This window comes from Amycolatopsis sp. NPDC052450, from assembly GCF_044547565.1.
In the GTDB taxonomy this organism is placed as follows: domain Bacteria; phylum Actinomycetota; class Actinomycetes; order Mycobacteriales; family Pseudonocardiaceae; genus Amycolatopsis.
In genome coordinates, this window is sequence record NZ_JBIUAQ010000051.1 from 1 (window position 1) to 48,682 (window position 48,682).

The 48,682-nt window shown below is 69.4% G+C and carries 42 protein-coding genes; 11 read left to right on the forward strand and 31 right to left on the reverse strand.

The genetic code is table 11. From position 1 onward, the window contains the following. Window positions 1-307 precede the first annotated feature (307 nt). From ACIHAO_RS41455 to ACIHAO_RS41495, 9 genes are all read right to left on the reverse strand, one after another. Complete coding sequence (locus tag ACIHAO_RS41455) at window positions 308-931, reverse strand: hypothetical protein (protein WP_396567561.1); 624 nt, start codon at window positions 929-931, stop codon at window positions 308-310. A 142-nt stretch (window positions 932-1,073) separates the two neighbouring features. Continuing rightward, window positions 1,074-1,613 (reverse strand): hypothetical protein, encoded by a 540-nt coding sequence (locus ACIHAO_RS41460; protein ID WP_396567563.1) that lies wholly within the window; start codon window positions 1,611-1,613, stop codon window positions 1,074-1,076. 100 nt (window positions 1,614-1,713) lie between these two features. Next, window positions 1,714-2,370, reverse strand: coding sequence for a response regulator (locus tag ACIHAO_RS41465; protein WP_396567565.1), 657 nt, complete (start codon window positions 2,368-2,370; stop codon window positions 1,714-1,716). Continuing rightward, window positions 2,349-3,419: a histidine kinase gene (locus ACIHAO_RS41470; RefSeq protein WP_396567567.1), complete on the reverse strand. Its 1,071-nt coding sequence runs from the start codon at window positions 3,417-3,419 to the stop codon at window positions 2,349-2,351. The genes ACIHAO_RS41465 and ACIHAO_RS41470 overlap by 22 nt, the downstream gene beginning before the upstream one ends. Further along, window positions 3,412-4,515: a sensor histidine kinase gene (locus ACIHAO_RS41475; protein WP_396567569.1), complete on the reverse strand. Its 1,104-nt coding sequence runs from the start codon at window positions 4,513-4,515 to the stop codon at window positions 3,412-3,414. Before ACIHAO_RS41475 ends, ACIHAO_RS41470 begins: the two co-directional genes overlap by 8 nt. A gap of 8 nt (window positions 4,516-4,523) precedes the next feature. Continuing rightward, complete coding sequence (locus ACIHAO_RS41480) at window positions 4,524-5,552, reverse strand: hypothetical protein (RefSeq protein ID WP_396567571.1); 1,029 nt, start codon at window positions 5,550-5,552, stop codon at window positions 4,524-4,526. Further along, window positions 5,549-6,448, reverse strand: coding sequence for a TolB family protein (locus tag ACIHAO_RS41485; protein WP_396567573.1), 900 nt, complete (start codon window positions 6,446-6,448; stop codon window positions 5,549-5,551). The genes ACIHAO_RS41480 and ACIHAO_RS41485 overlap by 4 nt, the downstream gene beginning before the upstream one ends. Then, window positions 6,445-7,656 (reverse strand): MFS transporter, encoded by a 1,212-nt coding sequence (locus tag ACIHAO_RS41490; protein ID WP_396567575.1) that lies wholly within the window; start codon window positions 7,654-7,656, stop codon window positions 6,445-6,447. Before ACIHAO_RS41490 ends, ACIHAO_RS41485 begins: the two co-directional genes overlap by 4 nt. Before the next feature lie 2 nt (window positions 7,657-7,658). Next, the gene (locus ACIHAO_RS41495) at window positions 7,659-9,782 is read right to left on the reverse strand and encodes a metallophosphoesterase (RefSeq protein WP_396567577.1); all 2,124 of its coding nucleotides are present in this window, start codon (window positions 9,780-9,782) and stop codon (window positions 7,659-7,661) included. Between the two features lie 191 nt (window positions 9,783-9,973). On the opposite strand from ACIHAO_RS41495, the gene ACIHAO_RS41500 reads away from it, so the two are divergent. After that, window positions 9,974-10,882 carry a multiprotein-bridging factor 1 family protein gene (locus ACIHAO_RS41500; protein ID WP_396567579.1) on the forward strand — a complete coding sequence of 303 codons (909 nt, stop codon included), beginning with the start codon at window positions 9,974-9,976 and terminating at the stop codon, window positions 10,880-10,882. Here ACIHAO_RS41500 and ACIHAO_RS41505 read toward each other — a convergent pair whose 3' ends face one another. Further along, window positions 10,883-11,530 carry a TIGR03943 family putative permease subunit gene (locus ACIHAO_RS41505; RefSeq protein ID WP_396567581.1) on the reverse strand — a complete coding sequence of 216 codons (648 nt, stop codon included), beginning with the start codon at window positions 11,528-11,530 and terminating at the stop codon, window positions 10,883-10,885. It abuts the gene before it with no gap. Next, window positions 11,527-12,486 (reverse strand): permease, encoded by a 960-nt coding sequence (locus tag ACIHAO_RS41510; RefSeq protein WP_396567583.1) that lies wholly within the window; start codon window positions 12,484-12,486, stop codon window positions 11,527-11,529. The genes ACIHAO_RS41505 and ACIHAO_RS41510 overlap by 4 nt, the downstream gene beginning before the upstream one ends. Window positions 12,487-12,642: 156 nt before the next feature. Between ACIHAO_RS41510 and ACIHAO_RS41515 the strand changes: the two genes are divergently transcribed. Further along, window positions 12,643-14,184 carry a choice-of-anchor A family protein gene (locus tag ACIHAO_RS41515; RefSeq protein ID WP_396567585.1) on the forward strand — a complete coding sequence of 514 codons (1,542 nt, stop codon included), beginning with the start codon at window positions 12,643-12,645 and terminating at the stop codon, window positions 14,182-14,184. Between the two features lie 142 nt (window positions 14,185-14,326). Here the strand turns inward: ACIHAO_RS41515 and ACIHAO_RS41520 are convergent, their stop codons facing one another. Together ACIHAO_RS41520 and ACIHAO_RS41525 are read right to left on the reverse strand one after the other, a co-directional pair. After that, window positions 14,327-15,214 carry a DUF2268 domain-containing protein gene (locus tag ACIHAO_RS41520; RefSeq protein ID WP_396567587.1) on the reverse strand — a complete coding sequence of 296 codons (888 nt, stop codon included), beginning with the start codon at window positions 15,212-15,214 and terminating at the stop codon, window positions 14,327-14,329. Between the two features lie 135 nt (window positions 15,215-15,349). Then, the gene (locus ACIHAO_RS41525) at window positions 15,350-17,554 is read right to left on the reverse strand and encodes an RCC1 domain-containing protein (protein ID WP_396567589.1); all 2,205 of its coding nucleotides are present in this window, start codon (window positions 17,552-17,554) and stop codon (window positions 15,350-15,352) included. Window positions 17,555-17,802: 248 nt separating this feature from the next. Between ACIHAO_RS41525 and ACIHAO_RS41530 the strand changes: the two genes are divergently transcribed. Next, window positions 17,803-18,696, forward strand: a complete 894-nt coding sequence (locus ACIHAO_RS41530; RefSeq protein ID WP_396567591.1) for a hypothetical protein — start codon at window positions 17,803-17,805, stop codon at window positions 18,694-18,696. Between the two features lie 103 nt (window positions 18,697-18,799). Here ACIHAO_RS41530 and ACIHAO_RS41535 read toward each other — a convergent pair whose 3' ends face one another. Further along, the gene (locus ACIHAO_RS41535; RefSeq protein ID WP_396567593.1) at window positions 18,800-19,477 is read right to left on the reverse strand and encodes a GntR family transcriptional regulator; all 678 of its coding nucleotides are present in this window, start codon (window positions 19,475-19,477) and stop codon (window positions 18,800-18,802) included. Then, window positions 19,474-20,907 carry an aldehyde dehydrogenase family protein gene (locus ACIHAO_RS41540; protein WP_396567595.1) on the reverse strand — a complete coding sequence of 478 codons (1,434 nt, stop codon included), beginning with the start codon at window positions 20,905-20,907 and terminating at the stop codon, window positions 19,474-19,476. Before ACIHAO_RS41540 ends, ACIHAO_RS41535 begins: the two co-directional genes overlap by 4 nt. Window positions 20,908-21,045: 138 nt before the next feature. Between ACIHAO_RS41540 and ACIHAO_RS41545 the strand changes: the two genes are divergently transcribed. Next, window positions 21,046-22,491: a GMC family oxidoreductase gene (locus tag ACIHAO_RS41545; RefSeq protein WP_396567597.1), complete on the forward strand. Its 1,446-nt coding sequence runs from the start codon at window positions 21,046-21,048 to the stop codon at window positions 22,489-22,491. Here the strand turns inward: ACIHAO_RS41545 and ACIHAO_RS41550 are convergent. The 3 genes from ACIHAO_RS41550 to ACIHAO_RS41560 are packed head-to-tail and all read right to left on the reverse strand — an operon-like array spanning window position 22,475 to window position 25,466. After that, window positions 22,475-23,398, reverse strand: a complete 924-nt coding sequence (locus tag ACIHAO_RS41550; RefSeq protein ID WP_396567599.1) for an alpha/beta hydrolase — start codon at window positions 23,396-23,398, stop codon at window positions 22,475-22,477. The two genes, ACIHAO_RS41545 and ACIHAO_RS41550, sit on opposite strands and share 17 nt — an antisense overlap. Continuing rightward, window positions 23,395-24,354: an aldo/keto reductase gene (locus ACIHAO_RS41555; RefSeq protein ID WP_396567601.1), complete on the reverse strand. Its 960-nt coding sequence runs from the start codon at window positions 24,352-24,354 to the stop codon at window positions 23,395-23,397. The genes ACIHAO_RS41550 and ACIHAO_RS41555 overlap by 4 nt, the downstream gene beginning before the upstream one ends. A gap of 8 nt (window positions 24,355-24,362) precedes the next feature. Then, window positions 24,363-25,466 carry a zinc-binding dehydrogenase gene (locus tag ACIHAO_RS41560; RefSeq protein WP_396567603.1) on the reverse strand — a complete coding sequence of 368 codons (1,104 nt, stop codon included), beginning with the start codon at window positions 25,464-25,466 and terminating at the stop codon, window positions 24,363-24,365. Window positions 25,467-25,516: 50 nt separating this feature from the next. Between ACIHAO_RS41560 and ACIHAO_RS41565 the strand changes: the two genes are divergently transcribed. After that, window positions 25,517-26,896, forward strand: coding sequence for an amidohydrolase (locus ACIHAO_RS41565; protein WP_396567605.1), 1,380 nt, complete (start codon window positions 25,517-25,519; stop codon window positions 26,894-26,896). Here ACIHAO_RS41565 and ACIHAO_RS41570 read toward each other — a convergent pair. After that, window positions 26,813-27,529 carry an SDR family NAD(P)-dependent oxidoreductase gene (locus ACIHAO_RS41570; RefSeq protein ID WP_396567639.1) on the reverse strand — a complete coding sequence of 239 codons (717 nt, stop codon included), beginning with the start codon at window positions 27,527-27,529 and terminating at the stop codon, window positions 26,813-26,815. The two genes, ACIHAO_RS41565 and ACIHAO_RS41570, sit on opposite strands and share 84 nt — an antisense overlap. 69 nt (window positions 27,530-27,598) lie before the next feature. Here ACIHAO_RS41570 and ACIHAO_RS41575 point away from each other — a divergent pair, with 69 nt between their 5' ends. Then, window positions 27,599-28,540, forward strand: coding sequence for an aldo/keto reductase (locus tag ACIHAO_RS41575; RefSeq protein WP_396567607.1), 942 nt, complete (start codon window positions 27,599-27,601; stop codon window positions 28,538-28,540). A gap of 286 nt (window positions 28,541-28,826) precedes the next feature. On the opposite strand, the gene ACIHAO_RS41580 is transcribed toward ACIHAO_RS41575, so the two are convergent. From ACIHAO_RS41580 to ACIHAO_RS41600, 5 genes are all read right to left on the reverse strand, one after another. Then, window positions 28,827-29,480: an alpha/beta fold hydrolase gene (locus tag ACIHAO_RS41580; protein WP_396567641.1), complete on the reverse strand. Its 654-nt coding sequence runs from the start codon at window positions 29,478-29,480 to the stop codon at window positions 28,827-28,829. Between the two features lie 75 nt (window positions 29,481-29,555). Then, complete coding sequence (locus ACIHAO_RS41585; protein ID WP_396567609.1) at window positions 29,556-30,476, reverse strand: ABC transporter permease; 921 nt, start codon at window positions 30,474-30,476, stop codon at window positions 29,556-29,558. Then, window positions 30,473-31,417: an ABC transporter permease gene (locus tag ACIHAO_RS41590; protein WP_396567611.1), complete on the reverse strand. Its 945-nt coding sequence runs from the start codon at window positions 31,415-31,417 to the stop codon at window positions 30,473-30,475. The genes ACIHAO_RS41585 and ACIHAO_RS41590 overlap by 4 nt, the downstream gene beginning before the upstream one ends. After that, a complete protein-coding gene (locus ACIHAO_RS41595; RefSeq protein ID WP_396567613.1) occupies window positions 31,414-32,994 on the reverse strand; it encodes an ABC transporter substrate-binding protein in 1,581 nt (526 codons plus the stop codon). Before ACIHAO_RS41595 ends, ACIHAO_RS41590 begins: the two co-directional genes overlap by 4 nt. Continuing rightward, window positions 32,991-34,751 carry a dipeptide ABC transporter ATP-binding protein gene (locus tag ACIHAO_RS41600; RefSeq protein WP_396567615.1) on the reverse strand — a complete coding sequence of 587 codons (1,761 nt, stop codon included), beginning with the start codon at window positions 34,749-34,751 and terminating at the stop codon, window positions 32,991-32,993. Before ACIHAO_RS41600 ends, ACIHAO_RS41595 begins: the two co-directional genes overlap by 4 nt. 234 nt (window positions 34,752-34,985) lie before the next feature. On the opposite strand from ACIHAO_RS41600, the gene ACIHAO_RS41605 reads away from it, so the two are divergent. Further along, window positions 34,986-35,972, forward strand: a complete 987-nt coding sequence (locus ACIHAO_RS41605; RefSeq protein ID WP_396567617.1) for a methyltransferase dimerization domain-containing protein — start codon at window positions 34,986-34,988, stop codon at window positions 35,970-35,972. Further along, window positions 35,969-36,904: an alpha/beta hydrolase gene (locus ACIHAO_RS41610; protein ID WP_396567619.1), complete on the forward strand. Its 936-nt coding sequence runs from the start codon at window positions 35,969-35,971 to the stop codon at window positions 36,902-36,904. Before ACIHAO_RS41605 ends, ACIHAO_RS41610 begins: the two co-directional genes overlap by 4 nt. 281 nt (window positions 36,905-37,185) lie before the next feature. On the opposite strand, the gene ACIHAO_RS41615 is transcribed toward ACIHAO_RS41610, so the two are convergent. The 4 genes from ACIHAO_RS41615 to ACIHAO_RS41630 are packed head-to-tail and all read right to left on the reverse strand — an operon-like array spanning window position 37,186 to window position 42,119. Next, window positions 37,186-37,773 carry a TetR/AcrR family transcriptional regulator gene (locus ACIHAO_RS41615; protein WP_396567621.1) on the reverse strand — a complete coding sequence of 196 codons (588 nt, stop codon included), beginning with the start codon at window positions 37,771-37,773 and terminating at the stop codon, window positions 37,186-37,188. 41 nt (window positions 37,774-37,814) lie between these two features. Continuing rightward, on the reverse strand, window positions 37,815-39,449 hold the full coding sequence (locus ACIHAO_RS41620) for an amidohydrolase (protein WP_396567623.1): 1,635 nt from the start codon (window positions 39,447-39,449) through the stop codon (window positions 37,815-37,817). Window positions 39,450-39,452: 3 nt separating this feature from the next. Beyond that, entirely contained in the window at window positions 39,453-40,244 is a 792-nt protein-coding gene (locus tag ACIHAO_RS41625; RefSeq protein WP_396567625.1) for a molybdenum cofactor biosynthesis F family protein, read from the reverse strand. 9 nt (window positions 40,245-40,253) lie between these two features. Further along, window positions 40,254-42,119 (reverse strand): primary-amine oxidase, encoded by a 1,866-nt coding sequence (locus tag ACIHAO_RS41630; RefSeq protein WP_396567627.1) that lies wholly within the window; start codon window positions 42,117-42,119, stop codon window positions 40,254-40,256. A gap of 114 nt (window positions 42,120-42,233) precedes the next feature. Between ACIHAO_RS41630 and ACIHAO_RS41635 the strand changes: the two genes are divergently transcribed. From ACIHAO_RS41635 to ACIHAO_RS41645, 3 genes are all read left to right on the forward strand, one after another. Beyond that, on the forward strand, window positions 42,234-42,953 hold the full coding sequence (locus tag ACIHAO_RS41635; protein ID WP_396567629.1) for an SDR family NAD(P)-dependent oxidoreductase: 720 nt from the start codon (window positions 42,234-42,236) through the stop codon (window positions 42,951-42,953). Window positions 42,954-42,967: 14 nt separating this feature from the next. Continuing rightward, window positions 42,968-43,768 (forward strand): SDR family NAD(P)-dependent oxidoreductase, encoded by an 801-nt coding sequence (locus ACIHAO_RS41640; RefSeq protein ID WP_396567631.1) that lies wholly within the window; start codon window positions 42,968-42,970, stop codon window positions 43,766-43,768. Between the two features lie 390 nt (window positions 43,769-44,158). Then, window positions 44,159-45,208, forward strand: a complete 1,050-nt coding sequence (locus ACIHAO_RS41645; RefSeq protein WP_396567633.1) for a hypothetical protein — start codon at window positions 44,159-44,161, stop codon at window positions 45,206-45,208. A 79-nt stretch (window positions 45,209-45,287) separates the two neighbouring features. On the opposite strand, the gene ACIHAO_RS41650 is transcribed toward ACIHAO_RS41645, so the two are convergent. The 3 genes from ACIHAO_RS41650 to ACIHAO_RS41660 are packed head-to-tail and all read right to left on the reverse strand — an operon-like array spanning window position 45,288 to window position 48,530. Next, window positions 45,288-45,983, reverse strand: coding sequence for an ABC transporter ATP-binding protein (locus ACIHAO_RS41650; RefSeq protein WP_396567635.1), 696 nt, complete (start codon window positions 45,981-45,983; stop codon window positions 45,288-45,290). Continuing rightward, window positions 45,980-47,683: an ATP-binding cassette domain-containing protein gene (locus ACIHAO_RS41655; RefSeq protein ID WP_396567637.1), complete on the reverse strand. Its 1,704-nt coding sequence runs from the start codon at window positions 47,681-47,683 to the stop codon at window positions 45,980-45,982. The genes ACIHAO_RS41650 and ACIHAO_RS41655 overlap by 4 nt, the downstream gene beginning before the upstream one ends. Next, window positions 47,670-48,530, reverse strand: coding sequence for a branched-chain amino acid ABC transporter permease (locus tag ACIHAO_RS41660; RefSeq protein WP_192744586.1), 861 nt, complete (start codon window positions 48,528-48,530; stop codon window positions 47,670-47,672). The genes ACIHAO_RS41655 and ACIHAO_RS41660 overlap by 14 nt, the downstream gene beginning before the upstream one ends. Window positions 48,531-48,682: the final 152 nt, after the last annotated feature.

Below are 48,682 nucleotides of genomic sequence, written 5' to 3' on the forward strand. Positions count from 1 at the left end.
TCGCGGGTTTATATGTTTTTTTGTGGGTTAGATGCGCGGTTCACGCGGGTGGTGTTGAGTTGTTATTATCTATAGAACGATCATTACCACTCACGACCCCTTCGCAAAACTCCCGAATCAGGCACTGTTACCTGGAAAGTGTCCCCTGTGGACAGTCGAGAAGGTGTCAGGTCACCGTGACGAGTCCCCACTCGTCACCAGAACCCGAAACGTCACTCGCCGTCCATTTCGCCAGCGGTTTTGCGACTTTGCCGGGACACTGCGCTAGACGCGATGAAGGGGTCCTTCACGTACCGGAGACCGGGGCTTACTTCTTCCAGATGATCGGGTCGTCCTTATACCCGTCACTGTCGGTGAAGGTCGCGCCACCGACCTCGCCGCCGTCCCTGACGGCCTGGAGTTCGCAGGTTTCGTAGGTCGCGCCGACGGTCTTGAAGTCCTTCTTCGCCGTCTCGGACTGGCAGTTCGGGGTCTCGCCGGTGATGATCACGCCGGTGCTCTTGTTGTTCGGGCCGACCGCGCGCAGCCGCACCGTGCTGTAGGTGAGGTCCGTGCCGCCGACGTTCTCCACCGTCATCCGGATGTACACCGGCGTCATGCCCTTGGCCTTGTCGCCGTACGCGGCGAGGTCTTCCTTCGGGCCGAGCTCGATCGCCTTGACGGTGATCGCGATGGTGCCGGACTTGTCGTTGCCGTACTTGAACGGGACGACGGCGCGCTCGCCGACCTTCAGTTCGCTGCCGGGCGCGGTGGCGTCCGCGTTCGAGACCGGGACCGTACCGCTCGTCGCGGGCGAGGACGCCGCGGCCGACGTCGGCGCGGGCGACGGGGCGGGAGCGGGGGTGCCCCCGTCCTCTTTGCCGCCGCAGGCGGAAAGCAGCAGCGCGGCGGCGCAGCCGGTGGCGGACAGGGCGATGCGGTCGAACTTCATGGATCTCCTCGGACTCCCCGCCGAATCCTGCTCCGGCGTTCTCGCCACGCACCGTAGTTGATGAGGGAGCAAGACGGTGTGGGCCATTCGCACCACGAACGGTTACGAAAAGGTTACGCTGTTCGGCTCAATGGGGTGCCGTTCACTTCTTCCAGGTGATCGGGTCGTCTTGGTAACCGTCGCCGTCGACGAACGACACACCGCCGACCTCACTGCCGTCTTTGACGCCTTCGGTGTCGCAGGTTTCGTAGGTCGCGCCCGGCGTGCTGAAGTTCTCCGGCGCCGTCTCGCCTTTGCAGGCCGCGGTGCCACTGGCCATGATCACCTTGGTGCCCTTGCCGTTCGCGTCCACCGCGCGCACCGACACCGAAGTGTCGGCGAGGTCCGTGCCGCCGACGTTCTCGATCACCATCCGGACGTAGACCGGGAGCGTGCCCTCGCCCTTGTCCTTGAACTTGGCGAGATCCTCCTTCGGCCCGATGTCGACCGACTTGACGGTGATCGCGATCGTGCCGGACTTGCCCGCGTCGCTGAACGGGACGACGGCGCGTTCGCCGACTTTGAGCTCGCTGCCGGGCGCCATGGTGCCGTCGGCTCGGACGGTCTTCCCCGCCGCTTCCTCGCCGCAGGCGGAAAGCAGGAGTGCGGCGGCGCAGCAAACGGCGATCAGGGCGGACTTCATGGATCTCCTAGGACTTCCGCCGAACCGGTACCGGCGAGCTCGTCACGCACCGTAGCCGCAACCGGCGGTGGCGAGTGTGGCCCGTTCGCACCACAACCGATCACAAATCGCTTACGCCGATCAGTCCATCCTGGATGGCCCGCGCGACGAGCGCGGCCTTGGTGGGGGCCTCCCGGCCGATCTGGGCGTATTTGACCCGGATCCGCTCGAGATGCGAGTTGACCGTGTTCGGCGAGATCCCCAGCCGGTGCGCGACGAAGTCCTTCGACTCGGACTGGAACCACTCGATGAGCACTTCGGTCTCGCGCGCGGAGAGGGCGGGGCGCCGCTCGGAGCGGTCCCCGGCCAGCGCGCCCGCCAGCGACGGCGGCGTGTACGACCGGTCGGCCGCCGCCGCGCGCACGGCTTCGAGAAGGTGCTCGGCGCCCTCGGCCTTGGTGAGATAGCTGAGCGCGCCGAGTTCGAGGCACTGCAGGACGGTCTCGTCGTCGGCCCGCATCGAGTAGACGACGACGCGACGGCCCGCCTCGATGAGCCGGCGCAGATCGCCGATGGCCGGGGTGGTGCTGTTCAGGTGCAGGTCGAGGATGACGACGTCGGCCCGCGCGCCCTCACCGATCCAGGCCGCCCGCACGTCGTCGCCTTCGGCCACGACGGTGACCGGCGGGCTGCCCGACGACAGCCAGTACAAGACCCCGGCCCGCACGGCCGGATGATCGTCGACGACCACCGCGGTCAGTTCGGTCGCGAACGCCATTTCGCCTCCATCCATGATCGTTCTCCCAGTGCGTGCCATTCGACGTCGACGAGGCCCGATCCGTTCGCCGTCGCACCGGGTTCACCGTCGGTGATCGCCGCGACGCGGATTTCGTCATCGGTCCGCAGGACGCTGACCCTGGCCCGCGACCGGGCGGCGACCAGCGCGGTCATCAGCGGACCGGTCAGCTCGCGGCGGACGCCGGTCGGGATCGGCGCCGGTTCGCCGCTGACCGCCAGCGTCACCGTCAGTCCCCGCCGCTCGGCGAGATCGACGCAGGCCGAGACCTCGTGCAGCAGCGGATCAGGGACGTCGTCGTTCTCCGCGAACAGCCGCCGCAGCTGCGTGGCCGCGAGCGCGCAGCGCCGCCGGACCCCTTCGTCGCGCGGGTCCAAGGTGTGGTCGGCCAGCCCGGCGAGCAGCGGCAGGGTGGCGCCGAGCTGACCGGCGAACCGGTTCCGCTGGTCGGCTTCACGCTCCTCGGCGAGCGCCTTGCGGTGGGCCTGCCGGTCGCGTTCCGCGGAGGCTTCCGCGGCTTCGCCCACCCGCCGGTTGACGACCCTGATCAGCGCCAGCGTCGCGGCCTGGAAGGTGAGCACGCTGAGCCCGACGATCACCAGGGCGCCGATCTCGCCGCGTTCGGCGGGCGCCGAACCGATCTGCCGGGAGAAGGTGAGCGTCATCTGGAGGACGAGCGCGCCCATCGCGAGCGCGGGGCGGTCCAGCAGCAGCACCAGCAGATGCCAGCCCGCGAGGCCGGACGCCCAGTCGTCCCCGCCGAGCAGCCGATCCGGTGGCAGCGCCCGGACGGCGACCGTCGACGCGGCGAGGACCACCACCGCGCCCGCGAGCGCGACCGGCCAGGGGACCGGCTTCCAGCGCAGGACCCACCACGCCGCCACGACGAGCACCACGGCGAGCGCCGTGAACGCGAACCGGTCGGCGGTGTCGCCGAGCCGGGGCAGGCTCAGCCCGGCCTGGATCACCGCCGTCGCGAGCAGGACCGCGATCCGGCAGCCGCCGAGGACCCGGTCCTCGGTCTCACTCATGCGGCCACACCAGTTCCACCGTGGTGCCCGCGCCGGGCGCGGAGGTCACCTCGGCCCGGCCGCCCGCCGCGGCCATGCGTTCGACGAGCGAACCGCGCACACCTCGCCGCTGCGCCGGGGTCCGCGCCGGATCGAAACCGCGGCCCTCGTCCCGGACGGTCACCCGGACTCCGTCTTCCACCGTCAGCCTGGCCTCGCCGACACCCGCGTGCCGATCGACGTTCACCAGTGCCTCACGCACGGCCCGCACCAGCGCGAGCGCCGCCGACGCCGGGATCGGCGGGACCGGTGACCAGTGCGTCTCGACCTTCACCGGGCTCTGCGCGAGCACGCCGCGCAACGAGGTCTCCAGATCGACCACACTGCCGGGGCCGGATTCGCCGGTGAGGATCGCGAGATCGCGGCGGGCGTAGCCGGCGACCTCGGCCGGATCCGTCGTTTCCCCGCGCTGGGCCACCGTCAGGAAGGTGGCCGCCGCCGTGTCGTGCAGGACGGCCAGATACTCCCGTTCCCGCAGTCGTCGTTCCACCGCAAGGGATTCCTCACGCGTCAGCCGGGCACGGCGCTCACGGAGATGATCGATCCGGCGCGTCGTCCGCGACAGCAGGAGGAAGGCGCCCCTGGCGAGAGTGGCCTCGAGCAGTACACGCAGTACCACCGAGAGACCGCCCTCGAAATCGAGCGGCCCCACCTCGATCGCCAGCAGGCAGGCGAGGGCGGGCACGGTGATCTTCGGCGGCCATTCCCACTGGAGGGTGATCGCGGTGATGGTGAGGACGTTGAGGGCCCATTGGTTCAGCTCGCCCGCTTCGGGCGCTGTCAGGAATTGGGTGCCGCAGATCGCCGCGGCGCGCACCAAGGCCAGCGCGAACGCCACCGGCCTGCCCCGGCCCGTCTTTCCCACCAGGTACTCGGCGACGGCGGTGACCAGCGCCAGCGCGAGCAGACCGAAGGCGAGCGGGAGCGCGCCCGCCGGCGTGGCGAGCACCCCGAAAACGCTGATCACCAGCAATCCGGCGCCTCTTGCCGGACCGGCGAACCGGCCGACCACCCGCAGGAACTCCGCTTCGACGGAGGTCTCACGATCGGACGGCACGGCAGCAGTCAAGCAGACGCCTCGAGCGTCCGCAGGTCCAGTACCCGCCAGGTGAGAGCGTCGTTCCCGCCCGCCGACCACCACACGAACGGCCCGCGCGCCAGCACGGTGCCGAACTCCGCGGCCAGGTCGGCCAGCCGCGCGGTGGCCGTGTCGTAGAGGGCGAGTACGCCGCGGTCGTCATCGACCACGACCGCGTACCGGTCGAGCACGACGACGTCGCCGAACGCGGGCCGGATCCCCTTCCCGCCGACACGTCTTCGCTCGGCGCCGCCGGGTCGCATGAGTTCGAGCCGTGCGGTCCCGCTCTGGCGCAATACCTGGACCCGGCACCACGACGGCGTGCAGTCGACCAGTTCGACGCTCTGCCCGTCGACCTTCGTCCTGCGGCCGTCGCGGAGGTCCACGAGTTCCGACGGTCCCGCCTGTTCGACAGCAGCCGCCGTCGCGAAGGGCCACGCGGTGAGCGCGTAGTCGCCGGGCAGTGGGGTGCGGCTCACCGGGCCGCCGGCCAACGCCACGGTCCGCACCTCGGTGGCGTCGCCCAGCACGGCCATCCAGCTGACCTGGCCGTCGTGCACGACGAGGTCGTACTGGGAGTCCAGGAGTACGACCCGCCCGGTGTCGGCGGTGACGGGGACCGGGTCCTCACCGTGTGGCCCGGCCCGCCACAGCGTCCCCGTCCCGGTGATGTCGGACAGTTCCAGCCACACCAGCGCGTCCGGGGAAGTGGCGAGGACGAACCGGGGCGAGCCGGACGGCGGGACCTCACGAAGTACGCGATCTCCCACCACGAGCCGGACGACGTCGTCCGCTTGCCGTACCCCCGCCGAGGTCCCGGAATCGAGGAACGCCAAGGGTGTGTAGGGCGCCCCGGTGACGGCGTTCGCGGCGATCCTCGCGTCCGGCCAGACGTCGGTGAGCGAAGGGACGGCGGGCGCCTTGGCCTCGGGGGCGGGCGCGGGCAGAACCATCACGACGACGGCCGCCAGCGCGGCCAAGGCCAGCCCCGTGCGGGTGCAGTCGCGCGGGATCACCGCACCACCGCGGGGGAGGAGGCGTCCGCGCGGACGAGCGCCGGCGCGCCGGTCCCGTCGGCGGGCACCGCGTAGACCGCCTTGTCCCGGCCGTAGGCGACGGTCCTGTCGTTCAGCCACTGCGGCTGGTCGTCCAGATGCGCGGGGTCGGCGAGCGGGACGTCGCGGCCGTCGGCGAGCGAAAGCACGTGCAGCCGCCACCGGTCGCCCGTACGGAACTTGTAGGCGACGCGGGTGCCGTCCGGCGAGAGCGACGGACATTCGGCGTTGCGCCGCACCGCGGTCAGCGTACGACCGCGGAGATCACCCCGCACGAGCCAAGTGCCGCCCGCCGATCTGGCGGTGGCGTAGAACGTCAGATCGTCCCGGGCGAAGGTCACTCCCCAGTAGTTCAGATCCTCGGCCGGGTACGGCTTTCCGTCCACGGTGAGCGCGAAGTCCTCCAGGGAGCCGTAATGGTTTCCGGTGTCCAGGTCGAAGATCCCGGCGGTGGTCGAGAACGTGCCGACCCCGCCCAGGTAAGAGTCACCGGAGCGGAACACCGTCCACCCGACCAGTCGTCCGGACGGGGAGACGCGGACCCGGGACGGCAGCCCCCATTCGGAGATCGATCGCGGTGCGGCTCCCGGTCTCGTGACGACCAGTTCGGCCTGGTCGGGCACCGCCGTCGCGCGCAGGCACGCCAGCGTCCCCGCGGCGACGTCCACGCGCTGACAGGCCGGGCCGACACGGTCGTCCTGCCGGACCCGGCCCGAGTCGTCCACGTACAGCAGGCCACCGTGCGCGAGGTCCAGCCGCTGTTCCGCCACCGCGTCCCCGGTGCGCAGCCCGACGAAGACCGCCCCGGCCGCGACCGTGACCACCACGGCCGCGACGCCCACCCACATCCGCTTCATTTCACCCTCGTTCCGGCCAGTACCGACACCAGCAGCACCACGGCGAACACCGCGAACGCGGGCCGCAACGCCACCCCCGCGGCGAGCGCGCCGAACACCACCGCGCCCGTCGCCCTGGCCAGCGCCTGTCCTGTTTGGACGATCGCGAGACCGGTGGCCCGCAACGACTCCGGTACCAGCGGCGACGCGTGCGCCATCAGGACGCCGTCCGTGCACGCGTAGAACACCCCGTGCGCCGCCAGGACGACCGCCGCCACGGGCCAGCCGCTCGCCGAAGCGGCGAGGACGACGTACGCGGCGAGCAGCACGACGTGACCGCCGAGGAACACCCTCCAGCGTCCGACGCGGTCGGCGAGCCGCCCGATCGGTGAGGCCAAGGCCATGAAGGTCAACGCCGTCGCCAAGGGCAGCAAGGGAAGCGCTCCCGGCGGCAAGCCGGCGGACTGCTGCACACCGACGAACAAGAACATGTCGCCGACCGTGCACACCCCGAGAAGCGCCGCGGCAAGACAGGTGCGGCGAAGCGCGGGTTGCCGCAGCAGGGCGAAACCCGCCCGCAGCCGTACCCGTGACCGCTCGACCGTCCCGGCGGGAGCACGGACGAACACGGCCAGCACGATCACCGCGATCACGGCGAGGCAGAAGCTCACCCCGAACACCGCCGGATAGTCGCCGACGAGAAGGGTCAGCAGGCCGAACGCGGCGATCGGCCCGAGCAGCGCGCCCGCCGTGTCCATCGCGCGATGGACACCGAACGCGCGGCCGAGACCGTCGGCGGGGGTGGCGAGGGTGATCATCGCGTCCCGCGGCGCGGTGCGGATTCCCTTGCCCGCGCGATCGGCGCCGATCACCAGGCCGATAGCGCCGAGTGAGGATCCCGCCGCGGGGAAGGCGAGTTTGGTGGCGGCCGAGAGTCCGTAGCCCACCAGCGCGACGGCTTTCGGGCGGCCGAGGCGGTCGGAGAAGTAGCCGCCCGCCAGCCGCAACAGCGCGGTCGCGCCCGTGTAGAGCCCGTCGATCGCGCCCAGTTGGAGGTAGCCGACGCCGAGGCCGTAGACGAGGTACAGCGGGAGCACGGCGGTGACCATTTCGGCGGACATGTCCGTGATCAGGCTGACCACGCCGAGGCCGATCACGGTGGCGGGCACCGATCCCGCCCGGCTCGCGGGCCGGGCGGGATCGGTGGAACGGAGGGTGGACAGGTACATGGCTACGCGCTGACGCGGATGTCGTCGACCGCGGACTCCCACAGCGACGCGGTGCTCGCGTCGGTGGCTTCGACCAGCAGCCGCACACTCCGCCCGGCGAACGACGACAGGTCCGCGGTCGCGGTCTGCCAGGCGCCCGCGACCTCGGTCGCGGAGCCGGTCTTCTCGAACACCGTCGTCGGCGTGGTGCCGTCGAGCACGCGGATCCGCAGGTGGTCGGCGGAAGTCGCGTTGTCGCCGTGCGCGAAGGTGTAGGAGAAGGTCAGCTTGCCGCCCGATGGCACGGTGAACGACGGCGAAGCCATCGACGACCCACCGCCATCGAGGTCGTTGACGCCGTACTCCGATCCGGCCAGCCGCCCGGTGACCAGGCAGTTCGCGCCGCTGGTCGTGTCGCCGCGCTGCTTGATCTGGTTGCTGTAGGTCGAGGTGGTCTGCTCGGGATCGCCGCGTTCCCATTTGCCCGAGGTGGCGGTGTCCGCCCCGGCCGCGTTGAGCCGCCAGCCCTTGTCGGTCTCGAAGTCGTCGGCGAACGCTTCACCGCCCGCCGGACCCACGCTCACCGTGACCTTCGCCGTCTGGCTCGTCGAGCCCGACGAGCCGGTGACCGTGGCCGTCGCCGAACCGGACGCCGCTTCCGAGGCGGTCAAGGTCAGCGTCGCCGACGCGGTGCCGTTGGCGGGTGGGGTGACCGGCGACGGCGAGATCGTGCCGGACACTCCCGAAGGCAGGCCCGACACCGAAAGCGTGGTCGCCGAACTGAAGCCACCGGTGCTGCCGACGTTCACCGTCACCGAGGCCGTCTCGCCCGGTTTCACCGACACCGACGACGGCGTGGTGCCGACGGAGAAGGCGGGGGAGGAGACGCCTTTCTTGCATTTGCCGGTCGCGGTGTCGGTGAAGGTGCGGCCCGACACCGGCACGAAGTCGCTGCGGTAGTCCGTCGCGCTCAGCGTCAGCTTCCCGACGCCGAAGGTGTTGGTGTTGCCCGCTTCCTGCACCGCGGCCGAAGACTGGTCGAAGTTGTAGTAACCCCGGCCGCCGGTACCGATCAGCAACTCGCGGACGCCGTTCACGTCGTCGCGTGTGCCGTCCGGCCGCGACGGCGCGTACCGCTGGTAGTTGTGGTCGTGGCCGACGACGATCAAGTCCGCCTTCGCGTTGTAGAGCGCTTGGAAGAACGGCGTCACCGACGAGTCGTCGCCGTGCGTGCCCCGGCTGAACCGCGGGTGGTGGAAGAACGCGGCCGTACAAGGTTTGGTGCTCGCCGCCAGGTCGTTCTTCAGCCAGGTCTCCTGCGTCGAACCGGTGCCGCGGGTGATGTTGGAGTTGAGCGCGACGAAATGCCAGTCGCCGACGTCGAAGCTGTAGTAGCCCTTGCCGCGTTCACCGGCCCGCGTGCCGAAGTAGTCGAAGTACCCCGAAGCGCCGGACGTGTTGTACTCGTGGTTGCCCGGCGTCGGATAGGTGATGGACTTGAACTGCCCGTAATAGGGGTCGTAATTGTTCTTGTACTCGGACAGCGTGCCCGAGCTGTAAGCGTTGTCCCCGGCCAGGATCAGCGCCTGCGGGTTCATGTTCTTGATCAGCGGCGCGGTCTGGTTGCACGAAGACCCGCAGACGTCGCCGACGGCGGCGACGGTCGTGGTCGCCGCGGCGAGCGGCCGGTCACCCGCCTGATAGGCGTCGATGGCGAAGCGGCTGGCGGGGTCGGCCAGCGCCGCCGACACCCGTACGCAATCGCCCTCGAACGCGCGCGTGTGGAAGGCCTTGCCAGGCCAGTGCTGAGCGGTGAGCGTGAACGAGCCGGCGGTGCTTCCGGTCAGCGTCACGGAGTCGTTGCCGCGCAACGAAAGTTCCGTGAACCGGACGCGGAGCCAGTGCGCTCCGGGCGCGCAGACGGACCGGTCGGCCATCATGGCCGCTCCGCCACCGGACACCGAGGCGGGGCCGTCGGTGACACCCGCCTCGGCGAGTTGCGGAACCTGATCGGCCACGTCGGGCACGGCGGGTGGCGCGGCTCCGCCCGCTTGCGGTTGCGCGGCGACCAGGAACGCCCCGACGGCCAGCGTCGAGGTCGCGACGGCGAGTGTCCGGCGGCGCCATCGGCTTGTGGTTGAGCGCATGGGAAATCCTCTTCGGTCAGCGACGGGAGGAAGTGGGATTCCGGAATTCCGGGGGGATTCTTCCGGCGATTCCGACCCTAATCACGGCCGGAGGAGCGTCAACGGAAAGTCGCCGAGGGGCTGGATAACTCTGAACGGAGCCCGGTTCACCCGACGAAAGTCGGGCGTTCCGGACGGTACGCTGCGCCTTCATGACGAGTCTCGCTCCGGCGGAATTCGGTGCCGCCCTGCGCGCCGCGATCGAACGCAGCGGGCTGAGTCTCAGCGAGATCAGCCGCCGCTTGCGTGACCACGAGACGCCGGTCAGCATCAGCGCGCTGAGCTATTGGCAGAATGGTGAGAACCGGCCGGAACGGGCCAGTTCGCTCGCCGCCGTGACCGCGCTGGAAAGCATTCTCGGCCAGCGGCCGGAGACGCTCACCGGTCTGCTCGGCCCGCGGCGGCCGCGTGGCCGCTGGACCATCCGGGCCGACACCGCCCTGCCCTACGACCAGGTGTGGCGGCGGCCGGAGGAGGTGGCGCGCGCACTGGCCAAAATGGACGTGACGCCGGACGAACTCGACGCCCCGAACCGGCTTTCGCAATACCTTTCCTACCGGGTGGACGGTGACGGGCACCAGGAATCGGTCCGGGTCCGGCGGCTGATCCGCGCCGATCACGACGGCACGTCGAGGTTCGTCTTCGTGAGCCGGTGTTCCAGTATCACGCAGCCGCCTGCCGTGCTGTTCGCCGAAGGCTGCCGTCCGGCGCGGTTCCGCGCGGACGTCCCGTCGTCCACCTGCGTCTTCGAATTCGCTCTCGACCGCACCCTGGCCGCCGGCGAACTCGCCGTTGTCGAGTTCGGGGTGCGCTTTCCGCCGGGGCAAGCCAGAAAGCACGTCCAGATCGCGCTCTACCGCCCGGCCCGCGACGTCGCGGTGCAGATCGCCTTCGACCCGAAGCGGCTGCCGCGGCGGTGCGCCGGTTTCTTCCGGCCGCGCGGTTCGATGCCACCCGAGGAACGCTGCGAAGCGACGTTCGACCGGGACACCAGCACGTTCCAGTTCATCACGCTGGACCCGCAGCCCGGCCAGTACGGGATCCAGTGGAGCTGGACGTAGCTATTCGTAAGGCCGTTCGGGCGCGGCCACCGGCGTGACGGTTTCGACCTTGAGGAACGGGATGCGCTCGCCGTTGACGGCGTCCACCACCGACCCCGGCCGGAACGTGCCGGTGATCTCGACCCAGGTGTCGGGTTCGTGCGGGACACTCCCGTCCAGCACGACCTTCACCGGGCGCCCGTCCGCGGCGCAGCAGGTCAGGATCATCCGGACGAGCAGTGATCCGCCGTCCGGGCCGGCGGCGGTGAAGCCGGTCAGCACGACCCGTCGAGAACCGAGGGAACGGCCCTCGTCGAACACCGCTCGCGAGGCGTAGTCGAGGACGGTCACCTTCACCGGGTCGCCGTCGGGCAGCGGCGGGTACTCGTCCGAGCGGGCCAGTGCCGTACCCGCGTTGCCCGCCGCGTAACTGCCGAGCGGCTGCGGGGAGATCAGCAGCAACGCGAGGACCGGAAGCGGCAGCAGCCAGGCCACCTTCGGATGACGATGGCGGTTCGCCGCCGCCAGGATCAGGACCAGGACGCCCGAGGCGAGCAGGAACGGCCAGAGCCCTTCCTTCACATAGCGCAGGTACTGGCCGGTCAGGCAGACCTTGACCACGGCCGCGCCCAGCAGGAGCAGCACGACGGTCGCCGCGGTCCGGTTCACCAGAGCACCGCCCCGGTCACGGTCGCGCAGGCGAGGGCGACCACGAACGTGGCGGGCGCGAACCGGACGGCGAACCGCCTGCCGAAGGTTCCGGCCTGCATGGCGAACAGCTTCAGGTCGACCATCGGCCCGACCACCAGGAACGCCAACCGGGCGGTGAGGGAGAACTGGGTCAGCGAGGCGGCGACGAAGGCGTCCGCCTCGCTGCAGATCGACAGCAGGACCGCCAGCAGGGCCAGCGCGAGGACACTGAGCACCGGGTTGCCCGCGACGGCCTGGAGCCAGCGGCCGGGGACCAGGACGTTGAGCGTCGCGGCGGCCATGGCGCCGACGACCAGGAATCCGCCCGCGTGCACCAGGTCGTGGCCCGCCGCCCCGGCGAACGCCCGCCAGCGCGTGTCACCGTGGGCGTGTTCGGGCAGCTTGATCCACTCCGTCCGGCCGAGGCCGAGCCACAGCCAGCCCATCACGACCGACGCGGCGAGGCCGGCCGCCGCCCTGGCGAAGACCATCGACGGCTGATCGGGGAAAGCGATCGCCGTGGCGGCCAGTACGACCGGATTGAGGGCGGGGGCCGCGAGCAGGAACGCCAGCGCGGCGGCGGGGGTGACCCCTTTGCGCACCAAAGCGCCGGCGACCGGGACCGAACCGCATTCGCATCCCGGCAGCACCATTCCGCTCGCCGCGGCCGCCGGAACCGCGAGAGCGGGACGTTTCGGGAGGACTTTCGCGAAGAATTCGCGCGGGACGAAGACCGCGATCGCCGCGGAAAGGGTCACGCCGAAAGCGAGGAACGGAACTGCCTGGAGCACGATCGAAACGAAGACCGTCGTCCAGGTCTGCACGATCGGTGTCCCGAGGACATCGTCGAGCGGGCCCCGGACGAGCAGAACGACAACGAGCAGGCCCGCGAGCACTTCCACCGAGCCGACGCGCCCGTCCACTTCGGTCTTCACCGTCCAGACTCTAGGGTTTCCGTCTTCCACCAGGAATTTCTTCGTCTGGATAACACTGGACGGCCACGAATGGGGTGGGTTACCTTCCTCGCCCGGTCGGGGGTATTTCCGGTTTCGAGTTGTGTTCACCCGGTCGGAGGGCACAAGAATCGCCCCATGCGTGCAAGGCGGTTCGCCTCCCTTTCTGCCGGTGCCGCCGCTGCGGTGTGCGTGGCGGCCCTCGTGGTCACCGACGGCGCGGTCGCCGCCCCCTTACCGGGCGGCCTGGGACCGTGCGTCGGATCCGCCTGTCCGGACAAATACCCGCCGGTGAACAACAAGGACTACGCGGGCCGGGACAACGGCATCAACGTCTATGTCGGCGGCGAATTCCAGGTGCGCGAAGCGGCGGCGGAAGCCGAAGGGCGAGTCGTCGTCCTCGGTGATTTCGACATGGCGAAACGCGCGGGCGCGTCCTCCATCTACAACGTCGGCGTCGCCGGTGTCGGATCACGCGTCCCGCCGCCGGACGGCGCGGACTTCCTGAGCACGGGCGGGAACGTCAGCATCGCGACCGGCCAGCGGCTGCTCGCCGAGGACGGTGTCGTCCGGCACGCGGGAACCGTCACCGGGACGGTGATCGGCAAACTCGAAAAGGACCCCGACGCGGTGAAACCCTATGTGGGCCTGCGCGAGGATCTTCGGGTGGCCAGCAAGTGCTACGCGCGGGAAGGCACCACGCCGCGCCCGGCCACGGGCACGGCGGTCAACCAGGGATACCGCACCCTGTTCACCGGGGACGGCAAGTCCGCGCTGCAGGTGTTCACCGTGGACTTCGACCTGACCGGCGCCACCGGCGGCATGCAGGGGATCGAGTTCGAAGGTATCCCGGCGGGGGCCACGATCCTGGTCAACATGGTGGGAGCCGCCAGGACGATCAACACCTACACCGGAGACCTGAACGACCAGGACCCGCTGAACAAACTGCGGGAACGGCTCCTGTGGAACTTCCCGGACGCCACCCGGGTGAAGATCGCCGGCGGCGCCCAGTTCCAGGGGAGCGTGCTGATCGGTGAGCCGGGGAGCACCGCGACCATCACCGCGTCCGGGATGAACGGCCGGTTCTTCACCACGGGCTCACTCGTGCATACCTCCGAAGCCACCGGCGGGGGCGGGCAGGAGTTCCACGCCTACCCGTTCGACGGTGACCTGCCCGAATGCGTCAGCACGCCGACCACGACGCCGAGCAGCTCCACGTCTTCTTCTTCGTCTTCTTCTTCGAGTTCCACCACGACGAGCAGCAGTTCCACGACGACCAGCAGTTCGGCCACGTCGACCACGCCGACTTCCACCTCGACCACGCCGACTTCGACCTCGTCGAGCCAGACGAGCACCACCTCCACGTCCAGCAGCAGTTCCTCCAGCAGCGCCACGTCTTCGAGTCCGACGAGCAGCAGCACCGCTACGTCTTCGAGCTCGAGTAGCACGTCACCGACGACCAGCAGCTCGTCGAGCACGACACCGGGCCCCGGGGTGACCGTCAGCACCACGCCGGGGCAGCCGGGAGCGACCACCCCGGGCGGCGGGCCGACCGACAGCGGACCGCTGGCCTCGACCGGCAGCGAGGTCCGGGGATTGCTGGTCTCCGGCCTGTTCCTGCTGCTTCTCGGTGGCGCGCTGGTGGTGCTCACGATCCGGTCGAGGCGCCGCGAGTCCTAGCTTCGCTTGGGGCCGAAGGGTTTCGAGCCGCGACTGTCCACACAGGACAGACGCTCGCGGGCGGCAGAATGCCCGAGTGATTGAGAGGGGTTAAGGAAAAGGGGCCCTTCACGGACCGACCACCTGACACGACACTTCTGGCTCAGGACACCTGGGCCAGTGCGGTGTCGATGACGTCGCGGCGGTCCGCCAGCAGGGCCTCCGCGGCGGTCCGGCCCGTCGCCGCCAGGTAAGCGTCGACGAGCCGGTTCCCGACCGCGTACCCCGCGCCGGCCGGCAGGCCGACGGGAGTACCGCCGTAGCGGGCGGCGGTCTCGTCGCCGTGCACCCAGGCCGCGAAGTTCTGCATGCCGGTGATCTCCAGCCCGGAGACGACCTTCGCGAACACGGCGTCGTCGTGCAGATGCGGCACACCGATGCGGGCGTAGCCGAGTTCGTCGCCGTACAACTGGCGGGCGAAGGCGTCCGCCAGCCCTTCGGACACGATCTGCTCGCCGACGGTGACCGTCGCCGGATCCCAGATCACCCCGCCGGGGCTGTAGCGAAGGTTGTGGTTCAGCTCGTGGACCGCCGTGGCCTCCAGCCGCGCCAAGTTCTCCGGATACGGCCAGAAGTTGAGGTGGATGTAGCCGGACACGCTGCCGTTCGCCGTCATCCCGAGGTTCGGGCCCATGTAGTGCGCGTCGCCGGGATCGCCCAGCACGGTGAGCACGGTGATGTCCGGGACCGCCAGCCCGGGCGTCGCCGCGAGCTGTGCGGTGAGGGCGTCGTCGAGCGCCCGCTGGATCCGGTTCCAGGCGTCCGCTTCGTGGAGGGCTTCGAGTGCCACGAGGCAGCGTTCCTCGTCGCGGTCGAGCGGGAACCCGGAACTCATCGCGTGCATCGCGACGACGTCCACGTCGCCGGGGAAGTAGCGGTACATCCCGGCGGCCGGTTCGATCATCGCCTTGAGCAGCGCGGCGCGGTCCGCTCGCGGCGCGCGCAGGATCTTCCGCATCGTGGGGTAGGTGTCGAGAACCTTGATCGTCATGGGAGCGACGGTAAAGGCTCCAGCGGGTGGAGACTCAAGTCTCGTGGGCGATGGCGTGCTCCCAATGTGGCATTGGGGACGGTGAGTGTCCCCAATGCCACATTGGGAGCGCCGCGACACAAGCTCAGCTGTCGCTTACTGCCCCAGGGCGAGGCCGACGGCGATGGCCTTGACCCCGGTCAGACCGGGGACCTGCACCGGAACCGTGGTGTAGTACGGGTAGTTCATGACGGCGTGGCCCAGCCCGAGGTCCTGGTTGCTGCCCCAGCCCAGGACGGTGCCGTCCGCGCGTACGGCATAACCGGCTCCGATGGCCTTCGCGTCGGTCACATCGCGGACCTGGACCGGGGTCGACGACCTGCAGTCCGTGCAGTCCGAGCCGTTGCCGAGCCCGCCGCTGCCGTTGTCGCCCCAGGCGAACACGGTGCCATCGGACTTCAGGGCGAAGGCGCGTGCCCAGTTACCGGTCACGGCGGTGACCCCGCTCAATCCGGTCACCGGCACCGGGACCCGCGAAACACAGGTCGAGGTGCACGCGACACCGTTGCCCAGCTGGCTCCTGGAGTTGTCGCCCCAGGCCGCGACCGTGCCGTCCGTTTTGACGGCGTAACCGCTGTAGCCGTCTCCGGCACCGATCGACTTGATGCCGCTGAGCCCGGAGACGCGCACGGGGGTGGCCGAACTCGCGGCGGTGGAGCCGTTCCCGAGTTCGCCGCGGGTGTTGCCGCCCCACGACCACACGGTGCCGTCGGATTTCAGCGCGTACCCGGTCTCCCTGGCCGCCGCGACGGCGATGACCCCGGTCAGCCCGGCGACCTGGACCGGCACGCTGACGTTCTGGCCCCACTGCCACACGGTGCCGTCGGTCTTCAGGGCGTAGCCCTTCGTGTCGCCACTCGCGATGGCCTTGACGGACGTCAGCCCCACGACGGGAACCGGCGACTGCGAAGTGGTGGCGGCGCCGCCCCACCAGCCGTTGCCGAGCCGTCCGGCCGAGGCGGCGCCCCAGGCCCGGACGGTGCCGTCGGCACGCAGCGCGTAACCACTGTCGGACCATCCGGCGAGCGCGACGACATCACTCAAGCCACTGAACGGCTTCATCGTCATCGGAGTCCCGGCGCCCTGCTCCCAGGAGTAGGAACCCCAGGTGGTCACGCAGTTCACCACGCAGTCGGCGGGCGGCAGCGTGAAGTAGCCGGACAGGTCGGCGGTCACGTCGATCGAGCCGGCGCGGTTGTGGACGTAGGTCGTGCGCATCAGGTCGGCGGCCGTGCCCGGTGACGGGAAGATCGCCCCGGCCAGCGGGGCGACAGCAACCGAGATGGTCTGTCCGGGAGCCACGTGCACACTGGCGGGCGGCTCACTGCTCGACCGGTTCTCCCAGGCGGTGATGGCGGTGTTCTCGGTCGCCGAGTACCCGGTCAGGTTCAACGCCAAGGCGAGCGCGTGCGAAGGGATCGACGACTGGAGCCGGTAGGAAAGGTCGCTCTTCGGGCCGATCCTCTTGGGCTGACCGTCGAAGACGCCGAGACCGCTACGGCTGTCGAGAACCCGTTCCGGCGCCACCGGGGTGAAGAGCGCGCCGTAGTCACTGGCGTAGAAGCCGACCACGTTGGCTTCGACCTGCACCGTGCCCGCCAGGTTGTACAGGTCGATCGAGCGGTTGGCGCCGATCTTGACCGTGATCAGGTTCGAGCCCGTGCCGCCCGGATAGGCGGCGACGCTGGACATGGTCGGTCGCGGGGTCGCGGCGGGGGAGGCGGTGAGATACGTGGCCACGGTGGGCTGGCTCAGCGTCACACTGAAGGTGACCGCGGTGGCCGTCGCGGGCACCTGATCGGTCAAGCTCAGCCGGGTCGTGGCGTTGGCCCCGATCGAGGAGACCGGTAGCCGCGACGCGCTCACCGGCGTGTACCGCGATCCCGGGGCGGTCGTGTAGTAGCCCATGATGCTCGCGATGAGGTGGGTCGACCCGGACTCGTGGTAGAAGTCCAGCTTCCGGTCGGCGCCCACCTGCACGGTGACCTGATTGGACCGTCGCTTGCCGTTCTGCACGAGCAGGTTCGGCAAACCCGGCCGCGCGGTGCCGTGCGGGAAGACGGTCACCGCGGTGTCCGCGGTCGGGCCTTCCGCCCAGAGGTTCAGCACGACCGCCGTGGTGCCTTCGGGCGCGAGGCCCGCGGCGCTGCCGGTGACCGTGGTGCGCGCGCCGACCGGCCCGACCGGGATCCCGACGCCGCGGACGGTGTCCAGGAACCGGGTCGGCTGGACGGCGGTGAAACTCGACGCGGGTGAAGTGAGGGCCGTCGCGGGTGCCGCCTCGGCGGCGAAGCCCGTCACGACCGGCGAAAACGTGAGGATCCCTGCGGCCAGAGCCGCCACCCGGGATCTGAAAGTCGACAGTGGACGCGAAGTACCCAGTGTTGGACTCATGTACCCCCCAGTGAAGGCCCGGATCGGGCTTCCGGAATTTACCTTTCTCCCGGCCCGTCCCGGTATCGGCCGTTCAGGCTAGTGCGGCGACCCTGAGGCCGGACCAGGGAAAAGCCCGGATGCCCTTGCCGCCGCCCCCTTCTACCGTCGTGATCATGATCCGACGCCTCCTGCTGACGGTGCTCGCCGGTGCGGCGGTCCTGCTCGTGCCCTGGACCGTCTACCTCGCGCACACGCTGCCCGACCGGTACGACACCGGCCAGTGGCGCGCGGCCTGGGTCGGATTCGACGTCGCGCTCCTGCTCTGCTTCGCGGCCGGAGCGTGGCTCGGGCTGCGCCGCCGCCGGGCGGCCGTGCCGCTACTGTCCGCCACGGCCGCGCTGTTGTGCTGCGACGCCTGGTTCGACGTCATGCTCGGCTGGACGTCGCCCGAACGCTGGACCAGCGTCGCGCTGGCCGTCCTCGTCGAGATCCCGGTCGCCGTGTTGCTGGCCCTCGCCGCGCGGCGCCTGTTGAGCACCGCGCTGCTGCGGCGATCGGTCACGTTGCGGGACATCGAGATGCGGGAGGATCCGCGATACCAGTGGGTGACGCGCGAGCTTCCCGGCGACACGGAGGCGGTCGCGCGCCGGACAGGATTGGAGCGTGCCGAAGTCATTAAATGCCTGAATACTTTGCGGGACAACGGTTTCATCCGCTGTGACCGGAAAGGTGACTGGATCGCGATCCCGCAGGACCTGCGTGAGCCGAGGCCTGAGGACTACGACGGCGAGGAACGGGAGAGGGTCACCGCGTTCCTCGACGCGAAGTACGCGAACGAGGTCGCCCTGCTGTCCTGGGCCGCGGAGCACCGCGACGAGTTCGGCCCGTGGTCGACGGCTCAACGGACCTCGGCGCGGCTGACCGAGGAAGAGTTCCGTGAGCTGGACGCGGAGTACCGCGAACTCATCGCGCGGTACTGCCGGCGCCGACGTCGTCCGGTGGAGGGCGAGAAGGAACTCTCCGTGCGCTTCTACGCGTTCCCGCCTCCGAAAACCTTCCCGTCCTAAGGATCGACCCTCTACGCGAGTGTCCACAAAGGAATCGGAAGCCGGGCATGCGCCCAATGTGGCATTGGGGACGGTCAGTGTCCCCAATGCCACATTGGGCGCATCAGGCATAGGGATGTCGCGACGCCAGGAAGGTCTCCAGCGTGGTCAACCGGTGTTCCCGCACGGCCAGTTCGATCTCCCCGGCCGGCGCGTTCCGATCGAACAGGTCGAGGATGTTCTGGTGCTCCTGCACGGATTCGTGCGCGCGGCCGGGGACGAAGCTGAACGTCGACGTGCGCAGCCCGGCGAGCCGGTTCCAGCCGCGGTTGACCAGATCGAGCACCTGGGGATTGGGGCAGGTGCCGAACAGGACGCGGTGGAAGTCGCGGTTCAGCGCGGTGAACCGCGACGGTTCGAAGTTGTCCAGGCAGGCGGTCAGTTCCGCGTTGAGTCCCTTGGCCTCGTCGAGTGCCTTGCCGGGCAGCGTCGGCGCCGCCAGCGCGGCGGCGTACCCCTCGACCAGCGCGAGGGTCTGCATGGTGTGCTGGTAGTCGCGTTCGTCGGCCATCGCGACCTGCGCGCCGACGTTGTGCTCGTAGGTCACCAGCCCCTCGGCTTCCAGCCGCCGGACGGCCTCGCGCACGGGTACGGTGCTGACCCCGAGTTCCTGCGCGATCTGCCCGAACACGAGGCGGTAGCCGGGGGAGAAGGTGCCGTCGTCGATCCTCGCCTTGATCCAGTGGTAGGCGATCTGCGACTTGCTCATCGCGGTCGAGTTCACCGCGTCGCCGGCGGTCACGAGTAGTGCAGCCAGACTGACTTGATCTCGGTGTAGGCGTCGATCGCCCACGGCCCCATCTCGCGGCCCCAGCCCGACGCCTTGTAGCCGCCCCACGGCGCGGCCATATCCGGGATCGGCGGCATGTTGACGAACACCGCGCCCGCCCGGATGCCGTTGGCGAACCGCTGCGCGACGCCGAGGTCGCGGGTCCACACGGTGGCCGCGAGCCCGTACTCGGTGTCGTTCGCCCGCGCGAGCAGTTCGTCCTGATCGTCGTAGGCGGTGACGGCGAGGACCGGCCCGAAGATCTCTTCGCGCATGATCGTCATGTCGTCGGCCACCCCGGCGAACAGTGTCGGCGAGTAGAAGTAGCCTTCGCGATCGATGCGCCGGCCGCCGGTGACCAGATCGGCGCCCTGCTCACGACCGGTCGAGACCATGAAGTCCACGTGCTCGCGGTGCTTCGCGGACACGAGTGGCCCGAGCTGGGTGGACTCGTCCAGGCCCGGCCCGAGCTTGAGGCCCTCCAGCCCGGCGGCGAGTTTGGAGACGAACTCCTGCTCGCGTTTGCGGTCCACGAAGAACCGGGTGTACGCGGCACAGACCTGTCCGCTGTTCAGCGTCGCTCCCGCGAGGTTGCCGGCGACGGCGGCGTCGATGTCGGCGTCGCCGGCGATGATGCTGGGTGCCTTGCCGCCGAGTTCGAGGGTGAGGCGTTTGAGGTTCGACTCCGCGCTGGCGGCCGTGATCAGCTTCCCGACGGCGGTCGACCCGGTGTAGGACAGGTGGTCGACGTCGTCGTGCTTGCTCAGGAGCGCGCCCACCGCGCCGTCACCGGTGACCAGGTTGACCACCCCCGGCGGGAACCCGGCCTCGTGCACGAGTTCCACCAGCCGGATGCTGGTCAGCGGCGTGACCTCGCTGGGCTTGATCACCACGGTGTTGCCGGTGGCCAACGCGGGCGCGAGCTTCCACACCAGGATCATCAGCGGGAAGTTCCACGGCGTGATCAGCGCGTTCACCCCGACCGGCTCGCGGCGGGTGTAGTGCAGCGTGTCCGGGAAGGACACCGGGTTGGTGGTGCCCTGGATCTTGGTCACCCAGCCCGCGAAGTACCGCAGATGCTCGGCCGCACCGGTGACGCTGACCTGGCGGGAGATGCCGATCGGCTGGCCCTGGTCGCGGGTCTCGAGCGCGGCCAGCTCCTCGTGGTGCTCGTCGACCAGCGACGCCAGTTTGAAGAGCAATGCGGCCCGCTGGACCGGCAGCAGTCCCGCCCAGGCGGGGTCGTTCAAGGCTTTCCGTGCGGCGCCGACGGCCGCGTCGACGTCGGCGGACGATGCGGTGCCGACGTCCTCGATCACCTGGCCGGTGGCCGGATCGTACGTCGGCAGGGACCCGCCTCCCGCGGTGGTCCACTGTCCGTCGATGAACAGGCGTGTGGCCATGGCTAGCTCCTCCTCGACCGGTGTGTGATCGAGTATCGGGCGCCACGCGGTCCCCGGTCTTGCCCGCCAGGGCACGCCGATTGTCGGCCAGCGAACCGAATCCGCCGGACGGGGCCGCGCCTTGCGAGGGTGAGGGACATGGACGTCATCGTGGTGGGAGCGGGTTCGGCCGGTTCGGTGGTCGCCAGGAGACTGGCCGACTCCGGGGCGTGGGTCACCCTGCTCGAAGCGGGCGGGCCGGACACCAATCCGGCCATCCACGACCCCTCGCGGGCGGGGGAGCTGTGGCACGGGCCGGAGGACTGGGACCACTACACGGTGCCGCAGCCGCACGCGGCGAACCGGCGGCTGCATCTGCCGCGCGGAAAGGTGCTCGGTGGGTCGCATTCGCTCAACGCGATGATCTGGGTGCGCGGCGCCCCGGCCGACTACGACGGCTGGGAGCTGCCTGGCTGGCGGTGGGACGACGTGCGCCCGGTGTTCGAACGGATCGAGAAGGATCTGCTTGACGTCGTGCCGAACGAGCCGTTGCACCCGATCCAGCAGTCCATTGTGGACGCGGCGGTGCAGATCGGCCTGCCGTTCAACCCGGACTACAACGGCGACGAGCTGGACGGCGTCTCGGTGCAGCGCGTCACCACACGCGACGGCAAGCGGCTGAACACCTGGCTCGCCTACGGGCGCCCCGCCGCCGAGCGGATGACCGTCCACACGGGAGCGCTCGTCCACCGGTTGCTCTTCGAGGGCGACAAGGTCACCGGTGTGCTGGCCGAGGTCGACGGCGAACTGCGCAAGGTCTTCGCCGACGAGGTCGTGCTCGCCGCCGGAGCGCTGGCGTCACCGGCGATCCTGCTGCGCAGCGGTGTCGGTCCGGCCGGGGAACTGGCCGCGCACGGCATCGACGTCGTGGCCGATCTGCCGGGGGTGGGGAAGAACCTGCACGACCACCTGCTCTCGCCGGTCATCTTCGCGACCGACCGCCGTCAGGTCGACCCGCCCGCTCCTGGCCGCTCGGTGACCCAGACCCATCTGTTCTGGCGCAGCCGTCCCGGCTTGGCGGTGCCCGACACGCAGCCGATCCATTTCAGCGTGCCGATGTACGAGTCGTGGATGACCGGCCCGGAGACCGGGTTCTCGCTGATGGCGGGCATGGTCACGCCGCGCAGCCGGGGCAGTCTCCGGCTTTCGGGGCCGAGCCCGCTCGACGAGCCGTTGATCGACCTCGCCGCACTGGAAGACCCGGCCGACTTCGAGAGCCTGGTCGCGTCGGTGGAGCAATGCCGCGAGATCGGCCGGGCGGCCGCGCTGGCGGAGGACTGGGGTGCCCGCGAGCTGTATCCGGGACCGGACGCCGACGTCCGCGAATACGTCCGGCGGACCGCGATCACCTACCACCACCAGGTCGGGACCTGCAGGATGGGCACCGACGCCGAATCCGTGGTCGACCCGGAACTCGCCGTCCACGGCCTGAGCGGACTCCGGGTCGCCGACGCGTCGGTGCTGCCGCGGGTGACCACGGGCAACACCAACGCGCCGGCGGTGCTGGTCGGCGAGCAGGCCGCCCGGTTCATGCTCGGCCGATAGTGCGGCGCAGCCAGGAGGCCCGGGCGGCGAGCGCGGCCCGGGTCACCTCGCTGTCCGGGGCGATCCGGTCGAAACCGTGGTACGCGCCCGCCCACACGTGCAGCTCCGTGGGCACACCCGCCTGCCAGAGGCGCCGCGCGTAATCGACGTCCTCGTCGCGGAAGATCTCGGCCGCGCCGACCTCGATGAAGGCGGGCGGCAGCCCGGTGAGATCCTCCGCGGTCGCCGGGACCGCGTACGGCGATGTCTGTCCATTCAGGAGGGAGCGCCAGCCGAACTCGTTGGCGGTCCGGCCCCACACGCCGCGTTCGGCGAATTCCACTGTGGACGCGGAGTCGTTGCGGCTGTCGATCATCGGGCACAGCAGCAGCTGGCCGGCGAGCGCCGGCCCGCCGCGGTCCCTGGCGAGCAAAGCGATCCCCGCGCTGAGCCCGCCTCCCGCGCTGCCGCCGCCGACGATCAGGCGGGCGGGGTCGAAGCCGAGTTCGTCCGCGTGCTCGACCATCCAGGTCAAGCCCGCGTAGCAGTCCTCCAGCGGTGCCGGATGCGGGTGCTCGGGAGCCAGCCGGTAGTCCACGGTCACCGCGACGAAGCCGAACTCCTCGACCAGCGCGACCATCCGGGGCAGGTCGGCGAACCGGTCGTCCAGCACCATGCCGCCGCCGTGGATGTTGTAGAACCCCGGCGCGCCCTGGGTGTCCCGTGGCTTGACGACGGTGACGACCACGCCGGTACCGGGCACCTGCCGGTCCTCCCAGACGAGATCCCGGTCGCCGATCGCCTCGGCGCAACTCAGGTTCCCGTCGGCCATCGCCTTCCTGATGCCCGCCAGCGAGCCGGCGCCGAGCGGTGGTCCCGTCGGCAATCCTTCGAGGGCCGCGGTGAGTTCGGGATCGAAGGCCGTCACGGTCCCTCCGGAGCGACGACGCCGCGGTCGGCCCAATACGGCTCGACGAGCTCGCGGAGCCGGTCCGCGCCGACGCGCTCGACGAGGTCCACCGCGCCCAGGTTGTCCTTGAGCTGCTCGGTGCTCGTCGCGCCGAAGAGGGTGGTCGTGTTGGCCGGGTGGGTGAGGGTGAACGCGAGGCACAGCTGCGCCGGGGTGGCGTCCAGTTCGGTCGCGATCTTCGCCAGCTCCGGGGCGGAGGCGGCGATGCGTTCGCGGATGTCGCCGGGGTCGCGGCCGACCTGGCGCGCGCCGCTGTTCTTGCCCAGCAGGATCCCGCCTTCGAAGATGTCCGAGGACTGGAGCGTGACCCCGAGTTCGCCGAAGACCTTCTTGAAGGGCTCACCGTCCGGAATGGACCGGCGCGCGACGCTGTACTTCAGCTGCGCGATGGCGGGTCCTGGCACGTTCTCCGCCGCGGCGAAGTCGTGCAGGGCCTGGATCGTGGCGGCGGACCAGTTGTTCACACCCCACTGCCGGATGAGCCCGGCTTCGCGGAGCTCGTTCAGGTCCAGCACCAGTTGGTGCAAATCGGTGTCGTCGCGGCGCAGATCGCCCAGCACCACCAGATCGGCGTGCTCGACGCCGGCGCGGAACAGCGCGTTGTCCAGCTGCTCGCGGAGGTTGTGCTCCGGATAACCCTCCAGCCACAGCTTGCTCGAAAGCAGGTAGTCGTCGCGGCGGAGCCCGGCCGCGCGGACCATGGCGGAGAACAGCACGTCGGTGTACACCGGGGTGGCGCCGGGGAAACCGTAGACACCGACGTCGAAGAGCGTGATCCCGGAATCGACCGCGGTGCGGACCAGGTTCACCGCCTCGCGGAAGTCCATCCGGTCGTAGGTGTGCCAGGAGCCGAGCGAAAGCACGCCGGTGAGCGGCCCGTCGCGGCCGATCCGGCGCTGGGGGATGACGGACATGGGATCTCCTAGGGCAGACGGGGGTCGATGACGGCCTTGAGTTCGCCGAGCCGCGACATCGACTCGACGCACTTCGAAGCTTCGGACAGGCCGACGGGCGCGCTGAACAGCTCGTCCCACGGCAGCCGATCGGCGAACGTGCGGAAGAAGTCCACCGAGCGGTGGTAGTCGGCGATGTCGCCGTTGAGCGAGCCGGCGACCGTGAGTTCCTTACCCATCACGGTGCCCAGCGCCACCGGGGAGGGCGCGGGACCGGTGGAACCGACGATCGCGACCGTGCCGCGCTGGGCGGCGAACGCCACCGCCTCCTCGCCGATGGTCGGCCCGCCGGCGAAGTCGAAGACGTGATCGGCGCCCCGGCCGCCGGTGAGTTCCTTGACCCGCTCGATGCGGTCTTCCGTGCTGCCGTCGACCGGGATCGTCGCGGTGGCCCCGAAACGTTCGGCCGTCTTCAACCGGTCGGCGGGCCCGCCGATGGTGATCACGTCGCCCGCGCCGGAGATCCGGGCGACGGCGGTGGCGAACACGCCCAGCGCGCCCGCACCTTGGACCACGACCGTCGCACCGGGCCGGATCCCGCCAGAACGCGACACGGCTCGCAGCACCGTTTTGCCCGCACAGCCGGACATCGAGGCCCAGGTGTCCTTGACGTCGTCCGGCAGAAGGAGTTTGGCCGCGCCGGGTGTCACGTAGCAGTACCGGACGAGGCCGCCGGTCGCGTACGGGAAGACGTCGGAGCGCTGAAGGAAGCCGTATCCGCGCTTCTCGCAGGCGACCGGCTCCCGCAGGATCGTGCAGCCGTAACACTTTCCGCACGTCGACTCGGACCAGCCGATGCGGTCGCCCTCGGCGATCTCGCGGCCGAGGGTGTCGATGGTACCCGGTCCGACGGCCACCACCTCGCCGACCATTTCGTGACCCAGCACCATCGGGAGCATGCCGGGGAAGGTCATCTGGCCGGACCAGAGGTGCACGTCGGTGCCGCACAGCGTGGTGCAGGTGATCCGGACCAGCGCGGCGCCCGGTTCCGGCTCCTCGGGCAGCGGTAGTTCCCGCAAGGTGAGCGCGGAGCCGTGTTCGGTGAGCACCGCCGCTTCGGTTCTGTTGACCATCTTTTTAGTCTACAGTCGTAGGAGAAAAAGTCCAGATCCCGGAGGAAACCATGCCGTCGCAACGTATTCGTCCCGCATCGCTGGTGGTCCGCGGCGGGCCGATCCGCACCTTCGACCCGGCGGGCACGGTCGTGCGGGCGATGGCCGTCCGCGAAGACCGGATCGTGGCTCTCGGTGATGTCGCGCTGGACCACATCGGCCCGGAGACCGAAGTGATCGACCTCGCGGGCAGAACCGCTTTGCCCGGTATCAACGATTCACACCTCCACGCGACCTGGCTCGGTGCCCGCTGGCCGGACATGCTCATCGGTGGCGCGGGATTCACCGGGGGAGAAGAGAAAACGGTACGGACCGCGGCCGAGCGGCGCGCCGCCATCCTGCGCGCGGGCGATCTGTGCGCGTCACTGGGCATCACGAGCTACACCGAACCGGGCCTCGGTCCGGGTGAGACGGGATGCTTCGGCGCCGAAGTGCTGGAGGAGTACGCGGCGCTGGCCGCGGAAGGGCTGCTTCGCGCGAGGGTCACCGCGTTGCGGCTCTTCGGCCTGCTTGACGGCGCCAGTTCGCTGGCGGACTTCGAGTGCGGGCTGGCGTCGCCGTCACCGGTCGCGGATCCGTTGTGGCTCACCGTTCCCGGCGTGAAGATCTTCGCCGACGGCATCCCGCCGATGCGGTCCGCGTGGACACATCACTGCTACGCCGACGGTTCGCACGGTGCGCTGCTCGTCGACGGCGACGACGACCCGGAACGCGCGGACAACCTCGCCGCGATGATCCGCCTCGCCCATGACGCCGGGATGACGGTCGCCGTGCACGCCACCGGGGATCGCAGCATCGAGGCCGCGCTCGGATCGCTTCGCCGCGGCGACCACCTGGTGCACGGTGATCTGGTGACGGCGGATCAGCTGGCGCGGATGGCGTCGGCGGGGGTCGGCCTGACCACGCAGCCCGCGATCGCGGTCGCCATGCGGGGCATGCTGTCGGACGCGCTCGGCGCCGAGGCCGGTGCCCGCGCCTGGCCGCTGGGGGACATGCTGGGTTCGGGTGTGCCGCTGACCTTGAGCAGTGACGCGCCGGTGGTCACTCCCGACTGGCGGATGCACATCGCCGCGGCCGCGCGGATGCTGAATGTGTCCGAAGTGGACGCCGAGCTGATGGAACGGTTGCTGCGCTGCTACACGGTCGCGGCCGCCGAACAGGACGGGGCGGCGGGCTGGAAGGGATCGCTGACCGTGGGCCGGGTCGCCGATTTCTGTGTGCTGGCGGCCGATCCGCTCGAGGTAGCGTTCGCGGACCTGCCGGACGTCGGTGTCGAACTCACCGTGTCCGGCGGCCGCGTCGTGTACTCAGGTGAGCAGTTGCCCGCCGTCGACCTGGAGGCTCACCCCGGTGAGATGGCAGGCGTCGGCGGAGGCGAGGAACAGGACTGACGGCACCACGTCGGCGACGGAAGCGATGGTTCCCAGCGGAATCCTCGCTTCCCACGCCGCGCGGGCGGCGGTGTCCGAGGCGAAACCGGCGGTCATCGGGGTGAGCACCGGGCCGGGCGCGACGGCGTTGACGCGGATACCGTGCGGTGCCAGTTCGAGCGCGGCGGAGCGAGTGAGCGCCTCGACGGCGGCCTTGGTGGCCTCGTAGTGACCGAGCCCCGGGGTCGGCTGCCGGGCGCCGATGGAGGTGATGTTGACGATGGCGCCTCGGGTGCCCGCTTCCAGCATGTGCGCGCCGACCGCGCGGGTCATCAGGAAGGTGCCGCGGAAGTTCACCCGCATGCACAGATCGAAGATGCCGATGTCCAGCCCCACCAACGGCCCGCCGCCCCCGGCGAGACCCGCGTTGTTGACCAGGACCTCCACCGGGCCGAACCGGCCGGTGACCAACGCCAGCGCCGCGTCGACCGAGCCGGGGTCGGAAATGTCGAGTTCGACATGCTCCGCGCCGAGTTCACCGGCCAGGTCGTGGGCCGCGCGGGCGTCGACGTCGGCGATGACCACACGGTCACCCGCGGACTGGAAGGCTTCGGCGACTCCGCGGCCGATGCCACTGGCGCCGCCGGTCACCACTACGAGTCTCTTGTTCATTCTACGATCGTAGACTAAAACTTGTTTCCGTTGCCGGCGAAAGGAAATCTCGTGCACGAGAAGCTGAACGGGCTGGGCTTCGCCACTTCGGCGCTGGGCCTGGGATCGTGGAACACCTGGGACCGCATGGACTTCGACGACGCGGTGCGCCTGCTCCGGCGCGCGATCGACGCCGGGGTAACGCTGTTCGACGTGGCCCACTACGACATGGGGCCGCATGCCGAACAGTCGCGCACGGATCTCCTCTTCGGTGAGGCCGTCCGAGCGGCCGGGATCAGCCGCGACGAATACCAGCTGTGCGGCAAACTCTGGCTCTGGGACTACCCGAACACCGGTTTCGCCGAGCAGCTCGCGACCTCGTTCGACCGCGTCGGCGTCGACCGCGCGGAAGCCGTCGTGGTCGGCGACTACTTCGAGCGCCCGGACATCCCGCGGATCGTCACCGAGGTGGCCGAACAGATCCGGCTCGGCCGCTTCGACGTCTGGGGCGTGAACAACTGGCAGGCCGCGGACCTCGACCAGGCACTGGACTTCGCCTCGCGCGAAGGACTTCCGGCACCTGCTTTCGCCCAGCTCAAGTACAGCGTCGCGCGGCGGTCCATGGCGGAAGGCCCGTTCTACGGCGCGCATTTCGAAGCCGGGCGGTTGACCTTGCAGGCGTCGGACGTGTTCGAGGGCGGAGTGCTGCTCGGCAAGACCCCATCGCGGAAGATCGGCGCGGATCCGGGCGGGATCCGCGATTCGATCCGCGCCGCCGCTTCGCGAGTGGTCGCGGTGGCCGGGGACTTCGGGGTGAGTCCTTCGCAGCTGGCCGTCGCGTTCTGCCTGGCGTACGCGCCGGTGGCGAACGTTTTGTTCGGCGTGAGCCGGATGGCTCAGCTGGAGGACAACCTGGGCGCTGTCGCGCTGGCCGCTTCTCGAGGGGCCGAGGTGCGGGCGGCTCTGGAGGATCTCTGGCTGGACCGTTCGGTCGCCGCCGATGGGACCTTCTGACGCCTTTCGGGACCGCAATGAAGGACGCTTTCATAGCAAATTTTGCTATGAAAGCGTCCTTCATTGCGGCGGCGGGAGTGCGCGGCCCCCACCTGTCGCACCTTCGCGACACGAGGCCGCCACCCCTACCTGGCGTGCCATGAAAGGTCCTTTCCTTGCAAAATTTGCCAGTAACGGACCGTTCGTGGCATCGGTCCCGCCTCCCGGATGTCATGAAAGGGTCGTTCAGGACAAAAGATGTCCTGAACGACCCTTTCATGACACGAAGGCGGAACCGAGCACAACCTCAGCCGAGGAACTCCAGTACCGCCGCCTTGAACTCCGGACTCCGCAAAGCCCCACCGTGATCCCCGGGTACTCGCACCAGCGAGGCTCCCGGCACCAGCTCCACCAACGTCTCGATGCCTTGGCTCACCGGATCCTCCACCCCCGCGACGAACCGGGTCGGCACGGACACGGCACCGGAAACCGGCGCGAAAGGCTCCGCCCGCAGGTCTTCGATGCATCGCGCGAGCGCGGCGGGGTTCCGTCCCGGCGCGGTGATCATCCGCGCGATCATCCCGGTGAGCGGATCCGCCGGTGCTTTGCCGCCGTCGGCGAACGCCAGCGCGGCGGCGACGTCGACGGCGCCGAACGGTTCGAACGGGCTCACGCCGGCGAGTACGAGCCGCCGGACCGGAGCTCGCGCGGGCAGTTCCCAAGCCAACCGCGCGCCGAGCGAGTACCCGACAACGTCCACTTCGGACAGATCGGAGACCAGTCGGGTCAGTTCCGAAGTGATCGCGGCGGCACCCAGCGAACCCGAGGGCGCCGGGCTGGAGCCGTGCGCGGGGAGGTCGGGCACGAGCACCTCGCGGCCCGCGGCGGTGAGTGTGGCCGGCCAGCCCGTGGTGATCCAGTCGGTGTGCCCGTCGGAGGCGAATCCGTGCACCAGCAGCACAGGCGGTCCCGAAACGGTCTCGGGGGCGAAGCGGCGCACGGCCAGGGAAGTTGTGGCAGACAACGGAATCCTTTCTCAGCTGGCGGAGGGGCGGCGGGTGCGCAGGCGCTGCATCTCGTTCAGCGTCCGCGCGCGGGCGTCGACGGCGATCCGCAGCGACGAGCCGATGAGGTTCAGGAGGAACACGCACACCATGATCGTCACGCCGGGCACGATCACCAGCCAGGGCGCCTGCACGAGGTACGACCGGCCTTCGGCGATCATGTTCCCCCAGGTCGGGGTCGGGGGAGCGATACCGAGACCGAGGAAGCTCATCGCCCCGTCCACCAGCATCGCCGCCGCGGACAGGATCACCACCTGCACCAGCGCGAGCGGCAGCACGTTCGGGAACACGTGCACGACGAGGATCTTCCACTTGCTCATCCCCGAAACCCGGGCGGCACCGATATAGGCACGGCCGGCGATGCCGAGCACCCGGCTGCGGATGACGCGGGCGGTGAACGGCGTGAAGATCACCGTCAGCGCGATGAGTTCGGTCCAGATGCTCGCGCCGAGCGAGATCGCCAGCGCCATCGCGAGGATGATCGCCGGGAACGACATCCAGGCGTCCATCACCCGCATCAGCACGGCGTCGGCGGCGCGGAAGAACCCGCTGATCAGGCCGATCACCAGGCCGCTGAAGGCCGCGCACAGGGTGATCAGCGCGGACAGCCCGAGCGACGCCCGCCCGCCGGAGACCAGCCGGGCGAGCACGTCACGGCCGAACGAGTCCGTGCCGAGGGGATGCGCGGCCGACGGCGGCAGGAGCCGGTTGACCGGGTCGGTCGCGCTGACGCTCGGCAGGAAGAACGGCAGCACGATCACGGCAAGGACGATCACCGCCAGCAACCCGGTCGTGATCACCAGCATCCGGTTGCGCCGGAACACCCTGGCGGCCCGGCCGGACGGCGGCGTTTCGCGTACCGGCGACGTCTTTTCCACCAGTGCCACGCTCACGAGACACGCACCTTCGGGTCGAGCAGCGCGTACGACAGGTCCACCAGCAGGTTGACCAGCACGAACAGCACCGCGACGAACAGGGTCACACCCTGGATCAGCGGGAAGTCGCGAGTGGACACCGCGCCCATCAGCAGATGGCCGAGCCCCGGCACGACGAAGATGGACTCGATGATCACGATCCCGCCGACGAGCATGGCGAAGTTGCTGCCCAGCTGGGTGATCAGCGGCATCAGCGCGTTCGGCAGGACATGTTCGGTCATGACCTGCCGCTCCGAGAGCCCCTTCACCCGCGCGGTGCGCAGATACGCCAACGGCAGTTCGCCGAGCAGGCTTTCCCGCAGGGTGAGCACGAACAACGCCGTCTGCCCGATGACCAGCACGGTCAGCGGCAGCACCAGCGCGGGCACCGCGGTCGCGGGATCGGTGAACAGGTTCTCGTAGCCGCTGGAGGGGAACCAGCGCAGCGTCACCGAGAACACCAGCACGAGCATCAGCGAGATCCAGAAGTCCGGCATCGCCATCCCGAGCGCGGAGAACCGGTCCAGCGCCCGCGCCACCGGATTGCGTGGCGACACCGCTTGCCACGAGGTGATCGCGACCGAAAGGAAGAAGCTGATCACGGTGGACAGCACGGCAAGGGTCAGCGTCGGCAGGATGTGGTCGGCGACCACTCCGAGCACCGGAGCGTGATAGGTGATCGACGTGCCGAAGTCGCCCTGCAGCACGTTCCCGGCCCAGCTGAAGTACTGCTCCCAGAGCGTCCCGTTCAGTCCCATGCTCTCCCGCAGGGCGTCCACATCGGACGGTCGCGCGGTCGGGCCGAGGATGGCCTGCGCCGGGTCGCCGGGGATCAGCCGGATGACGAAGAACATCATCGTCCCGACGATCGCCAGGATGATGACCAGATCGCGCAGCCTGCGCAGCAGCAGACCGGTCATGACGCCAGCCAGGTGTTCCAGAAGACGCGGTAGAAGTCGCCGTAACCCTTGAGCTTGGGGGAGTAGGCCGCATACAGCTTCGACTGGCTCAGGGTGATCACAGACAGCTGCTTCCAGGTGAACGCCTGCAGCTTGTCGACCACCGCTTTCGCCTGCTCCGGCGTGGTCGAGGCGTTGAACTCGGCCATGAGCGCGTCAAGCTCGGGAGAGGACGAACCGTTCAGCGTGCCCAGGGTGAGCGCGGGCATCTGCGCGGGCGAGGTCAGCGCCGAGTCGAAGAACAGCGTGGTGATGTCCCAGCCGCCCGGTTCCTTGGTCAGCGTGCCGAGCATGGTGGCGAAGTCGAAGGTGTCGATCTTCGTGTTGATGCCGATCTTCGACAGGCTGTCCTGGATCAGCACCGCCCACTTGCCGAACTCCGGGTACGAGTTCGTGGTGACGATCCGGATCGTGGCGCCGGCGGTGATGCCGACCTCGGCCAGCAGCCGCTTGGCCTTCTCCGGGTCGTGCGCCTTGTAGACCTCTTCGCCCGCGGTCGAATAGAACTGCTTGTTGTCCGGTGAGGCGAACGCGCCGGTCTCGACGGTGAGGTCCTTGCTGCCGCCGGTCGCCGCGTTGATCGCGGGCTTGTCCAGCAACAGGTTCAGCGCTTCGCGGGCACGGGGGTCGGCGAACTTCGAACCGGTGTTGAAGTTCGGGATCACCACGTTGTCGTTGCCGCCGGGCAGGTTGTGCACGACCACGGCCGGGTTGTTGCGCAGCGGCTCGTACTGGTCGTTCGTGGGCATGATGTGGTCCCACTGGCCGGTCTGGAGGCCGTTGATCAGCGCGTCCTGGTCGGAGACCACTTTGTAGGTCACGGTGCCCAGGTACGCGTGCTTGGCGCCGGCCTGCCCGCCCCAGTCCTCTTCGGACCGGGACTTGTAGCCGGCGAACCGCTCCAGCACCAGTTCGCGGCCGATGTCCCAGCTCTTGAGCTTGTACGGCCCGGTCCCGATCGCCTTGTCCTGGGCGAAACCGGTCGGCGCGACGCCGGCGAGGTTCTTCGCCTCGTAGATCTCCGTGCCCGCGCCGGCGAGTTCGTTGATCAGCGGGTAGCGCGGCTGCTTGAGCTTGATGGTCACCGTCGCCGGGTCCGCGGGCGTGATCGCCTCGATGTCCGGTGTGACCAGCTGGCCGGTGCGATGCACCTGCTGCCACCGCTTGAGGCTCGCGACGACGTCCTCGGACGTCAGCGGGTTGCCGTCGTGGAACGTGACGCCCTGGCGCAGCTTGAAGGTGTACGTGAGCCTGTCCGGGCTGGTGGTGTAGTCCTCGACCAGCATGGGCCGGGCGGTGAAGCCCTTGTCGACCTCGAACAGCTTCTCGTACATCATGTTGCCGATGTGCGCGGTCACCTGGCCGGGATTCGCGACCATGTCGAGGGACTGCGGGTCGGTGGGCACGGCGACGTTCAGGTTGCCGTCGGGCTTCGGCGGCCCGTCGGCGGCCCCACCGCCTGCCTGCCCTCCCATGCACGAGCTGAGCAGCAGGACGGTCGCCAGGCCGAGCGCGGCCTTGGTCAGGGTTCGTCTCATGGGTTCCGCACTCCAGTGTGGGGGTGGGCGGGCAGTTCGGGGTTCGCCGCGAGGAGACGGCGGGTGTACTCGTGCCGGGCGCGGAGCCGGATCTCGTCCGGGCCGCCGATTTCGATCAGTTCGCCCCGGTACATCACGCCGACGCGATCGGCGACGGAGAGCACCAGGCTGAGGTTGTGCGTGATGAACAGGAAGCTGAGCGCGCGGGTGCGCCGCAGGTCCAGCAGCAGGTTCATCACCTGGCCCTGCACCGAGACGTCGAGCGCGGAGGTGGGCTCGTCGGCGACGATGAGGTCGGGTTCGGCGGCGATCGCGCGGGCGATCGAGACGCGCTGCCGCTGCCCGCCCGAGAGTTGCGAGGGCAGCTTCTTTGCGGTATCGGAGGGGAGGCCGACCTCGTCGATCAGTTCGGTGACACGGCGATCCAGTTCGGCGCCGCGGAGGCCGGTGAGTTCCCGCAACGGTTCGGCGATGATCCGGGCGGCGGTGTGCCGGGGATCGAGCGAGCTCTGCGGGTCCTGGAAGATGAGCTGCGCGCGGCGGCGGAACGCCCGCTCGTCGCCGTCGAGGCCGGACGGCGTGCACCGGTGCTCGCCGAAGGTGATGGCGCCTTCGGTGGGCGCCTCCAGCGCGCTCACCAGCCGGCCGAGTGTGGTCTTGCCCGAACCGGATTCCCCGACCAGACCGAAGAACTCGCCGGGCGCGATCTCCAAGGAGACGTTCTTGACCGCTTGTACCTCCGGCTCCCGGCTCAGGGAGAACCGGCCGCGGCGTCCGTACACTTTGGACACCGAGTCGATGACGAGCGCGGTGCCCTCGCCGGTGCCTTCGGTCTTCGCGCGGCTCAACGACCTGGTTTCGGTCGCGACCGCCGATTCGCCGTTCATCGCGGCTTCGAGCAGTGCTTCGGAGATGGTGGGGAACCCGTCGCGCCTGCTCACCCCGAGCTGCGGGACGCAGTCGAGCAACGCCTTGGTGTAGGGATGCTTCGGCGCGTGCAGAATGTCCTCTGTGGACCCGATCTCGACGAGTTCGCCGCGGTACATCACCGCGATCCGGTCGGCGACCTGCGCGGCCACCCCCATGTCGTGCGTGATGAAGACGCAGGCGGTGCCGTGGTCACGGCGGACGCGATCGAACAGGGTGAGGATCTCCGCCTGCGTGGTCACGTCCAAGGCGGTGGTCGGCTCGTCCGCGATCAGGAGGGCCGGGTCGGCCATGAGTGCCAGCGCGATCATCACGCGCTGCTGCATCCCGCCCGACATTTGGTGCGGGTACAGGGAAAGCACCCGGTCGGTGTCGGTGAGGCCGACCTCCTGCAACAAGCCGCGAGCCTTCGCCTCGGCCTCACGGTGCAGCGGCGTGCCCTTGCGCGCGGCCTGGCGTGGCAGGGAGCCGGGTTTCCGGTACGCCTCGATCAGCTGTTTGCCGACCCGTTGGCTCGGGTTGAGCGAATCCAGCGCCTCCTGGAAGATCATGCCGATCCGCGGGCCGCGGTAGGCGCGCATCTCGTCGGCGGAAAGCCGCGTGACGTCCACGCCGTCGACGGTGATGGCACCGCGGGTGAACACCGGCGCGACGAACTCCAGTAACCGGATGATCGACAAGGCCGTCACCGTTTTACCGCTGCCGGATTCGCCGACCACGCAGAGTGTCCGGCCTTGTTCGAGGTCGAACGAGAGTTCGCGGACCAGTTCGCGTTCGGTTTCGTCGGCGATCACACCGACGGTCAGTTCTCGTAATTCGAGCAGGGTCATGAATCCCCTTTCCCGAGCCCGCCCGAAGCGGGCCGCACTGCCGGGGAACGGGCCTCCGGCGGGGGTAGTTCTACGCATGTTGACACTGGGCGGGGGTGCTGTCAATGGGTATATTCTACGAATGTAGGAAGTTGATATCCGGCAGGTTTTTCCTGGTGGTGGGCGGAAACTTGCACTGGATTCTTTTGTCTACGTCTGTAGACTCTCGGCGGAAACGAGCTAAGGAGGGCACCCGTGAGCGGGTCGACCAAGACTGCCGGTCCCGAGCGGATCGTGGACATCGCCGTGGGGTACATGGCGGCAAAGCAACTCTTCGCGGCGAGCCGGATCGGCCTGTTCACCGCACTCGCCGACGGGCCGCTGACGGCCGCGGAACTGGCGGGGAAGACCGGCAAACCGGAGAAGATCACCCGTATCCTCGGTGACGCCATGTCATCACTCGGTCTGCTGTCCCGTGTGGACGGACGATACGAGCTGGCCGCCGACGCCGCGGCGTACCTCGGCGGCGGAGACCTCGATCTGGCACCGTTCCTGACGTTCCTGGACTCGATCAGCTATCCGCATTGGCTGCAATTCGGTCACACGGCCGACAGCGGCGAGCCCGGGAAGCTGGACATGGACGACGCGCGCTGGGGCATCTTCATGTCCGGCGTCATGACGTATAACGCCCTGCACGCCAAGATGCTGGCCGGCGCGTTCGATTTCGGCCCCCACCGGAAGCTGCTGGACCTGGGCGGCCTCTCGAGCGCGTTCGCGGTCGAAGCCATGAAGACCAACGACGAACTGCACACCACGTTCGTCTTCGACCCGGGCTTCACCGAGTCGGTCACCACCGCGGCGGCCGAGGCGGGCCTGGCGGACCGTGCGACCGTCGTCGGCGCGGAAACACCCACCGCGCGCCCCGAAGGCGAGTTCGACCTGGTGATGGTCAACCACGTCGTCCACCGGTTCGACGCGAAGCAGAACGCGGAGATCCTGCGCAACGCCCGTGCCTCCGCCGCGCCGGGGGCGACCTTGCTGCTGCTCGACTTCTTCCTCGACGACGACGCGGTCCAGCGCCCGATCGACGCCCTGCACGCGGGGGAGTACCTGGTGATCGACGGGACGGTCGTCTACCCGGAGGCCGAGGTCCGCGAGTGGCTGAGCGGGGCGGGCTGGCGGGTCACCGACCGGCTGGCGCTGCCGGGCAGCCCGCGGGTGCTCGTCGCGGAAGCGGTGTGACCGTGACCCTCGATCCCGCCGTCAAGGAGCTGCTCGCTCGCAGTCCGCAGCCCGAAGCGCCCGCTGTTCCCCCGACGGCCGCCGAGTTGCGAGCCGCGTTCGCCGCCTCTTGGCGACGTCCCGAGTCGGTCGAAGAGGTCGCCTCGGTCGCCGACCACGTGCTGCCTTCCGGCGTGCGCGTGCGGGTCTACCTGCCGGAATCGGCCACTCCGGTGCCCGCGTTCGTCTGGATCCACGGCGGCGGGTGGACGATCGGCTCGATCGACGAGAACGAGGTCGCGTCGCGGACGGTGTGCAACGTGGCCGAGGTCGCCGTCGTCGCGGTGGACTACCGGCTCGCGCCCGAGCACCCGTTCCCGGCGGCTCCGGACGACTGCTACGCCGTCGTCGAATGGCTCGCGGCGGGTGGTGCGGGTCCCGCGGTCGATGCCGGGCGGATCGCGATCGGCGGGGAGAGCGCCGGCGGCAACCTGTCGACGGTGGTCTCGATGATGTCCCGCGACCGGGGTGGCCCGCCGCTGGCCGCGCAGGTGCTGATCTGCCCGGTCTACGGCCACCCGGACGACGGCTTCCGGTCCTATGTGGACTTCGCCGAGGGATTCGGCATGACCGCCGGGGCGATGCGGTTCTTCTTCGAGCAGTACGTGTCGGATCCGGCTCAGCTGAACGATCCGTATCTGCTGCCGCTGCGGGCCTCCGACTTGACGGGGCTCCCGCCGGCGCTGGTGCTCACGGCCGAGTACGACGTCCTGCGGGACGAGGGGGAGGAGTTCGCGCGGCGCCTGACCGACGCCGGGACGCAGGTCGAGATGACGCGGTACTCGGGGCAGATCCACGGGTTCTACGGTCTGTACACGGATCTCCCGGCTTCGCCGCGCTCGCACCGGCACGTGGCGAGCTTCCTGACCCGGATCTTCGACCGCCGCAATTAGTCACCTACTTGCGGCTGGGTCCGGCGCCGGGATGTTGCGAAAGCCACTTTCGCAACGCTCAAGGTTGCGAAAGTGGCTTTCGCAACGTCCTCGTAGAGGTTTCGCCATTGGGTCAGCGGCCGGAACTCGCGTGTCTCTGGCCGGATGACACCTGGTCACGCGAGTTCCGCCTCTGATCACGCGAGTTCGGTTGTGCAGGCGGAAGTCCGTGAGGGCCTCCTTCCCTACCCTGAAGGTAGGGAAGGAGGCCCTCACGGCGTCAGATGCGGGGAAAGGGCCCTTCAGGGGCGGGTGAGGCGCTCGAAGAAGGACTCGAGGTGCTGCCGCTGCAAAGCGATCGTCGAGAACTCCCCGGCGACCAGGCTCATCACGTTCGCACCGGCGTTGATCAGCACGACCTCGTCGACCAGCTGCTCGTCGGGGATCTCGGTGACGATGTCGCCGTCCTCCCGGCCCTCGGTGAGGTATCGGTGCAGCAGGCCCCGCCACGAGCGGACGTGCTCGAGGTACTTGTCCTGCAGTTTCGGGTTGGTCAGCGAAAGCTGCCAGAAGGTGAGCAGGACGCGCCCCGCGGCGATGCGGTCCTCGTCGATGGGCATCGACGAGACGCACAGCTCGCGGAGCGCGGTCAGCCCGCGCAATTCGTCCAGCTCCACGTACTCGCGCATCATGCCGAGCGCGCGTTCGTAGGTGGCTTGGATGATGTCTTCCTTGCTCGGGAAGTACAGCTTGAGCGCGCCGTTGGCGAAGCCGGCGGCCGCCGCGATCTCGCGCATGGTGGCGGCCTCGATCCCGCCCTGGGTGATCAAATCCCAGGTGACGTCGACGATATGACTACGCCGCTCGTCGTGGTCGATGATCTTCGGCATCGGCAGACCTCCCGCACTGGTTCTTCTACCAGTGTAGGAGATTAGGCCCGCTGATACACGCGGTGCCCGGCGAACCACGTTTGTGTCACCTTTGTCTTGACGAGCGCGGCCGGATCGGTTCGGAACGGGTCGCGGTCGAGGACGACGAAATCCGCCGACTTCCCGGGCACCAACGAGCCGGTGACGTCGCCCAGTCCCATCGCGCGGGCGGCCGCGAGAGTGAAGACCTCGACCGCTTCGGCCAGGGTGATCGCCTGCTCCGGCCACAGCGCTCCGGGGAACGTGCCGGTCGGATCCTGGCGGGTGACGAGGCCGTGGATGCCCTCCCACGCGTTCGGCGATTCGCTGACCGGCCAGTCGGAACCGCCCGCGACCAGCGCGCCCTCGTCCAGCAGTGATCGGTTCGGCTGCATCCGCCCGGCGCGATCGCCGGGCAGCACCTCGGCGATGGCCGCCGGGATGACACCGGGCACCCACAGGAACGGCGAGATGTCCGCGGCGACACCCAGCGCGGCGAAGCGGGGAAGGTCATCGGGGTGGACGAACTGGCCGTGCGCGACCTGGAACCGCGCTTCGGCGAAGCCCTCGGCACGCACCTTTTCGACGGCGTCGAGCGTCGCGCGCACCGACGCGTCCCCGGTGCAATGCACCTTGGCCGACAGCCCCGCCGCGGCCGCGGTGCGCAGCCAGCCCACGAGTTCGTCGCCCGGCATGGTGGTGGCGCCGTGGTGACAGGCTCCGTGCGCGGCGTCCGGCAGGTACGGCTCCAGAAACGCGGCGGTCCGGGTCGGCGGGACACCGTCGAGGAAGATCTTCACGAAGTCCGGGCGGTGATGCTCGCTCCGGTACTGCCCGGCGACCTCCAGCAGCGGTGCCCCGATCGGATCGAAACCGAAGATCGGGTCATTGATCAGCAGCGACGAAACGACCCACGCGCGCAGTTCACCCGCGTCGTCGAGCGACTTCAGCGCGCGCAGGATGTCCGACGAGACACCGGCGTCCTGGAACGCGGTCACGCCGTACGAGTGCAGGGTGCCGATGCCGTGCCGTGACGCCGCGACGTGCTGATCCGCGGTGAGCGTCCGGGTCTCGCTGAGCGCCCGCTCGACGGCGACCCCCGCCGCCTCGAGCAGGACACCGACCGGCTCGCCGGTCGAAGGGTCGCGGACGATTTCCCCGCCCGCCGGGTCGGGCGTCGATGAGGTGACGCCCGCCAGTTCCAGCGCCCGGCTGCTCACCCAGCGGTTGTGCCTGCTGTCGTCCGACAGCATGACCGGACGTCCGCCGGCGGCCTCGTCGAGCGCGTGCCGCGCCGAAGACCGCGAAAGGGTGCTGACCAAAGTGGACGCCCAGGCGCCGCCGATCACCCACTCGTCCGGCCCGAGCCCGGCGGCCCGCGAGCGGACGGCCGCGAGGATGTCGTCCAGTCCGGCGTCGAGGCCGAAGTTCAATTCGAACAGGGCCGCACGGCCGGCGAGGGCGTGGTGGTTGTGCACGTCGACCAGGCCGGGCATCACGAAAGCGCCTTCGAGGTCGACGACCTCGGTGTTCGGCCCGCGTTCGATGTCCTCCAGGGACAGCACCTTGCCGTCCTTGATCGCCAGTGACGATGCCCAGGGTCTGCCACCGTCCACTGTGTACACGGTGGCGTTGGTGAAGACGATGTCGGCGGTCAAGGCTCAGCTCCCGGCCGGGTCGTACGCCTCGGGGTGCACGGTGGTGCTCAACAGCTTGCCGTGCGCGCCGAAGGTGAAGTGGGTGGGCGTGCTCCCGGTGGCGTCCAGTCCGAAAAGGACACCGTGCGAGCGCAGCCGTTTCGCGTCACGGTGGTCGGCGACGGTCACCGACGCGCACGGGATCACCTTCTCCCGCCACGCGAAGACGTAGATGCCCGGCCGCAGCTCGTAGACCGAGTTCTCGTCGGTGTCCGCGAGTCCCCGCTCCGGACCGGCCAGGCACTGCCACGTGTACCAGTGCGGACTCAGGTACACGTGCTCGTAGGCGTGCTCGGTGCTGTACACCCACAGCACCCGGCGCCCGACCAGCGACGTGGTCGGGGCCAGCGACTCCCCGGTCGGCTCGATGCCGCCGATCGTGGCGGCCACGAATGCCTGCGTGACACGCGGCGAGGTGTCACCGATCTTGCTCAGCACCAGGAGGGCACGGCCGCGGCGCAGGTCCAGCAGCAGCGTGAACGCCTCGTCCTGCCGTGCCTGCGGGTGGAACTGGACGTAGTAGAGGTCGTCGTCGACCAGGAAGGTCTCGCAGCGGTCGGTCCCCGTGCCGCGGTAGGACCATTCGATCCGGGTGCCGGAGAAGGCAGCGGTGAACGTGGTGCCGTCTTCACAGGCGAGTTCGAAGGTGCGGCCGTGCAGATCGCCGACCGTCGGGGCCTTGTTCGCGTCGAAACCGGGGGCCAGACCGTCCAGCGGCAGCCAGGTGGAGGTGTCGGACAGGGTCAGTTCGGGCATTGGTAGGTCCTAGTGCTCGTGGGCGGAACAGTGATCGTCGGAGGCGCCGGAAGGCAGGTCCAGTGCCGGGTTGCGGTCCAGGAAGCCGTAGGGACGCAAGGAGAAACCGGAGTAGTCGACCGGCATGACCGGCCAGTCCTCCGGACGCGGGATGTGGGTCGGGCCGAAAACGTGCCACAGCACGAGATCGGTGTCGACGAGATCGCGGTCGGCGGCGGTCCAGGAGGGGAGACCCGCTCCGCCCGGATGCGCGTTCGGCCGGTCGCCCGCCGGGAACCGTTCGTCCGGGCGGTACGGCGTCGCCCACAGGTGACGGGTGGCGAAAGTCGCCCGCTGGTGGACGGTCGATTCAGGCTGCGCCATCAGGGTCGCGGACGGCCTCGGCACGAGCTGGTACGCCGTCGGCGAGCCGAGCCGGTTGGTCCGCTCCGCGCTGCGGATCTCCCAGACGCGGGCCTTGGCCGGATCCGCGTGCCGCTGTGCTTCCCGTTCGGTTCGGAGGGGGGTCTCCTTCCAGGTGAAGGCGTTCCCGTACGGGTTCTTCTCGCCCATCGGCACCCGCTCGACGTCGACCTCGACGAGCGAGTTGCGTTCGCCGTCGATCGCCACGTCCAGCCGCGCGCAGAACAGGTGCTGGTGCACCGGCGCGAACAGGCCGGGCGCGATCTCGTTGGCGTGCGGATGGTCCGTGCCGGGGTGCGCGGCGCCGGCGAACACGATGCCGGTGGCCTTCGCCTCCAGTTCCACGGTGCCGTCGAGGTAGAGGTACCAGAAGAAGCCGTAGTCGTAGTTGCCGATGGTGGAGATCGACGAGATCACCAGCCGCCGCGACCGCCGCACCTCGGCGCGGCCGGCGAGATCCGTGTGCTTCCAGAGGATCCCGTAGTCCTCCTCGTGCATGCAGATCGCACGCGGGATCTCGACCGGGTGGCCGTGGTCGTCGGCGACGAACGCGGGGAAGTAGTGGATGACGCCGAGGCAGTCGCAGCCCAGCCGCAGGTCGTTGCCGTTCTTGCCGAGCAGGTACTCGCCCGCGTCGAAGTAGCTGATCCAGAACCGGCCGGGTGCGGTGTCGCCGTAGGGCACCACCATCTCCGGCACCGAGGCCCGGTGGAGCACCGAGCGGTCCTGGAACGAGATCTGGTGCAGGGTCAGACCCTCGCGGGCGTTGAAGCCGACCCGGAGCTTCCAGCCCTCCCAGGTGACCTCGTTGCCGTCGACGGTGAAGCTCGGACCCTCCGGCTGGGTGATCTCGATCGGCTTGAGGGTGGCGCGGGCCGGGACACCGTCGTAGCGACCGTGCTCCGGCGGGACGGGCACGTCGCCTTCGTCCTCCACCCGGATGACGCGCTGCCCGGTCAGATCGATGTGCACGATCAGGCCTTCGACCGGATGTGCCCAGGGGCTGTCGGATTCGTCGTCGCGCAGGAACGTCAGCGAGCGGATGACCCGGCCGGTCTCGTCGGGCCTGCCGAAGAAACCGGGGGCCAGTGGAGCGCAGAAGGCTTGCCCGATCCGGTCACCGAGACCGCGCCGCTCCATCGCGGCCTGCCATTCCGGCGACGCCTTGGTGATCGACGCGGCGAGGTCGTACTCCTCGAAAAGGTACGCCGGCTGGCCGTCGCCGCAGTCCTCAGTGGAGACCACTTCGCGTTTCGCCAGCGAAACGACCACGTCGCGCGCCTGGCCGGTCGCGGTGTCCAGCAGCGTGTACTGGACGCGGCGGTCGGGGGCGGCGTCGCCCTTCTCCGGCTCCACGGGAAGCACGGCAGGGAACCGCGTGGTCTCGGTGAGCAGGCCCTCGCCGGCCAGGATCGCGCGGCCTGCGGTGAGTTCGTCGGCGGTCAGCGGGTCGAGCGGATGTGGCCTGGTCATACTTCGCAGTCTTGCCGGTCCGCCCCCGGCTGAAAAGGCCGCCGTGCGGCCGCGGACAAGAAGGGTGCACTGACGGCCAACCTCCGCGAAAGGTCCGGGCCGGAGGATGGCGCCATGCGACTGGATCTCGCGGGCAAGGCCGTGCTGGTGACCGGCGCGGCGTCCGGTATCGGCCTTGCCTGCGTCGACGCCTTCCTCGCCGAGGGGGCCCGGGTCGGCGCCGTCGACCGGGCACCCGTGCCGACACTCGCCGACGGTCTCCTGGCGGTTCAGGCCGACGTGACCGACGAGCCGTCGGTGGCCGCCGCTGTCGGCGCCGTGGCCGACCGGTTCGGCGGGCTCGACGTCGTGGTCGGCTGCGCCGGGATCTCCGGACCGGTGGGGACACCGGTCACCGAAACCTCGGCGGCGGACTTCGCCGCGCTCATGGCGGTCAACGTCACCGGCCAGTTCCTGGTGGTCAAACACGCCGCGCCGTGGCTCACCGCGTCGGGTGGCTCGGTGGTCCTGCTGGCCAGCGACTCGGCGTTCACCAGCGCGCCCGGCATGGTGCCGTACTGCGCTTCGAAGGGAGCCGTGGTCGCGATGACCAGGGCACTCGCGGTCGATCTTCCCGGCGTCCGGGTGAACTGCGTCTGCCCCTCGGTGGTCGACACCCCGATGGCGCGCGGCGATCTCGGCGATGTCCTCGACGATCCCGCGTTCCCGGTGCAAGCTCCTGAAGAAGTCGCCTGGCAGGTGCTCCATCTCGCGTCCGCGCGCTCGCGGGCGGTCAACGGCCAGGCCGTGCTCGCCGACTTCGGCGTCTCGGCCCGTTCCGGTTTTCCCGCTTAGAAAGGACTCCGCAAGTGAAGAAGGTTGTCGCGATCACGGGTGGCGGTACCGGTATCGGTGCCGCGGTGGCCCGCCGGTACGCCGACGAGGGTGCCCAGGTGGTGGTGCTCGGACGGCGGCGCGAGCCGCTGGAGAAGGTGGCCGCCGAAACCGGCGCGCGCGTCATCGCGTGTGACGCCAGCGATCGCGAAGCCGCCGAGAACGCCGCGGCGGAGATCGTCGGCGAGTTCGGCAGGCTGGACGTCGTGGTGGCCAACGCCGGCGGGCACGGCCTGTCCTCGGTGACCGACACCGGCGACGAGGAATGGGAACTGGCCCTGCGCTCGAACCTCTCCAGCGCGTTCGTGTTCTGCCGGGCCACGCTGCCGTCGCTGGTCGAAACCGGTGGACAGGTGGTCATCGTGTCGTCGCTGGCCGGGCTGTTCGCCGGGCCGAACGTCGCCGGCTACACCGTCGCCAAGCACGCGCTGATCGGCCTGACGCGCTCGATCGCCCGCGACTACGGGCCGAAGGGCGTCCGCGCGAACGCGGTCTGCCCCGGCTGGGTGCGGACCCCGATGGCGGACGGCGAAATGGACCAGTTCGCCGAGGCCGCGGGCTTCGACGGCGGTCACGCCGAGGGCTACCGGCGGGTCACCGCCGAGGTCCCGCTGCGCCGTCCCGCCGAACCCGAGGAGATCGCGTCGATCGTGCGGTTCCTGGGGTCTTCGGAGTCTTCGTACATCACCGGTGCGGTGATCGTGGCCGACGGCGGCGCGCACGCCGTCGATCTGCCGACTTTGGCCTTCGAACGGGCGGGCATGGGTTCTCAGTAGTCGCGTGTGAAGGCCCCTTCCCTCAGCCGTGGTTCGAGTGACCAGCCGAGGGAAGGGGCCTTCACGCGGTTCAGGATTTCGTTGGAGACAGCGTCTTGCGCCACCGATTCGCTATCGCGCCGTGCTTGCCATTGAATTGGGTTGGAGCGAGGAAAAACGCTGCCGGTTCATCACCCGGTCGGCGGTTTCACGTCCAGCGACAGAAGGTCAGAGTGGCAATCGGTTGGTGGTAGCCAACGATCGAGGGGGATCGGAAATTTCCTACCGTCATGGATCGTGTGTGGCTGCGGGAATTCGCGCCCCCGGTTCATTCTGGACACCTATCGAGATGGGGAACTCGTGGTAGACAGACGTGTCAGTGCGCTTTCGGCGGTCGGAGTGTCAGGATTGATGCTGACGACATCGATTCTCGGCGCCGCATCGGCGCACGCGGACAGTGCACCGCAATGCACGGCGACGGATCATTGCTACTCGGTCGGGGTCATCGGATCCCAAGCGGAACCCTTGTGGATGAACGCGGTCGGCGCGGATCTCGGTGTCGGATGTTTGCACGTCGACGACCGGGACAACGAGTACGCGAACTGGGAGATGTGGATCCTCACGAACCTCAACGACCCGAAGCTGGACACCTGGGTGGAAGCGGGAATGACTGCGGGAACACTCGACGCTTCGCCTGGGGGAGAGAAGGGTTTTCTCTGGTACTGGGCGGACTCGCGCCCCGGGTCTCCTTACCGCGAGAGTTACATCAAGCCCGCGCGCACGAATGAGTTCGAGAATGTGACGTTCAAATGGGTGCCCGGCAGCGGCGACTGGGAAGTGCGCCAGGACGGCGACCGGGTCGCGGTGTCCGAGCGTAACGGGGCGTATGGTGGACGAGCGGACAATGGACTGGAGGTGACCACGCCGGGTGCCCGGATTGCCGGTGCTTCGACGAACTTTCAATACCAGGACACCGGCAACGTGTGGCACGCCGCGCCCACCTACATCGAGAACGACCGGCCCGACCTCTTTTTCGGCTATACGAATGGGAAGAATGTCGTCGCCGGAACACACAAGCCGTGCGTGAACGAAGTGAGCACGATGACAGGGAGCAACGAGGCGACGCCACCGACACCGGCCGGCCTGTTGGCGGCGGCCAGGAAGCTGGCGAGCCAGAACGGCGAGCCGAACCCCGGGAACATCGAATACGTCGCGACCGGTAGGCAGGCACTCTCAACTCTGGACGGTAGCAGGACGACCTCCGACGACCCCGCGTACTTCGTTCAGATGACCGGTGATTTCGTCGGGCACGCCGCAAAGGTTCCGCGGGGTAGCAAGGCGCCCAGGGGCAACGTGCTGACGTTGACCATCGATGCGACAACCGGGCGAACGCTGGGCTGGTCCATAGCTTTGGCGCCGCACGACCTGTCCCGGTTCGGGACTGTATCGACATTGCGATAGCGCGGGTAGCTACCTGTCCGTGAAGGCCTCCTTGAGGGACCCAGAGTCCCTCAAGGAGGCCTTCACGGACTTCGAACGGTCAGGGTTCGCCGAGGTAGGCCGAATGCAGGGTGCCGGGGGAGTCCAGCAGTTCCTGCGCCGAACCCGAATAGGTGACGCGCCCCGAAGACACCACCAGCGCGTCGCTCGCCACCCCGAGGGCCAGATGCGTGAACTGCTCGACCAGCAGGATCGCCGCGCCCTCCTCGGCGAACCGGGTCACCATCGGCAGCAGCCGCGTGAACACCACCGGTGCGAGACCCAGTGACATCTCGTCGATCAGCAGGAACGACGGCCGCGCGGCGAAGGCGCGGGCCAGCACCACCATCTGCTGTTCGCCCCCACTGAGTAGCGCTGCCGGTGAGTCGCGGCGTTTCTCCAGCTCAGGGAACAGTTCGAACAGTTCGTCGGCCCGCGCGCGGGTGCGCGCGGTCAGCATCAGGTTCTCCAGCACGGTCAGGCCGCCGAACACCGCGCGGCCCTGTTCGATATGCGCCAGACCCCGCCGCGCGCGGGAGACGCGCGACTGCTTCGTGATCTCGTCCGGTCCGATGTGGACGGTCCCCGCGGAGGCGGGCACCACCCCCGAGACGGCCTCCAGCAGGCTGGTCTTCCCGGCGCCGTTGGGGCCGACGAGCGCGGTGATCCGGCCCGGTTCCAGGGTCAGGTCGACGCCGGAGATCACCGGTCCGGCGCCGCGCGTGACCGTCAGCCCCGCTATCCGCAAAGCGTTCACAACAGCTCCGTTTCGCCCATGTACGCCTTGAGCACGGCCGGATCCGCGAGCACCTCGGCCTGCGGGCCGGAGGCCAGGACACGGCCGAAGTCGAGGACGGTGATCGTGTCGCAGACCGAACGCACCAGGTCGAGGTCGTGCTCGATGAGCAGCACCGACACCCCGAACCGGGCGGGAACCTGCCTCAGCCGTTCCCCGAACGCGACGTGTTCCTCGTGTGGAAGTCCCGCGGCCGGCTCGTCGAGGAGCAGGACACGCGGCCGCGCCAGCAGATGCCCGACGACCTCGACCAGCCTGCGCGCGCCGACGTCCACTTGCGACAGTGGGGTGCGGGCGGAGGGGCAGCCGAAGAAGTCCAGTGCCTCGCCGACCTCGTCGGCGGTGAGCCGCCGCCTGGCGAGGAACTTGAGGTACGCCCCGACCGTCAGCCCCGGCGGGACGCGGTCCTGCTGGAACGTCCGGCGCAATCCGGCGCGGGCCCGGTTCGACGGTGACCCGGTCAGCGGCTCGCCGCCGAGTTCGACCCGGCCCTCGGCGTTCGGCAGGAAGCCGCTGATCGCGTCGACCAGCGTCGACTTGCCCGCGCCGTTCGGCCCGATCACGCCGAGCACGCCGTGTTCCGGCACGGATATGTCCACTGAGGACAGTGCGGCGACGTGCCCGAAGTTCACGCTCAGACCGCGCACGGTGAGCACCGGCGGGCCAGGCGCCTTGGCTTCGATGTCCGCGGTCCCGGCGGCGAGGTCGAGTTTCGCCGGTTCCTTCTTGGACCGCCGGTACCAGACGTTCCGCACCGTGGTGCCGAGGTTCCCGCCACTGGCCAGCGCCTGCACCCCGAGCACGCCGAACACCACGAAAGCCCAGTCCTGCGGGACTCCCCAGCGCTTCAGCAGTTCGGGAACGCCGACCCACAGCACCGCGCCGAACACGGCCATGTCGATCAGATGCGCGCCCGACATGATCGCCAGCACGTACAGCGCCAGCGACTGGATCGCGGTGAAACTGGCCGGGAAGGCGAGCCCGACCTGTCCGGTGAGCAGGCCGCCGCTGATCCCGCCGAGGGTGGCGCTCACCGCGAACGCGGTCAGTTTCGACGTCCGCACGCTCGTCCCGGCGGCGGCCGTGCCGCGTTCGGAGAACGCCACCGCCTGCCAGGCGCTGCCCCAGCGCCCGCGGCGCAGGAAGTAGACGGCCAGGCAGCACAGCACCAGCACCACGATGGCGAGCTGGAAGTAGGACCGGTCGTCGGAGAACGCGTCGGGCCGTTCGACCGAGATCCCGCCGGCGACGCCGGGGAACTGGAGCTGCACCAGCGCGAGATCGGCCGCGGCGGCGAGCCCCAGCGTGACGACGGCGAGGTTGATCCCGCGCAGCCGCAACGCCGGGAGCCCGACGAGCACCCCGACCAGCCCGGCGGCGAGACCGCCGAGCAGCAGCCAGGTGAGGAAACCGCCGGGAGCCTGTGCCTCGTTCAGCGCGGACACCGTCCAGGCACCGACCGCGCCGAAGGTCAGCTGGCACAGGGAGATCATGCCGGCGCTCCCGGTGACCACGCCCAGCCCGAGCAGCGAGATCCCGGCGACGACGGCGCTCATGCCGAGGTACACGAAATACCCGTCGAGCCCGACGCTCAGGCCGTAACCCGCCGCGATCGCCACCAACGCGACGACGAACGGCATCCCTCGTTCAGCGAGCCGCATCCCACACCTCCTTGCGCTGCGACCAGAGCAGCAGCGCGACGATCACTGCGAACGGCAGGAAGTACCGCACCACCGAAAGGCCGTCGACCTGCGCGGCGGCACCCTGGATCAGGCCGAGCCCCAGCCCGCCCGCGACGGCGAGGTCGAGACGGCGGAATCCGCCGAGCAGGGCCGCCGCGGCCGCGGGGACCACCAGCATCGCCAGCGAAGTCGCGTCGTTGGACTGCGACGGCGCCACGATCGAGATGACCAGCGTGCTGACCACCCCGGTGACCGCCCAGACCGCGACGCTGAGCCGTTTCGCCGGGATGCCCAGCAGTTCCGCCGTCGTCGGACGTTCCGAAAGCGCCCTGAGCTGGACTCCCGCCGGGGTCCGGCTCAGCACGATCCGGCTGGCCACCGCCACCAGCACCGCCAGCGCGACGGTGACCACGGTGACCTGGCTGATCACCACGCCGCCCACGGTGACCGCCGGTCCGTCGAGAATCGGATGGAACGGCTGCGGTTTGTTGCCGAACAGGATGAACGACAACGAGATCAGCAGGAGCAGCACCGCCACGGTCACCGCCGAGCGGGTGCCGGTGTCCGCCTCGGCGAGCCAGGTGGACACGATCCAGCCGAGCAGCGCGCTGAGCAGCCCGCCGAGCAGGATCCCCGCCACCGTGGCGAGCCACGTCGGCAGTCCCGCGTGGACGGACAGGAACACCGCCACGTAACAGCCGAACATCCCGGTGGCGGACTGGGCGAAGTTCACCACCCGCACCAGGCGCGACATCAGCGTCAGGCAGACCGCCAACACCGCGTACAGTCCGCCGGCGGCCAAGCCTGCCAGCGCTCCCTGCAGCATGAATCCTCCTGTGTGGGGAAGAGAGGGGCAAGTGGCCGTTCGGTCCGGGTGGTGGGGGGGGGGGGGGGGGGGGGGGGGGGGGCCCCCCCCCCCCCCGCCCCCCCCCCCCCCCCCCCCGCGCCCCCCCCCCCCCCCCCCACGCACCTCATGCC

Bases quoted from the DNA above. Each gene is read 5' to 3' on its own strand.
- ACIHAO_RS41600 (WP_396567615.1), bottom strand. From the start codon at position 34,751: ATGACCCTGCTCGAATTACGAGAACTGACCGTCGGTGTGATCGCCGAC.
- ACIHAO_RS41530 (WP_396567591.1), top strand. From the start codon at position 17,803: ATGATCCGACGCCTCCTGCTGACGGTGCTCGCCGGTGCGGCGGTCCTG.
- ACIHAO_RS41560 (WP_396567603.1), bottom strand. From the start codon at position 25,466: ATGGTCAACAGAACCGAAGCGGCGGTGCTCACCGAACACGGCTCCGCG.
- ACIHAO_RS41565 (WP_396567605.1), top strand. From the start codon at position 25,517: ATGCCGTCGCAACGTATTCGTCCCGCATCGCTGGTGGTCCGCGGCGGG.
- ACIHAO_RS41490 (WP_396567575.1), bottom strand. From the start codon at position 7,656: ATGTACCTGTCCACCCTCCGTTCCACCGATCCCGCCCGGCCCGCGAGC.
- ACIHAO_RS41590 (WP_396567611.1), bottom strand. From the start codon at position 31,417: ATGACCGGTCTGCTGCTGCGCAGGCTGCGCGATCTGGTCATCATCCTG.
- ACIHAO_RS41540 (WP_396567595.1), bottom strand. From the start codon at position 20,907: ATGGCCACACGCCTGTTCATCGACGGACAGTGGACCACCGCGGGAGGC.
- ACIHAO_RS41625 (WP_396567625.1), bottom strand. From the start codon at position 40,244: ATGCCCGAACTGACCCTGTCCGACACCTCCACCTGGCTGCCGCTGGAC.
- ACIHAO_RS41555 (WP_396567601.1), bottom strand. From the start codon at position 24,354: ATGTCCGTCATCCCCCAGCGCCGGATCGGCCGCGACGGGCCGCTCACC.
- ACIHAO_RS41545 (WP_396567597.1), top strand. From the start codon at position 21,046: ATGGACGTCATCGTGGTGGGAGCGGGTTCGGCCGGTTCGGTGGTCGCC.
- ACIHAO_RS41455 (WP_396567561.1), bottom strand. From the start codon at position 931: ATGAAGTTCGACCGCATCGCCCTGTCCGCCACCGGCTGCGCCGCCGCG.
- ACIHAO_RS41500 (WP_396567579.1), top strand. From the start codon at position 9,974: ATGACGAGTCTCGCTCCGGCGGAATTCGGTGCCGCCCTGCGCGCCGCG.
- ACIHAO_RS41660 (WP_192744586.1), bottom strand. From the start codon at position 48,530: ATGCTGCAGGGAGCGCTGGCAGGCTTGGCCGCCGGCGGACTGTACGCG.
- ACIHAO_RS41635 (WP_396567629.1), top strand. From the start codon at position 42,234: ATGCGACTGGATCTCGCGGGCAAGGCCGTGCTGGTGACCGGCGCGGCG.
- ACIHAO_RS41515 (WP_396567585.1), top strand. From the start codon at position 12,643: ATGCGTGCAAGGCGGTTCGCCTCCCTTTCTGCCGGTGCCGCCGCTGCG.
- ACIHAO_RS41470 (WP_396567567.1), bottom strand. From the start codon at position 3,419: ATGAGTGAGACCGAGGACCGGGTCCTCGGCGGCTGCCGGATCGCGGTC.
- ACIHAO_RS41495 (WP_396567577.1), bottom strand. From the start codon at position 9,782: ATGCGCTCAACCACAAGCCGATGGCGCCGCCGGACACTCGCCGTCGCG.
- ACIHAO_RS41465 (WP_396567565.1), bottom strand. From the start codon at position 2,370: ATGGCGTTCGCGACCGAACTGACCGCGGTGGTCGTCGACGATCATCCG.
- ACIHAO_RS41595 (WP_396567613.1), bottom strand. From the start codon at position 32,994: ATGAGACGAACCCTGACCAAGGCCGCGCTCGGCCTGGCGACCGTCCTG.
- ACIHAO_RS41485 (WP_396567573.1), bottom strand. From the start codon at position 6,448: ATGAAGCGGATGTGGGTGGGCGTCGCGGCCGTGGTGGTCACGGTCGCG.
- ACIHAO_RS41615 (WP_396567621.1), bottom strand. From the start codon at position 37,773: ATGCCGAAGATCATCGACCACGACGAGCGGCGTAGTCATATCGTCGAC.
- ACIHAO_RS41645 (WP_396567633.1), top strand. From the start codon at position 44,159: ATGCTGACGACATCGATTCTCGGCGCCGCATCGGCGCACGCGGACAGT.
- ACIHAO_RS41630 (WP_396567627.1), bottom strand. From the start codon at position 42,119: ATGACCAGGCCACATCCGCTCGACCCGCTGACCGCCGACGAACTCACC.
- ACIHAO_RS41655 (WP_396567637.1), bottom strand. From the start codon at position 47,683: ATGCGGCTCGCTGAACGAGGGATGCCGTTCGTCGTCGCGTTGGTGGCG.
- ACIHAO_RS41460 (WP_396567563.1), bottom strand. From the start codon at position 1,613: ATGAAGTCCGCCCTGATCGCCGTTTGCTGCGCCGCCGCACTCCTGCTT.
- ACIHAO_RS41520 (WP_396567587.1), bottom strand. From the start codon at position 15,214: ATGACGATCAAGGTTCTCGACACCTACCCCACGATGCGGAAGATCCTG.